Consider the following 57,358-nt stretch of genomic DNA (forward strand, 5'->3'; position numbering starts at 1 on the left):
CCTTCAGAAGATCGTTTTGCATGCTCATTTCTGCATACATTTTCTTCAAGCGGCGGTTTTGTTCTGCCAGGTCCTTCATCTCAGAAATCAGAGAGGCATCCATGCCGCCGTATTTTGCCCGCCATTTGTAAAAAGACGCACTGCTCATCCCNTGTTCACGGCAAAGCTCAGAAACCGGCGCACCACCTTCTGCCTGCTTTAAAATTGACATGATCTGGGCTTCGCTAAATCGTGAATTCTTCATCTAAAATCTCCTCAGGGATATTGCCGAGAAAATTCTACTTTTGAACACATCTATTGTTCGGGGGGATTACCCCAGGATCACTGGAAAGCCATGACTTTCCTCGCGGCTCTCAGACATGACGGCATTGAAGCCCTTTGTGTCTTTGATGGCTCGATTAACGCTGAATGTTTCACAGCACGGGTGAAGCAGATGCTCTGCCTTACTCTCAAGCTGGGGGACATCGTAACCTCGGTTCACATAAAAACACCGCTGTACGTACGTGATGCTATCAGAACCAGAGGGGTAGGGTTCCTGTTCCTCCCCCCTTACATCCCGGATCTCAACCCTATCGAACAGACATTCTCCACAATCAAATACTGCATGCGAATGGCACAAGCCAGATCTGTAAACGCTGAGCGCAAAGCTCTTGAGCAAATCACCAACACGATCGCTCCGTAGCAATGCTACAATTACTTCAGAAATGCAGGCTATGATTATTCTTAAAATGGATACGATCTAAGAGGAAAAGAAGACCCTACTTGCTGATACGCTTGCGAAGAGAGCGGGTAAGGCGTTCCAGAACAGATCGGTAATGCGCCTTTTTACGGAAATATTCCTGTTTATGCCGTTGTGTCATTAAGGTCGGCTGAATGTTGTTTTTCCAGCATACGTAAGGCAAACACAGCTGATCCCGTTTGCTGTAGGTAAGCAGTTCCTGCCACCACTGTTCATGGACATCCTGAACAGCAGGAAGGTTGTGGCGTCTGAGCAAGAAGTTATTCTCTATCAGTTGAGAAGGATCGGGTAATCCGCTTTCGGAATAGTGATTGCGCTGTTTTTGAAAAACATCAGGATCATCCATTTTTAAGATAGAGCACTCTGTAAATTCATCGTAGACATTTCCCCTGAAAGGATGATATGCCGCCCCGAAATCGGGCCAGGATAGCGCATCAAGCAGGCCATCGGGATTTGCAATCAGTCGGGCGTTACCATCTATATAAACGGAATATTCATAATCAGGGAGAAAACGATGGGGGAGAAGTTTCGGCATCCGAGAATATCTTGTGTTGTCCGTGCCAGGGTTGTCATAGATAATCTGCTTCCAGTTGGAGAGACCTGTTATGGATCGCCAGCTTTTTGATTTTCTATCCGTAAAGCAAACATAGTCCCACCCAGGGTAACGGGGTTGTTCCAGTATTTCATCATATCCTCCGACAATAGCTGTGTAGATTACTTTCTTGATTGCCAAAGGTGACCTCCAGGATGTGAACATAGAGAAGATGTAGTTGAATTAATGCCTTAGCCAGAGGGTACTGTTTAATCCGGTGCTGAACAAGTTGAGAATGTGCTTCGTGAATCAGGTGTTATAATTACAATAGGTCGTAAAATATGTGCGGTTTTGTAGGTGTCGCTTATCTTGGGGGTTGCGAAAATAGGGAGAATTTTGCCCGACGTCTGAAACGCAGTGCCGAAATGATCCGCCACAGAGGGCCCGATGATTCACAGGAGTGGGTTTGCGAGGAAGGGAGAGCCGGCTTTGGTTTCCGTCGCTTATCCATCCGTGATCTCTCAACAGCTGGCCGTCAACCAATGACATCACATTGTGGCCGCTATGTCATCGTCTTTAACGGTGAAATCTATAATCACGGCGAATTGCGGCGTGCGCTTGAGGGTGAAGGAACTATTGAATGGCGGGGACATTCGGACACAGAGACGCTGTTGATGGGCATATCGCTCTGGGGGTTGAAGCAGGTTCTTGGTCTTGTCGACGGAATGTTTGCTATTGCGCTTTGGGATAAAAAGCTCAAGAAAATGAGCCTGGTGCGAGACCGATTTGGTGAGAAGCCTCTATATTATGTTTATCAAAATCAAGTGCTGTCTTTTGCCTCAGAGATCAAAGCATTACCGGAACTCGGTGTTGCTCTGGGAGATATTGATCGCGAGGCGCTTATTTCCTATTTCAGGTTGCGGTATATTCCTGCCCCGAGATCAATCTACAGTAATACAAAGAAAGTTAGACCAGGGGAGATATTAGAGCTAGCTGGTGATCTGCGCTCAGATATTTACTGGGATGGGTTTTTACAGGCAAAAGAATCTCATGGGGCTGATTATAAAGGCAGTAAAAATGACGCCTTGGGTGAAATTGACCGGCTGCTTCATTCCCTTGTTGAGAAACGGCTGGCTTCAGACACACCGCTCGGAACATTTTTATCCGGAGGTATTGATTCGTCTTTGGTCACTGCCTTGGCACAGGCCCAAAAAAGTACTCCCATTGGTTCTTATACCATTCGCTTTGAAGATGAACGTTTTAACGAGGCGGATGAGGCCCAGGCGATTGCCAGGTATTTGGGGACGGACCACACAGAGATGACTGTCACCGAACGGGATGCTTTGAATCTGGTGGAGAAAGTACCCGAGGTTTATGACGAACCTTTTGCTGACCCGTCTCAATTGCCAACAATGCTTCTTTGCCAGTTAGCCAAGAAGCATGTGACAGTTGCCCTTTCCGGGGATGGCGGGGATGAGCTGTTTGCAGGATATTCCCGGTATCTTAGAATTATAAAAAATTTTCAGGGCAAAGAAAGTGGTGCTGGAAGCCAAGGTCTCTCTAAAGCTTTGGCTGATTTGCCTTGGGGAGGGCTGGATCGTGCTCTTGGAACGTTTCGCAAACGTCCGAGCAGATACGGAGCCAAAATCCGCAAGGGGCTTATGAAGCATTCTGTGGGGTCGCTTGGTGAAATTACACAGCACCACACAGGGTTTTGGCGTGATGCTATTCCAATACAAGGCATTACTCACGCGGAAAATTGGGATTTTAAAAGAGCGTGGCCGCTTGATCCTATGCAAATGTCCGAGCTCGGCGACCTTAAATCTCTTATGGTGTCTGACAGCTTGGTTTACTTGCCGGATGATTTGATGGTGAAGGTGGACCGAGCGAGTATGGCGGCTTCGTTAGAAGTGCGCACACCTTTTCTCAACCAGGATCTTGCCAGGCTCTGTTGGTCGCTTCCAGCCGAATGGCACGCCAATCCGCAAGAGGGGTTAAAGTGTTTGTTACGTGATGTTTTATACAAGTACGTGCCACGCCATCTGGTTGATCGCCCGAAGAAGGGGTTTGACGTACCTTTGCGCGACTGGCTGAGACGTGACCTCAAGAAGTGGGGGGGCGCTCTTGTGCATTCTCCCTCAAGTGAAATGGAGGCTCTGCTGGATATGAAGGTGATCCAGAGGGCGTGGCGTGAACATCAAAAAGGGGCGAACAGGGAAGGGGATCTTTGGCCCGCTTTGATGCTGTTGTCCTGGTCTTCACATCATTATTCGTAAAAAAATAGTGCGCCAGTGGGGTGTTTTTAAAGAAGATAAAAGGAATGTCAGGAATTATTTTCTGATCTGTTTTGGTTCGGAAAGCAGCTTTGTCAAAATCAGATGTGTTTTTTTGGCCAAGCTTTCCCATGAATACTGTTCTTCGGTTATCTGGCGACCATTATTTCCGTATTTTTCTCTTAATTTATCATCGCTATAGAGTTTATTGACGGCGGTACAAATGGATTGCGGAGACATATCGTTTAAAACGAGCCCGCATTCATGGTCGATAACAACGTCGGCCTGCTCGGGCATTTGTGTTGTGATAACTGGAACGCCGGCAGCCAGAGATTCAAATAATTTCAACGGGTATAAGCCGTATTGGCCTCTTCCTGATATATCCTGTGTCAGAACCAACGATAATTTTGAATTGGCAACAAAGTAAGGCATGTCCTGATAATTTAGGCGGCCTAAATAGTGGATATGAGCGTGATGCGAGGCCGCGGTTTCTACTTTGGTCCTCAAGGCGCCGTCGCCGGCCAGACGCAGATCAAGTTCTGCTGGCCAGCCTGGTGACGTGGCTGCATCAAGCAATTTATCCAGTCCTTGCCAGGGAGCGAAGGTGCCGTAAAAGGCAACATAGTCCTTAAGGGGAGATGCTCTGGTAGTATCTTTGCGGGGTGGAAGCTGTTTGATCGGCCTAAAAATAGAGGTGTTGGCACCATTTGTAACGACTTCAAACAGAGGCTTATTCCTGGACAGTCTCAACTTCTCTTCAGAGTATTTCCTCAGGCCTTCTGTCACAGAGATAACTACTGAGGCCATCTTTATCTGGCTCAGCATCAGTTTGTCGAAAAAGAATGCAAATTTCTTAACGGAAGGCCAGGCGATGTATAGATCGTCGAAGGGACCATTTACTTCCACAACAGTAGGTGTTTTTCTCAACTTTCCGATTAAGGAAACGACAAATCCTGCAAAGTGCATTCTGGTGTAATAGATGTCTGCTTTGGGTGCAGACAAGGTTCTGAACCATAACGTTGCAAATGCGAAAAGCCGGGAGGCTGCGCCGGGTAAGCTTGTGCGACTGTAAGTCGGTGCGATGAGGTTGATGTTCCAGCCTTGTGCCTTTAACCCTTCGATTATTTCAATCACATGCGTGTAGGAAGCATGCCCCTGTCGCAGCGGTTCAAAAGATACATAGGTGAGGGAACAGGAATTTTTGTTATTCATTAAAGTGAAGCCCGTTCATTTCAGCCCATTTGGCAAGATTAACCCAACGCCATATTGATCTGGGAAATTCTATATGTCCTTCTTCAAAAGATTGCCAACATTGTTTGACATCTTTCGTTTTGAAAAATGGAAGATCTTGAAAATAATCACTTTTTAGAGTCTGTCTTATCCAAGGAGTAATTTCACGAAACCAATCTGTTTCTGGGGTTTGGAAACCTATTTTATCTGTACGATCAAGTATTTCGTCTGGGACGAGAGAGCGCATTGCTGCACGAAATACGGCTTTATCTTGCCCATTCTTGTCAATGAGATATTCATCCGGCAAAGAAGATACAAAGTCGACAATTGTAGGCGTTACAAAGGGTACCCTACTTTCCAAAGAATGAGCCATACTGTTTCGATCTTCGTAACGGAGGAGGCCTGGCAGATTGAAATAGGAAAGATCTCCTTCTAATGCCTGGTGGAGGCTCTTTGCAGTGCCTGGTAGATCGGTGTATTCACCGATAACTCCGTTATCTTCGAACCATTTCCAGCTTATTGTTGAATTTATTCCAGTTTCGGCATAGATCCGGTGTATTTCTTTACTAATCACTGGTGGGCAAAGACGTGTAATAACACGAAATAAAAAATTTGAGAGGGATACCTTGCCCTGTTTAGAAAGTGAATGAGTTAAGTTAAGAGCTTTGACGATTTGGCCGGATTTAATTAGGCCCGCTACAGCTGCTGTATAATAGGATCTATAACCAGCAAGAATTTCATCAGCTCCTTGCCCACCTAGAATTACTTTTATCCCAGCGTTGTTCGCTTCCTCAAAAATCTTGTACTGTGCATAAATACTTGTACTACCAAATGGTTCATCTTGTGTGTGTAAAATTTTGTCTAAATCGGCGAGTAAGTTTTGCGGCTTTAATGTGATTTTGTGAGAGGTTGTTTTCGCACGTTGTATCATAATGTCAGCATAAGATTCTTCATCAAATGTCGTATTTTTCGTGCTGTAGGTAAACGTTTGTAAGTTCGCTTTACTTCCACCTATTATCCTCATAGCTGCAGTAATGGCACTTGAATCAACTCCGCCTGATAAAGCAGCTCCGTAAGGAACATCGCTACGCATATGAAGCTGTACACTTTCTAAGAACAACTTTCTCAAGTGTTGAGCGGCGTCCTGAAAAGAAATTTCTTTTGTTGTGAGTTTGGCTGTTTGCCTGTTGTAATATTTATAAATCTGAACGTTCTGAGGAGTATTTAGATTTATTTTTAAGTAATGTCCCGGATTGATGGATTTAATTGAAGCATAAAAGCTATCTTGATTATGATTTACCAAGCCAAGGGAGAGATAGTCTCTAACAGAAGAAAGGTTTGGTTTATTGCGAACACCTGGGAATTTTAATAATGATTTTATCTCTGATCCAAAAAAGAAATTGTTATTCGTTTGAGTATAGAAGAGTGGTTTAATTCCAAAAAAATCTCGTGCGAGTATGACTTCGTTACTTTCAGTGTCGAGAATCGCTACGGCAAACATACCTATAAAGCGTTCAAATGCATTACAATTCCATTGTATATAGCTTTTTAAGAGAACTTCTGTATCTGATTCTGTATGAAAAACATGCCCAAGTTTTTTGAGTTCTTCTCTTAGCTCAATATAATTATAAATTTCTCCGTTTTGGATCAGTAGATATCTGTTGTCTTGACTCTTGATCGGCTGGTCACCATTCGTGGAGGTATCAATAATAGCCAAACGCTTATGAATAAATGCTACATCAGGAGATTTTGTGGCGAAATCGGCAGAGGTATGATTGTTAATTTCTATTCCCTGCCCCTTAGCCCAGATACCAAAACCTGTAGCATCAGGGCCTCGATGCTGAATGCTTTTGGATGCATCGTTAAGAACTTTTACAGTATCCAGTTCTGCTGAAGATATCTTTATATAGCCTGCAATACCGCACATATTAACGTGTTCCTATATATTTGTTTTGCTGAATTGATTAATTTTTTGCGGTTAAATGTATATATAGTTTTTCTAGGTATTTGGCACAGTGGTGTGCATCATGGTTTTTAATTATGTAAGAAGCTAAGTTATTTGCGATTTTTCTTGCGTATTGAGGTGTTCCTTTTAAGAGTTCTAATGCTTGAGTTATTTCTACCGTGTTTCCAGGGGTGACTAATATACCGCGCTCGTCTTTTAACAAACCAGCCAAACCTCCAACATTGCCACCGATTACCGGAAGATTCACGGCCCCTGCTTCAACAGCAGCTTGTCCCAATCCTTCGTGGTAGGAAGGCAATAAAAAATAATCAGCAGCTTTTAGCCATACGGGGATGTTCAGGCGAGGAATAGCTCCGAGACAAACGTTTCTTGGATCTGATTGTAGATTACTTAGTTCTGGCCCATCTCCAATAAATATAGAGACCCGCTTATCCCATTTCAGAGACATTAATGATTGTTTTAAATCCAAAATTCCTTTTTCTTCAGTTAAATTTCCTACATAAATAGTTATATCGGCATCGAGAGATAAGCCTAATGAGTTTCTTGCTTCTTCTTTTGTTTTTTTTGTAAAAAATTTCGTCGTGTCTATTCCATTTGGGAGCACGTCGATATCTACACTAACTAATGATTTAGCTTCTTCTGCCAAGGCATGGCTAACGGCAAGTACTTTTGAAGCGCCAAGTACTGTCTTTTTAAATAATTTATATGCTCGTTTATTTCTATATGGATAAACAGTTACGTCATCTCCATGAAGCGTAAGTACATAAGGTATTCCCCTTTTTTTCTTGATCCATAAGGCAGTTGCTCCACTTGAATAAGCAAAATGAGCATGTATCAGGCTAGGAGATACTTTATTTATTATTTTTGATAAGCTGTAGTGTTGGAACAAATGCGCTAGGAAAAGATGATTTTCCTTTGGAGTGGTCAAATACCTGGGGCGATAAATTTCAGTATTTCCGTCTTTTTGATATTTTGGTATGGCACTTAAGTTTTTCCAATGTGTAGAGAATTTTTCTAAAGGGTAAGGTACCCATGGGATAGGATTTGCAATTGTTAATGAAGTGAATTCTTGCTTTAAAATTGATACTGTTTCACAATGAAAAGCTCCGGCGGAAGGAGCAACATCAGAAGGCCAACCCTGTGTTATCCAAAGAATATTCGGAACGGTATTTACTCTTTCCATGAGCCCTCGAACCCTTCCTGACGCTTTCTAAATACAGATAGCAAGCCTGAAAGCATCCCAAACAGATGATTTTTCCTTGGAGCGTCCATATGTCGGAGAAAACCCAAAAAGGCGATTAAAAAAAGGCCAAAAATTGCCCAAGCAATTGCTGGTTTTGAAAAGGTTGCCATTTTTCTTGTGAAATAGAGGCGGTTGAAAATTTGCTGCCGACCAAATACAAAACGTTTGCTATCAGGAATCTCGCTGGGGTAGTGCCAACATTTACTATCTGCTACAACATAAAGTCGATGTGATCTGGAAACGCGGTAGCTATAATCGAGATCTTCCAAATAACCGTGTCCTATATACCACTCATCATATTGTATTTTTTCAAATATCTCCCTTTTCCATAGAGTAGCACCGCCATAAAGCCATTGTGTTTCAATTGTTTGAGCAGGGTATGGAATCGATGTGGCGAAGCCAGAGGTTAGTACTTTTCCTGGGTCAGAGCCGTCGATGCCGAAAAAACTATACAATTTTTTTCTGACAGGTATCGGTTGATTGACCACCCCTAGAGATGCGCCACCAGTATCCTTAGACGTGGTCTGCCAGAAGGAGAGCATTCTTTCATTAGCATCTGGTGCTAACTCAATGTCATCATCCAGATAGCCAGCAATAGTAATATTTGGTTTGACCGCGGCCATTCCAGCATTACGCTGTTTGGATAATGAAGGAGGGAAACAGCGAACATATGTGATTGGGAGCTTAGGGTGCTTCTTGCAAAGGCCCTCTATTGAGGGTGATGATCCGTCACATATAACAATTTGCTCTGGCGGGACACTCTGTTTTTCAAAGCTATTGAGTAATACTTGTAGATCATCAGGACGGTCTTTTGTCGGAATGACGTAAGCGATTTTAAGAGAATTTTCAGCGCTACTCATTGAGGAAAAATGCCTTTTTGAGGAAGCTGATTGTTGACTAAACCCTCAATAGCCGCTCGTCCCATTGCTAAAATTGCCTCTGCAGCACTTCCTCCGATATGTGGGGTGCTAATGAAGTTATCTAATTGTATGAGGCCTTTATTTTCTGGCGGCTCAATAGCAAACACATCAAAAGCTGCTCCAGCGAGTTGCCCACAACGCAAAGCGTTTTCTAAAGCCACCTCATCAACTAATCCACCTCGTGCTGTATTAATAAGAATCGCATTTCTTTTCATCATAGCAAGACGTTCCTTAGAAATTATATTAGTTGTTGTATTATTCAGTGGAACGTGAAGGCTAATTATATCGGCCTGTAATAATATTTCATCTATATCAAGAGCATGAACATTATGTTTTTTGTAGAATTCTGAGTAATCTTTTATGTCGTAAGCAAGAATTTTACTACCCAAGGCTCTTAAAATCTTTATGAGATCTTTACCGATATGTCCGCATCCAATGATACCAATAGTTTTATTGCTTAATAATTGACCAGGAAGTACTTGCCATTTTCCATCACGAATTTGACGTGAACTTTGATCTATATTTCGGGTTAACGAAAGCATCATACAAAGAGCTAACTCAGAAACAGATCGTTTGTTAACTCCGCCAACCCATCCTAGGTGTATGTTGTGCTTCGTGAGAGCGTTTAAGTCGATTTTATCAAAACCGACACCGAACTTACTGATGGTTTTTAATCGCGGAAGTCGAGTAATGATTTTTTCAGTAACAGGTTCCAAGGCCACAATTGCACCATCCATACCTGAAAGAAATGAGATTAGATTCTCATCTTGTAAGCTTGTGCCCTCATCATTAAAAATCGCGTTGGGGTAGAGAGACAGAAGCTCCTTTCGTAAAATTGGATGGCGAGAAAAACTGCGTGAAGCAACTGCAATATTCCACGAGGCGTCGGCTTTGTATTTGGTCATTGTTATCTTATGTTAATCACATTAAAGTTGTAGTGTTTCTTATGCATTTCTCATTAAGTTTATAACTGATTATTAATATGACACAAGCGGACAACATAAAGCATAGTACCGAATTAAAGCTTGCTAAATTTCTTGCCGTTAAAGCAGGTGATGCTTTGCGAGAGCATGCTGGTGAGTGGGGGGGGGCTGTTGCTTTGCCCGAGAGGGACGTCAAGGTTAAGGGAGATACTGAGGCAGAAGAAATAATTATCTCCGGCTTGAAAGCGAGCTCTGAGTTTCCAATTTTTTCCGAAGAATCTGGCTGGGCGGTACCCAGTCATGATAAGCAAACACCCATCTGGATTGTTGACCCTCTTGACGGGACTTATAATTACTCTCGGGGGCTTCCTTCTTGCTGTACAAGTATCGCTCTTGTTCAGTATGGGGTTCCTCTACTTGGTGTCATTAATGATTTCAATCGAAATGAAGTTTTCTGGGGTGAAGTGAATTCTGGGGCTTGGTTAAATGGTACAAAAATTCAAGTCTCTATGACAACAGACCCAAGTGTAAGCGCGCTAATGACAGGGTTTCCTGTGAAACGTGATTTCTCTGTTGAGGCGTTGTCTCGTACAGCTATTGAAATGGGGCGTTGGAAGAAAGTCCGGATGATTGGTTCTGCAGCTCTGTCGCTGGCACAAGTCGCGTGTGGCCGAGCTGATGCTTATCATGAAGAGAATATTATGTTTTGGGATGTGGCTGCTGGCTTGGCTTTGGTCAGTGCTGCTGGAGGCTTAACAAAAATGGGATTAGCCTTAGCTGATGAACCTCGTACAGTATGGGCAATGAACAGTTCTCTCAAACTTTAACGGCTCTCATGAGATAACTTCCAACTATATGATCCAGAATCATGTGGAGGTCCTCAACAGGGCCGTACTCTCCTTTGGCTGTTTCAATAAGTATGGATAGATCTGATACTTTGCCACTTATACCACCGTCAAAGCCACATAGAGATACGGTCTTTGCACCAATTTTTTTTGAATATTCCAATGCTTTGACAATATTTGGGGAATTACCTGAAGCAGAAATGGTTATGACCAGATCTTTCGGGCGAAGAAGATTTTTCAACTGGAGGACAAAGAGGTTTTCATAGCCATCATCGTTAGCAATTGCAGTCATAACGGCATTGTTGTCTGTTAGACTCTGTACTCGAAATGGTTTGCCGGGGGCACGTGTTCCTAATCCAATATCATTTGCGAAGTGTGAAGCCGTTGCAGCGCTCCCCCCATTACCAATAAAAAAAATTGACTTGTCATCTTCTCGAGCCTCTAAAAGTAACTCTATGAACTGTTCTACCTTCTGGTAATCCAGTTTTTTGAGCAGTTCGCACAGATAAAGAGAATACTCACGGGCGTATTCCGAAGGAGAAGATATTTCTGTGAAAATTATGTCGAGTTTGTTCATAAATGAGCCATTTTCTGTAACTTAATCAATTGAAATACTATACTTGCTTTGCCATTCAGGATCAGCGCAATAGATGCGGTAAACTAACTCCATCGTTTTGAGGGCGTCAAGGCTTGTTCCTACGGATACAGGTTGGTCGTTCAATATGCTGTCAGCAAATTCTGCTATTTCACGTTCCCACGAGTTATCGTATATGTAGCTCGTGGTTGTTTCTCTTGGATTACCACCATTTTCTTCTTCGCGATAGGCAATAGTAAGTACTTCTTGTCCATAAGAGCGTGTGCTTGAAAGAATACCTGAAAGTGTTAAGGCTCCTTTTTCAAACATCATCTCTAGAGAAAATTTATGACGCCATTGTGTGGCGCTAGATTGGATAAAAGCAACAACTCCTTCATTGGTACGCATAAGAGCATAGGCGTTGTCTTCAACATCTTTATTCCAGAAGTCATTTGTGACGAAGCTTTTTATCTCCGTGAACTCTCCAGCATAACAGCGAATTAGGTCTAGCATATGTATTCCCTGATCCAGAAGGATGCCTCCGCCAGCTATTTCTCTTTGCGCGCGCCAATAAACTGGGTCGTTAGGATCTGTAATGCCTTTGATCTTTGGCGTGAGGACTGACTTTCCATAAATCCCGCGAATGTTTATGATTCTGCCAAGGGTTTTCTCTTTAACTATTTTAAGCGCATCCAGTACTGAATCGTGATATCTGTGGTTAAAGCCATATTTTAATTTTAAATTCGAGTAACATTTTTCAACTTCAATTACTCGGCGTATATCCTGAACATTGCGGCCAGGAGGCTTTTCGCAAAAAACGTGACAGTTCTTCTTCAATCCCATTATCGTGGCGTCGGCAGCGACATGATTCGGTAAACAAACAAAAAGAACATCAAGATCCTCTTGCTCAATCATTTGACGATAATCGCCGTAATAGCAGAGATTATTCCGCTTTTCTCTTACAAGGTTGTATGTTTGATCACTAACTGCAGTTACGCAAAAGAGCGGATGCATATCAATGAAGTTATGGCGCCGTTTGCCGACTAGCCCATGTCCTGCGATGCCAACTTTTAGTTTTTTTGTCATTTTGCCAACAGTTATTTGATATTCAGGTATCGGGAAGTAATATCATCTTTTTCTAAAAACACCTCTGCTCGCTTGCGATCGTTTTCTGTGTCGACACCAATAGTTTCTACTTCACTCTTGATGGAAAACAGTGGGATGCCATTTTCTATAAGTCGCAACATATCGATTGATTCTGCAATTTCGAGAGGTGTTTGTGGAATTCCGGCATATTTAGTTAAAAAGGATGAGGAGTAGGCGATAATTCCGGTTTGTTGATACATTTCAACCGTTGAGCTTCTCGAGCGACTAGGAATTGGACTCCGTGAGAGGAAAATTATCCGATTTTCCAAATCTGTAACGATCTTCACCACGTTAGGATCATCATGCTCTTTAATGTTATAGAGTCGACTAACCAGATTAATAGCGGGAGCCTTCGTCTTTTTGTAGAGACGAATCATATCATCTAAAAGTTCAGGATTGACCATAACTTCATCCCCTTGAACCATGAGAACGAGATCGTCTTCCTTGAGATTGAAGTTACCGTTCTCGATTGCTTCAGCTACACGATCAGTACAACGTTCATGCTTGTTTGAAGTCATTATGGCTGAGCCGCCGACATTAACGATACAGTCGTAAATTTCCTGGTCACAAGTTGCGACGATAACATGGTCAATTTCTTTGGCTAATTGACAGCGTTCCCATACATGTTGAATTAAAGGCATGCCTAAAAGATGTTTCATAGGCTTTCCAGGGAACCGGGAGGAGGCCATTCTGGCCGGTATAATACAAATTGACTGTGTCATGGATTAAGTGGCTCTGATTTAGTATTTGTTAGTGACGATTTTGAGGTCAGTTGTTACTTCTGAGAGTTTTTCGGCCAAAAAGATCATATCTGTGCCGTAAGCAATGAAGCGAAACCCCTGTTCAATGTTACTCGCAAGAGAAGCCCTGTCAGTGTGTACTACATGTATGCCACCAGCTTTATCAGATGTTTGGCAAAAGCGTTTCGCTTTGTTCAAGGATGCCGCAACTTCAGGAGCTGTGAAGTCGCCAGGCTTTCCAAACGAACCTGAGAGGTCGTAGGGTCCTATCATAAAAGCATCTACGCCGGGAACAGAAACAATTTCATCCAGTTGATCAACAGCATCTTTATGTTCAATCTGCACGATAACAACGATTTCAGGTGCTACATTTTCTTTATAATAATCAAAGGACGTGCCATAACCTTGAGCACGAAATAAACCGACCCCACGTTTACCAATTGGTGGATAATAGACGGAATCAACCACACGCTGTGCTTCTTCTCGAGAATTGACCTGCGGAACGATGATGCCTTTCGCACCACAATCCAGTGCGCGCTTGATCTGCAATGGATCATTTGAGCCGACCCTCACAAAAGCTGAGACACCTGCAAGATCGATCACTTGAATCATTTGCCCCATCGTTTCACTTGAGATTCCTGTGTGCTCCATATCGACCACAAGCCATTCAAATTGACCCAAACGCGCCATCATTTCTGTAATGTTAACGTTCGGTATACTCAACCAAGAGCCAATTGTACTTTCTTTGTTAGCCAATTTACGTTTGATTTGATGGGACATGAAAAGCCTTTAAGTTTACGCTTGGGGTATCCATAGGAATGCCGCTTCCTTAATGATATATCTGGATTAAGGAGCGGCATAAAGAGGTTATTGAGCAACAGGCTATGAGTAGAAGGCATGCAAGTAATCAAAGTCAAATCTTTGCAATCACTGGTTCATGACGTGGCCGAAATGTGTTCGGAGTATCTCAGATCTGTGATATCTGAACAGGGTAGAGCAGGCCTCTTCCTCTCTGGAGGAAGGACACCGAAAGATTACCTTCCTGGACTTTTCCAGCAGGAACTGCCTTGGGAAAGAGTTACCATTTCTCTGACTGATGAGCGCTGGGTTCCCGCAGGTCATCCTGATTCGAATGAGGGATTGGTAAGAAAAATTCTTGAAAAACACGATGAAGCCCAAAAGGCTACTTTTTTGGGTTTTTACGGGGAGGAAGAAACACCTTTCGAAAGCATTGATCGCCTGGAAGAAGTGCTAATTTCAGCGGAGTTCCCCTTTACAACCGCGCTACTGGGGATGGGAGAGGATGGTCATATTATGTCGCTCTTCCCCGATGGGCGCTGCAAGGAAGGAAAATACGGTTTGTGTGTCGCCACCGATAATAGTCCCAAGCATCCTCGAATGTCTCTGTCCTATGATGCGTTGGCAAGAATAAAGGCACCTATTTTGATTGTGATTGGTCAGGAAAAAAATGAACTTCTCGATAAGGTTATGGCAGATTTGGATAATTGTCACCACTATCCTGTTCAGCGTCTTCTTCAACACGAGAACCTAGCAGTTATTCAAATGGTTTAATTATACAGGAGGAGGGTGGGGCAGCCCCAGGAAGAAAACGTGAGATTGCATCCTCGGAAACAGGATGGAAATACTGCTGAATATAGTTTTGCGCTTTCTCACGCTCTCTAACGTAATGCTCATCGGACCACTTGTCGATTGTTGAAATGGCCCCGTTGAGTGGGCGGTTCGTCGATGCGAGGACTTTGAACGAGCTCATTTCAGACAGGGGGTCGTAGTCAAAAAGCCCTTCCTTTTTGAAGTGGAGCAATGGCAATCCATATAGTACTGCTTCCAATGCGACTGTTGTGCTCCAGTACAAAACAGCATCGCAGTCACGGAGGTCCTCCAGAACACTTTCTTGTTTACTGACCTGAATGTTGTTCGGCAGTGGTCCACGATATTCCAGGTGCGAAAGAAATTCTTGCAGAGGCAGGACTGGATGACAACGCACCAAAAACGTTATATCCGGAGCCTCAGGTGCCTCACGGAGGAGATAGGCGACCATGTCTGCAGCTTCGATCAACCCCTCGAGGGCAACGAGAATTCTTTGACAAGGAGAGCGTCGGGCATTTCTGGATTTGATGTTGAAGAGATACTCGTATCTCAAGGCGCAAGCGGGTTCCACGCGTCCAATATTGCCCTTGCCATAGCGGCGAAGGATTGATGCCGTTGCGGAGCCGGTTGTCAGTATTTTATCCGGAGCGGGACGAAAGGCTTGCTCTTCCCTGCTGGTGAACATTCCCAAAGCTGCAGGTGGCACAACGGAATGTTGATAACCCAAGATTGGAAAACCACTTTTCTGCCTCAGGCCCCTGATGAGCATAAGTTCCCAAGGATTGGCTTCGCAGGTGGTCACAAAGGCTTCGATATCGAAGTGCTGAGCTATTTGCCGCCCGTTTTCCTCCATCATCGACTGGGGAAGCTGTATTGTCCAGATCGCCTCTTCAAGTGCGGCCTGGGCTAAAGGAGCCCAGTTTATTCCTGTCAAATTCGCGGACGCGTCTGGCAGTTGCGTCTGATCCATTGATAAGAATTGGGGGGATCGAAGGGGTTTGAAAGCCGCATAAAAAACAATTCTGGCGAGCTCTACAAAAGGTGTGAGCACAGACAGGAAGACCTCGGATGGAATTAGTTTATGGCGCAATGAGGGAGGGATGTTTGCATAACACTCAAGCCTGTCAGAAAAGCCCTGTATGATCGTTACGACCTCTTTGCCGCGTTGTTCAAGATGCTGGGCAAGCGGACCGAAGAAGGGATCCCTATAGGTCTGATCATCCTTGAAAGCGGTTTGATAGGTGAAGCTTCTGATCAGGTAAACTGAAGAAAGAGAGCGACCAGGTCTGCCATATCTGCGCTTTGCTTTAAAAATCCACCGTGCCGAACGCAGGGCTTCTTTTGACAGCGTGGCTATTTGCCTAAGGCGCCTTGAGAACTTTTGCGATTTTTTGAAAGAAGCGCTGCAAACTGCGACACCTTCGGAGTGTGCCAATATTTGCGTTGCCTGGGCCAAAATGACAGGAGCGTTTTTTTCGAAGAGCAGCTCCAGCTGATTTTTCTTCGCAAAATACACGACAGCGTGAGCGACTATCCAGTTGTCTGCCTCTGTTATCGTTGCTGCATTCACACGGTTCCGAGATGCGACGTCTGTCGCCCACCACAGCGGATGGGTGCGATTAAGACTGCTTAGGGGGCCCATCATTGCGACATAGGCAGTGACTAGAGAGCTTTCTTGAGAAGTACCGGTTCCCGAAAGGCTGCTTGAAAAATCAAAAGGAGCAACTCGACTTGAGCCCCCAGCCCCCCGTAGTTTCAACCACCAGAGAGGAGTGTCATTCCATCCGTTGTTCGAGGCATGTAATTGCATCATCCCGCTCGCTGGTCGCGATTTGATCTCAGTTTTTCTCAAAGATACAGTTGTGTATTTGAGGAGCCTGCTGAAACTTTTCTTTCAGTGAAAAGCCTGCTTCAATCAAGATGTCAGTAATCGCCCGATTGTTGTGCTCTTCTGTCTCCACAAGAACGTGACGGAGCGATGGTTGTCGCAGAGTTTCCCGTGCGCCTTCGATGATTTCCAGCTCGGGCCCGTCAACATCAATTTTCAAGTGGGTGGGTGGAGCAAAAACTGCTGGGTGTTCTTGCAGAAGATAGTCCAATGGCATGACAACTGCTCCCTGAACGAGAGCTGGCTTTCTGTCCTGATTTTGAGCTTCGCCGTGCAAGGCCGAGCCTGGTGCCATATCTGACAGCGGGAAGTTGATAACACCAATTTGGTTGCTCAGCGCCATTGGGAAAGGGGAAATGAGATCCCCAAAATCATTGTCATCAATGTTTCGGCACAGGTTCCGGAAATTTGTCCCCGCTGGTTCGAAGCAATAGGCCCGGAAATCCTTACCACCAACCAGAGATGCATAGAGGCTGTAAAGGCCAACGTTTGCCCCAACATCGTAGAAAACACTCTGTCCAGTGATTGTCTCCTCAATCCAACGAAGTGTTTCAGGTTCTTTGGAGAAGAAGGTGTCTACTCGATAACATTCGATTTCAGAAGTGGTGCGCAGAGAAAAGGGACCATGAGCTGTTTCAACTTTGGCACGGCAATCTTCCGAAGCGACAATATGTGCCATGACACGGCGCAGGCGCTTGTTGCCACTTACTCCACAGTTTGTGATGCGTGAAAAAACACTGCCGAGTGCAGATTTGGTAAAAGCTGTCAGGTGCATGTAATCGAATCTCAATAGATTATGTGTGCCCGGCTACCCGGGGTCATTGCACTCGTTAGAGTATTGAATAAACGACCCGTTCGGATCAAGCTCTGTCTTTGTGAGGCAAGTTCCTTTAAGAGGGCAGAGAGATTAAATTGTGATTTGATCTTATTGGGCACAAGGTCATCCAGTGCTAATAATAGGTCATGTCGTTTGTAAAGAAATAGGATAAAGGCATAGGATTTCAGGGTATCCATAGCCAACAGATCGGCGTTGTACTGACAGACAATTTCTTCCGGATAACGTAAGAAAATTGCATCTCCGAATACACTTTCTCCCAAGCCATCATGTGCTGTGCGTTCCCAACGACAGATATTTGTAAAATCTATAAAGTGGAAGCCACTGTTTTCCAATGATTTTTTTACATCTCCAAACAGTGGTTGATTCTGGTAAATCGACTTGAATTCTATTTCCAGTTCAATGCCTAAAGCTGTTTTTAAAGATTCTTGTCCCCCTTTAATAGCTTCAAGTTCCGCCCCCTGTATGTCCAGCTTTAGAAAATCATAACTGTGAGGTGCTACAAAGACTTCGTCTAGAGTTGTTGTTTCAATTTCAACTTCATCAACAATCTCAAATCGCTTGGGATCAGGAAAGAGATCTAGGTACTGCTGTCTGGGTTTAAAGAGGCTTGTGCAGCCTGGTGATGATGTCAGAAACAAAGTTCTATTATCGTTACAACTCCATACACCTTTATCAACAGTTTTATGCCCAATGTTGATTAGGAAATCTCGGGATCTTTTATCAGGCTCGAAAAAGGTGACATCCAGATGCTGGTGGTAATCTGCCCAGCGCGGCTCTATACCGCCTCGGCCTCCAACGTCGCAGAGGCTGACTTTGGTTTCACCGAGGAATTGTTTGATGAATAACTGGTTACGAGACAGTTTTTTCTGTCTCATATAATCCAGACAATGGTGAATTAAGGATCTCAGGAATTTAGGCAAGGGGCTCTCCGGCTCTAACTGTGGGAATTTGCCTGATGTTATTTAGCTTCGAGCCAATAGCTTTCAGTGTCGGGCTCAAGTTTTCGATTCATGTAGTCAATGCCACAAACGCGGAGGCATATGCCAATCGGGCAGATGAAGAGCCAAAAAACTATGAAGCTGATAATTCTAAGAATTGTATTCATGTCTATTAGTCCAATTGAAACAGGTTTTGCCAATCTTGTTCTTCAACGTAGACGGGTTGTTCTTCTTTTTTCAGGAGATATGGGCCCAATACAAGAGCATCCATCTCAGTACGCATGAAACAACGATACGCATCTTCAGGACTTTCCACGATAGGTTCTCCACGGACATTGAAAGAGGTGTTGATTAGTACCGGGCAGCCTGTTTTCTCTTTGAATTCACTGATCAATGCATGAAGACCAGGATTACTTTCTTTGTGAACGGTTTGAAGTCGAGCGGAACTATCTACGTGCGTAACGGCCGGGATTTTTGACCGAACTTCATTTACCCTATTTAGATCGTATTCATCGCATGATGAATTTTGGAGAATACATTTATCTTTCTTTACATGGCCGACCATCAGCATGTAAGGGGAGGAAAAATCCTCTTTAGTATTGTGTTGGCCGTCTACGTCAAACCATTCGCGGACATCCTCAAAACGTACCATGGGTGCAAAGGGACGGAAGCTTTCACGATACTTGATCTTAAGGTTCATGACCGATTGCATCGTTTCTGAACGAGGATCTCCGAGAATTGATCTGGATCCCAGTGCGCGTGGTCCAAATTCCATCCGGCCATCAAAGCGCCCAATTACATTGCCTTCTGCTATTAGCGCCGCAATGGTACTACAGCGTTCTGTCTCGTCTTCAATGAAGACCGCTGGAAGTTCACGGCTTTCGAGAAAAGCTTTGATCTGGCCGGTATCATATTCAGGGCCCAAATATGAATTTGATTGACGATCAAGCTTAACAGTGCTTTGGCGAGGATTTCCTAGATGATTGTACCAAGTCCATAATGCTGCACCGAGAGCGCTGCCGGCATCTCCGGATGCTGGCTGAATCCATAGACGCTTGAAGGGACCTTCCCTATAGAGTCTTCCGTTTGCAACACAATTTAATGCAACGCCTCCCGAAAGGCAGAGGTTCTCTTCTCTTGTTTCTTTGTATATATGTGAACCAATCTGTAAAATGATCTCTTCAGTGACCTTTTGGATCGAGCTTGCAAGATCCATGTCAAGCTGGGTGATTTCACTTTCTGGGGGTCTTGGTGCACGATCGAAGAGCTTGTGAAACTTTTCTGTCGTCATTGTGAAATCAACACAGTAGTTGAAGTAGCTCATGTCCAGACGAAATGAACCGTCATTTTTGAGGTCGAGCAAATTGTCAAGAATTGTTTCTACATAGCGAGGCTTTCCATATGGAGCGAGGCCCATCAGCTTGTATTCACCTGAATTAACCTTGAAACCACAGTAATAGGTGAAGGCGGAATAAAGCAAGCCAAGGGAATGAGGGAAGCGAATTTCTTGCTGTATCTTCAGTTTGTTGCCTTTCGCAACACCGTAACTAAGCGTTGCCCATTCACCAACGCCGTCCATGGTCAAAAAAGCAGCTTTATCAAAAGGAGAGGGGTAAAAAGCTCCTGCAGCATGAGATTCGTGGTGCTTAGGTGAAATAATGGGGCCTTTAAAACCCAACTCTTTTCGAATCAGCTTGTTTAACCACAACTTCTCCCTGATCCAAAGGGGCATGGCGCGCGCGAAGGAACCGAGGCCAGCGGGAGCATGCATAAGGTATGTCTTGAGCAGGCGGTCCATTTTCAGGTTGGACTGCTCGTAGAAACTCACATAATCCAAGTCTTCACTGCTAATATTTGCCTCTTGTAGACAATATTTTATTGCATTTTGGGGAAAGGACGCATCGTGTTTCACACGGGTAAAGCGTTCTTCCTGCGCGGCGGCAACGATTGTTCCATCACGAACCAAGCAGGCTGCACTGTCATGGTAAAACGCAGAGATGCCTAATATTAACAATGGCTTGTTCCTAGTGATTGAGGGAGACGCTTCAGGAGTTCAGACAAGGAGGCATCATAGTCGGATAAAAGCTTGGTACAATCCTTATTTTGATCAAAGCCACTACAGTAATTCTCATGTACAGAAACTGTTTCTTCAAGAAAAGCTATCAATTGATCCAGTTCTGAGCGTAACTTTCTTCCGTGCTTTTGGTCCAGGTAAGCGGCTACAGCCAGTGCTTCTGCGCACTGTTCTAATAGGATGCGTTCATAGCGCATGGAAACTCGCGAATGAGAGCCAAAGCGGAGAGTTTCTCTAAAATACCAATAGATTGTGGAAATCAGTCGCTCATGGATAATGTTACCCTTAGACAGGTGAGTTGCTAACGTTGCGCGAACCTTTGTCAGAATATTTGAAATCCATCGCACTTCGGTCTCTTTGTCAAGGTCAGGTGGGGTATCAGAAATCCATTCCTGAGCCCTTTCCGGCAGAATGGATTTCATTTCTCCAGACAGTCTCAGGATCTTCTGCTCTGTATTGAAAAGAGGATAGAGTGCGGCGTTGCTTTCTATGGCCTTCAAGTATGGAGGCAGAAAGCGCGCAAAGATAAATTCAGGGAAGCGCCCGACATCGGTCGCGCGGAGAGGGCCCACATTTAGAATATCTAGATATTTGCTAAAGCAAGGGTGGCATAAGTGATAGTCGAGCGCCTCCAGAAACCTTTGGGGCATGTTCTGAAGTTGGTGTGCGGGAACGCCTTTTTCCAATTGTGAGACAAGACGTTTCTGTAGGTCTTCTATTTCTGATGGAGGCAAGTCTGTGTATGATTTGAAATAGCTGTGAAACTCTGCTTCATTGCCTTCTACATACTCTGGATTGAAGAGGTGATTTTCGATCTGTAGTATTTGATCCCCTTTTGTTAAAGGCGCAGGAAGTTTGTCGATGATTGCATCTGCAATTTTGTTTTGCGCATTCTGAAGTGGATGGCAATGGTCAATGAAATCAGTTGTTTCGACAAGCTCCCTCATATCGACCATCGTGGCGTTAGAATATCGCAATGAGAGTTTATCAATAGCGGATTTGTATGGGTTGCGCACGCGGTACATGGAAGTATCAGTTTCGAACGATTTGTCCAAGTATTCCCTATATGCTTTTGCGTCTTCTTGTTCCCGGCGGATTAACGCTAAGTTATAGAGAATTATTTCTTTACGCGCGTTTCGTTCCTTGAGGAGCAGTTCTAGCAAATATTCTGCTTCCTTGAATTCTCCTAATTTTGCTTTTGAGATTGCGTAGTTATGGACAACAAGTGTTTGAAATTCCAATGAACTTACGAGGGGGCCTGATTTTTCGAGGATATTCACGTATTGTTCTGCTGCTGCTGAGAAGTCTCCTTTTTCAAAAGCCTTCATTGCCTGTATGAAACGTTGATCTTCAATCATAAGCTTTTGTGATGCCGCATATTGCAGGTCAAGGTAGTGGTAAAAAATGAAGTTTCCTTTTCCAGCTCCTGCAGGGAAGAGGGTATTGGCTTCAGGTCGGATCAAGCAAACCGGTATAGAACGTTTAGCGCAGTGAGCGACTACTTTTGCAATGTTGCTCTCAAAGTCATGCGATGATACCGGTGCTTCGAGATCCTGATCGAATAATGGGTTCCAAGTGTAATAGAGGAGTCTGTTCTTTAAGCGTGCTTTAGGGTGTTCACCATCTGGTGATTTTACCAAGCGTTTTAGGCGATCCTTGACTACAGAAAACTCGCCCTTCCGCAATTCAGTGCCCATAGTATCGCAATTGCCAAGATAGATAATGACAGCCTGAATCGTTCCAAATTTCTTTTGGTTTCTGAAAAAAAATGCAGCAGCATCGGCAGATGTTATACCTGGAAGGGAGCAGTTAATCAGCTTGGTGTTTGCTGGCCAAATGGGGCGTTCAGCCAAGCGGAAGGGGTACATAATTTTTTCCATGCCAGTTGACATGCTGGCGGAATCACCGAGTATCACAATCGAATTTTTAAGCATCAGAACAATGGGTAAACATCATCACCAACAGTGCTGGTATCTGAGGTTTTTTCCCCCTTTAATTGACGGATCTCCTCTTTTTTAAGCAGAGGATAGAATATTAAACCGTAAAATAGGTATTTGGCTTTTTCTTGCCATGTCTTTTTTGAGCGGGCAAGTTTGAGAATCAGTACTTGGAGAGTTTCGTTCATATCCAACCCTTATCCTCCAAGGTTGCACTTACAACTTCACCAAAAATCCGATGGCCTTTAACGTTGATGTGACCGTCGTTAAAAATCACTGGGTCTTCTGCAGTATGTTCTGATAACATTGGAGCAGTCATATCCACCCAGGCCACGTTTAGTTTGTCTAGTGTTTGTATCAGACGTCTACGGGGTAGGTTGTAGTCGACGAGCAGGGAGGGAGGGCTATTGTAAAACTGCTGATGGATAACGCCTAATGAAAATAGCAGCTTAATGTTATTTTTACGACAATGGTCGCGAATGACTGCGATGACCTTTTCCGCAAGAGTATTGATGTAGTCGTAGTGGTTTCCTTTCCACTGAAAGAACACGGGATCGGTAAGCGGATCGTAATCTGATGCCAGCTCAATACCTGATCGGAATTCATTGAGCTCTTTCCTGTAGGCGTAATAACGGCCAATCAAATTCCGAACCGAAGTATATTTCGCGTAGTTCGGCACCTTTTGAAAACAAAGTTTCCCAGTTTTATCGAGGCTGAAAACTGGTTTGAGATATCCGTTTACATAGTTATTCAACAGTCTGACAATTGCCCATGGGTGTTGCTCAATAACAATTATTTTGGGGTTGTATTTTGCTGATTTTTGCATGAGGGCGACACATACTTGGTCAAGCCCGAGACTACAATGCCCCATGTTTACAATCTGTTCACCAGTGAGTTCTCTCAGAACGTCAGAATATCGTTCTGTCTGGTTGACACCTCCTCCCCATGAATGTGAGCCACCAATACAGACAATACTGTTTTTTGAATCTTTGGGAAGGTATGGAATGTCTCTGTTGCCATCTTCATTATGGACGACATCGTATACACCTGCTTCACCTTCTGAGGTCATCTCAATGGACTTAACACCCCAGAAGCCAACTTCTGCATTAAATTCGTAAGCACGCTTAGCGACCTGATTTTTTTTCTGCTTGTGGGCTTGAAGAAGTCTTGCGAGGAGGTTCATAGGTGTGGCGATCCGTGTGGGAAAATATTAAAGTGCATTTTCAAGGCTAAGGGAGATTCTCAAGCCAATCTACAAGCTCATTGATGGTGGAAACAAGTGGAACTTCTCTTGTTGCGGCGCAATCTTTGGCGAGCTTATTGACTGGGTCGAAGAAAATGGATGGCTTCTCAAGTGCTTTTGCAATGTGAGCCGTGCTTGTAAAGGGAATAGAGATGACCGCGGTCGCTTTCTCTATGAGGCGTTCAGCAGAAATTTTTGGATCAACTTCTATAATGTTTTCTGAGCTTGTGAGTGCGTTGATCGTTTTTACGTAATCTTTGTCCGCTATTCGTCCCACATTTCTTTTCCTTTTTATCACCATTGTCAAATTTTTTTGAGCAAGAGCTTCTTTGACGCTCAGTAAAAAAGAACAGATAGTTTCGGAAGAGTAATAGTCGGCATAGATTCCACGCGCAGCTAGTGATACAGGACGCTGCGCTGTCACATCAAAAACTGCAACGTACCTTTTAGGAAGTTCGGGCAAAAGGGTTTGGGTGTCGCCTATGGGGATTGGTCCTTCGACACTAAAATCTCCGGCGTGAACCATGTGCTGAGAGAAATATTCGGCCTGAGCTTCGGTCCAGACAGCATTTTCTGGCCAGTTGATAATAGGAAGGATGGGAAGGGGGGGGCGGCGTTCACCATTTTGAAAGCAAAAGGGTAGGGTGTTGCAGGAGTAATATGCAATCTGAACACGTGCTCCTTGCCGTTCGGCAAGATAAGTCCACAATGGCCTGAGATCCCAATTTCCGAAATGGAAAAGATAGCTTGAAGCCATTTGTCCAGGTGCAAGTCGTGCAAAGTGATTGAGGGTGATGGCGTCTGCAAGGATGAGAGGAGTCCACCAGTGGCCGCAAATCCACTGGGCGAAGGACAGTACGCACAATCCAATGGAGGAAAGCACAAAGTGGATTTTACCAAGTTTACTTTGGATGACTGGGTGAACCTGTTCAACGATTTTTACAGTTTCGGTCGACTGATGTGCATTAATTAGTGAAGGACATTCGGCCCAAATCTCTTTGATCCCTTTGGGGATAATGGTGCTGTTCTTGTACCAAGTTAGAAGTGTACGAGAATGTTGGAAGTCTGTCTTATTCTGGGTGATGGCACTGCTGGGGCAGTCACAGATGACTGCATAAGGAGGCGAAGTGCCAACGTTTGGGGGTGTTTTCAGTTCCCGAATGGAAAGACTGGCAACTCGCCGAATTCCTCTTGAGTATGCTTGCCATTGTAGCCAGAGGAATGCTAGGCGAGACCGAAAGGATGGTACAGGATAGCCTTGGCTTCTAAGTATTTTTCTCCAGAGGTGGGGAACGGGGATTGCTGTTGGTATCGCGTATTGCGAAGTCATCTGAAAGAACAGAAGAGTTGTCTGTTTTTGCAAGGCGTATCTTGTTAAATACTGGCGAAGGAAGATATCCAGATTCGGGCGTAAAGTCTTAGGGATAAGACCCCATCCAGTTGAGTCAGGAAGGTTCAATTCTTTACCAAGCAGTCTGTACAAATGCTCAGATACTTCGTGGTACTTGGCCTGTGCTTTTGGGTTGCTATTTAAGCCTATATATGTCCGGTAGAGTAAGAGAACTTTGCATGTGTAGAAACGGAATACAATCCTGTTTTGAAGTTTTTTGAGACGTTTCATATTTGATTGCTTTGGTTCGGCTTAGCTGATCAATTTCATGTGCTGAAAAAGAGCCTCTGCTATTCTCCAGTCGTCTTCTGTATCAATATCTACAGATCTATGTTTGGGTAAGATATGGCCTACAAAATTGTGATAAGTACCTGGGCCTGTGCAATCCAAGATCTGCTGTGTCGGGAAGATTACGTAGTTCCCTGTGTGATAGTAGTGTTCTTCTATATCTTGAGACCTAATACCCATTTTGTTGTTTTTCACTGGTGAGAGGCTGTGATCTTTATTCTGAGAAAATGCCCATTCAATTGGAGCGGGGAAAGGGGTAACGGAAAGAACCGCTTTTAGTCCTCTGTGGGACGAGAATATATCAGCGGCCTCTTGCAGATCTTTCGGGAGTACTAAAGGGGAGCAGGCCATTAGTAGGCAAACAGCATCAAACTCTTTGCCACATTTCTTGTGTTGATATATTGCTTCCTGTAGGACAGGTATCAATGGGGAATGGTCATCTGACCAATCTGATGAACGTTCAAATTCAGGGGGGAAACCTGCTGCCGATACAATTTCCCGAACTTCTGCGTCATCTGTTGCGACATGAATCGTGTCAAAAATCTCTGTTTTTTTAGCGCAATCCAGGATATGCATAATCATCGGTTTTCCGCAAAAGTCCTTGATGTTTTTCCGGTGAATTCGCTTGGATCCTCCTCGTGCTGGCACGATAGCCAATATTTTCATCATGGGTTCTCTTTTTATCGGGAAGTTGGCGGGATAAGGGCTTGGAGCGTCAAGCCTAGGTCTTATAGGTCAACCTACACTGATATAATTTTCTTAAGGGATTCAATAACGTGTCTGACTTCCTGATCTTGTAGATCTTGGAAAATTGGGATTGAGAGACAACTTTGGTAATAGGATTCTGTCACAGGGAAATCTAGCACGGAAAATGGAGACAGCTCTTTGTAATAAGGCTGTCGGTAAATCGGAATATAGTGAATTTGTGTACCAATTTTGAACTGGTACAGTTTTTTCACAATCTCAAGTCGTGTTAAGCCAATTTTCTCGAGCGCAATATTTACCGTATAGAGATGGTGTCCCGAGCGCCTGCGAAAGGCCTCAGAAGTTTGGTTGGCCTTTATGAAGGGAAGAGCGGAAAAAGCTTCGTCGTATTGCCGAGCAATGTTTTTTCGTGTTTCTATGAAACGATCGAGCTTTGCTAGTTGACTGAGGCCCAGTGCAGCTTGAATGTCTGTCAAGCGGTAGTTGAAGCCGAGGTGCTGTTGTTCGTAATACCACGGCAGGCGATCATCACCTTCAAATGCTTCGTCTGGATCGAGATATTGAGGATCTCGCTCAATGCCATGTGTTCGGAAGAGGCGCAATTTGTGGGCGAGATCATCGTCGTTGGTTGTGACGACTCCTCCTTCACCTGTGGTGATGGGTTTCACGGGATGAAAGGAGAAGACACACATGTCAGAGTACTTTCCACACCCGACGGGGGAGCCGCACTCATATCGAGCGCCTAATGCATGAGAGGCATCTTCAATAACTATTCTGTCGCCAGAGATTTTCCTGATCTTCTGCATATCTGCAGGCAAACCTGCGAAATGAACCGGCATGACCACAGAAATTTCAGGATCATCCTCCAAAGAAAGCTGGAGTTCCTTAAAAGAGATATTGAGGGTTTCTGCGTCAATATCGACCAGCTTAACCGCAGCGCCGCAATAGCGCATAGCATTTGCCGAGGCGACAAAGGTAAGAGGAGATGTAATTCCCTTTTTTCCTGGCTCCAAGCCCGCAGCGATGCAGGCAATATGCAGTCCGGCGGTCGCGCTGGACACCGCAATTGCGTGTTTTGCACCCACATAGTCGGAGATGGCTCGTTCGAAGCGTTCTACCGTCGGACCTTGTGTGATCAAATCACCTTTTAAAACTGATACTACAGCTTGGATATCGTCATCTTCGACCAAGTGACGTCCATAGTTGAGAGGCCTGGAGACTGTCAATCTATTACCGCTTTAAGTTGTTCTGCACTGTACCACTCACCATTGTTGTCGCTTGAATAGGCGAAATCCTCAGCGACAGGGACGCCGAGTTCGTTCTCGTATTTGTTAGCAACTTGATCAACCCAATTGTGGTGAGCGGGTTGGATGACATAAAAGTCTTTATATTCGCGTGTGTTTCGTGCTTCGTCGCTTGGAATCATAATTTCGTGGAGCTTTTCGCCGGGGCGAATTCCGATGATTTCCTGTTCGCACTCTGGTGCAACTGCCGATGCCAGATCTGTAATTTTCATGGACGGTATTTTGGGAATAAAGACCTCGCCCCCCCTCATGAGATCCACGCATTTTTCAACAAAGGCAGCACCTTCGGCTAGCGTTAACCAGAAACGTGTCATGCGAGGATCAGTGATTGGTAGCTTACCAGTCGAACGGCGCTCTTTGAAGAAGGGAATCACGCTTCCACGCGAGCCAACAACATTCCCATAGCGAACAACAGAGAAAATCGGTCCGCCAATCGGTGAAAGGTTATTGCCGGCAACAAAGAGCTTGTCAGAGCAGAGCTTTGTGGCCCCATAGAGGTTCATTGGATTCACGGCTTTATCGGTAGAAAGGGCAATAACACGCTTCACACCAGTATCAATGGCGGCATTGATGATGTTTTCGGCTCCGATTACGTTGGTCTTAATACACTCAATCGGGTTATATTCTGCCGCAGGGACTTGCTTCAGCGCTGCTGCGTGGATCACAATATCGATGCCATTGAGAGCGCGCCTCAAGCGATCTTCGTCGCGTACGTCACCAATGAAGTATCGTAAGTTTGGATGGCTAATTTTCTCAGCCATCTCATATTGTTTCAGTTCATCTCTGGAGAATACAACGATACGCTTTGGTGAATAATTTTTAATAAGCTTATGGATAAACGCTGTCCCAAAGGAACCAGTACCTCCAGTTATAAGAATGGAACTATTATTTAAAATATGAGTTTGTCCTGTACTCATTGTACTTGATCCTTATCTAATTTTTCTATGCAATTTTTGAGAAAATACAAATTTCTATTTCATAGCAGTGTTTTTAAGCTTATACTCAGAGACGGCATCTCTCTTCCCAGAAAACGACTAACCTTCTTTGAACTTAACGACATGTCCCTTGGGCGAGGCGCGACTAAACCTGCGTCCTTGGTCAATGCCGCATGTAACCGAGTTTTGTCAATCTCTAGCAAATCCGCTAACCGACTAGCAAACTCATATTTTGATACACGGTCTGATCCGACAACGTTATAGACTCCCTTTGCCTCTCTCTCAATCAAATCCGTAATGGCTTGGCAAAGATGATCTGTGGAGATTGGAGTGAAAAAGGAATCAACGAACCCATTAAGGGGTTCTCCACTCGTCAAACAGTTGATCATCCAATCTGAGAATGAGGGCCGCCAGGGAAGGCCGGGGCCAAAGAAGTTGGTACGGATGATCAGGCTTTCAGGATTAAAAGAGAGGCTCTGCTGCTCACCTTCCCATTTTGTGCGTGCGTAGGCGTTTAATGGTGTCGGAGGAGTGCCTTCTTTTATAAAAGGCCTTGTCCCGTCCCAAAGATGGTCTGTTGAAATATATACGAATTTGGCATTTTTTTGGCGTGCTTCACGCGCCAGAGCCCCAGATACCTCTGCATGGAGCTTGCGTGCATATGGCTCGTTGTTTTCGCAAAAATCAACGTTAGTCAGCCCTGCACCATGCAAAATGACATCAAATCTCTCTCTAGATAGATAGGTGGAAAGAGCTGCAGGTTGCAGAAGATCCAGTTGAACTGATACAGAATTCGTTTCAACTGGTGTGTGTGTGTTGATAATGCCAACAGTGTTGGCGCCTTGCTTATTTAAATGCTTAACAAGGTGGTGCCCAAGAAGGCCACTTGCCCCGGTTACCAGCCATCGAGACGGTCGGTGGGAGAACTTTGTCATCGTTTTCTCCTGAAGCAACGCTCAAGATCTCTCGTAAATAAAATGCTAATATTTATAACGAAGACTAATTTTATCAATTGAATAGCCATTATTTTTGAACATAGGTGCTTTAGTTTTTTCTCTGAACTTGTGGACAATATAATGACTTGCAACTATTATTTTACTACCTTTTTTCTCTATTAGGATGAGCTGGGATGACCAGTATTGTAGCCAATGAGAAGGCTCTGCATAATTGGGGAGTAGTAGATTGCTACATGAATTTTCTCATTGGCGAAAGAAAAGGAACGCTTTCTCCTGGGAGTTCAGAAACAAAGCGGATGTTAAATGAGGAGTCCAGCTCTCATGATTTTTCCACTATCTGTTCCCTCATTCATTAAAAGATCCAAAGCGGAGAGATGGCTTTCGAAGGCTCCATAGAGTTGGTGATATATTGGATGCTGGTATTGGAAATAGCTATAGGGTACTAAGGCCTCTTCGAAATATGAAGACTGCTCAAGGTAGTCTTTTGAACCCGGTGCTGATAGATAGTGATCAGCTCCAACTTCTATAGAAATCTGTGCAAGCAGTTCTGCTTTCTTTCCTTTGGCATTTAATTGGCTCGCGCAAACAATTTCAGTCCGAATATCCAAGAGTGACATTATCTTATGGATGATGGCGATATTGAGCTTGCAGAGAGATTGATAATCTGCAGTCAGAATTTCTTCTATCTTCGGAAATATCTCATTGAAGGCTCGTGCTTTCTTATAATTATGTTGGAGGCTTTTTAAAAAGGTATGGGAAAAATTACCATACTCGTTGAGCTGGACCTCATTGATGAGTTGATTATAGAGACCTTTTGTCTTCGTGGGGACAGATACAAGCTGAATACCATTTGCGGATTTGAGTTTATTTCGATTTTGCCATGAGCGCTTATCGTATTGGACATTGTCAAGAAAGACAAAGCAATCAACCGCTTCAATCATTGCAAAGTACCCAACCCATGGCAAAAAGGTTGGCTGCATTATAGCAACTTGTTTCATTGTTTATACTTTATAAAATATTGGATCAGGCTTCTATTGCGACACAAATTCCTTCATAACCGTAATTATTTCCATTGTAAAACATGACCTTTCCTTGAGAACTCTTTAATACGATCATGTATTCCATCATATGGCTATCATGACCTATACCCGAAGAACCGATAGCACATATTGCATCGTTGCGCGTCCAGTTAATTCCATCTTGAGAAGTCGCGTGCCCTGGTTGATATGCTTTCCCCTTGTGAGAAAACCACATTTCCCATTCTTTACCGTTGTGAAAGACGTATGGGCGTGCGAGCGAGGTTTCATTTTGATTTTTAAAGTTAACTGCCACCTTACCTTCGCGATGCCAATTAAGCCCATCATCTGATGTTGCAATTTGGATGTTGTATCGGGGCAGGTCAGGGGTTATCCACTCGACGCCACCAACATAATACATAAGCCAGCCATTTTCCGATTTGATTACCCAAGGGGCAGTGTTTATCAAAGGATTCACTCTACTGCGTCCAATTATTGGTGCCTCTGACCAGCGCTCGAACGTTTTGCCATTGTCAGAGCTAATCGCAACTCCACCAAAGAGATCCATTCGAGTGGTTCCCCCTGGTTTAAATCCTATGTAGTATAGTAGTTTTTCTGTGCCGTTGCTTGTGACGCAAGATGGCAATACACCGTTATCATCGAAGCAGCCTAATCGGCCGGGCTTGAGAATGGGGTCAGAGGAGTATTCAAGAATTATACTTGGTGCAGTAATATCAATGATAACGTAGCCTATATGTGATTGGTTTTGTTGATTTCGGCTACCAAAGTAAATTTTATAGACATCTCCAGTTAAGTTTTCTGGAGTTGGAAGCATCGCATGAGACTGTGCCCACCACATTTTTTTGTTTGGTGTAATGAGAAGGCCGAGTTTTTCCCAAGCCATTGTCGTTTCCTTGATAGATTATTTAACGATAGACGTAGCAAGTTGTTTCGTAGAGCCCGTAGTCATTGCGGATAATAAAGTTGCGAGAGATTGTATTCTCGACGATTTTTGCTATGTCATCTAGCTTCGGGTGGAAAAGTCCTTCACCTTCCCAATCTACATAATTTGACATAACATTGAAGGCGAGGCCAAGGCGTATTTTTCTTGAAAGTCTTTGAAGAACTTGTTCAAGATAGAGGCACATCTGGTTATAGCCTAGATCATTACTACGAGTAAAAACACCGTTTATGATGATGTAGTCAAACTCGGGTAAGACGTTTTCATCTTCTAGTATGTCGATGCAATAAAATTCAGTATTGGGATAAAGCTCTCTGCATTTTTCTATATAAGCAGGGGAGAGATCAAGCCCGCAGTATCTAATGTGCATGGCGTTATTTTGCTGAAGATAGGCTTTGAATGCTCCGAGGCCACAGCCAAAATCGAGCAAAGAAACTTCATCTTCCTGATGGGCTGGGATCAAATCAGCCATAACTTTGTAACGCTTTTCGGCGGCTTCCTTGGATCCCCAATTGACAGCTGCATGGCCGGTTCCATGTTGCTTCAGGCAATTTTCGTAAAAGGAGACAATCTCTAGGTACTGTTTCTCACGAGTCACTGTTTGATCCCGAAATAAGAGCGCTTTATTGTGCGAGAGAGGCGATGATCTGGCCCATGGATACTAGCGCTTTCCTGAACGGCGACGCTGCCCTCGATCATGTTTTTCGTTACATTTGCTCCCATGGAGATGACGCAGTCATCACCCACTTTCGTAAAGTCTTTCAGAGTTGCGTTTACGCCGATGAAGCAGCGTTTCCCAATTTCACAATGCCCTGATATCACGACGTGGGACGCAATATAACTGTGATCAAGAATTTGAGTTCCGTGCCCGATATGGTTTCCCGACCAGATCATGACATTGTCGCCAATCTTAACTTGTGGCTGGATTGTCTGATTCTCGAGTATGAAGCAGTTCTCCCCAACCTGAAGGTCATCCCAAAAAACGGATTTTGTACAAATGTAGGATGCGAGCTTGTAGCCTGCCTCCTTGAGCTGTTGGAATTTTTCCTGCCGCCTTTGATTGAGCAGGGTATAGGAGACTGCGACATGGGCATCAAATTCCGCTGGAGGATATTCCCGAATAAGTTGTGAAAAGGTAATGACTGGCAAGCCTTCAAGGCTACCTGATGATTTTTGGTCATCGTCCACACAGAAGGCGATTACTTCTCTTACCCCATCCTGAGTGAAGTAAAATCGTGCTAGTGTTGCAAATTCACCCGCCCCGAATATGACCAGTTTTTTTTGATTTCTAGACATTCTTATTCCTTATTACCCCATTGGGTATCCTCAAGAAATACTGGTGCGTTTTGAGGAATGTCTCTTGTAGCCACTCGACCGGTCAGAGAACCAAGGTGTTTCGCGCAAGCGCCTTTAGGGCCCCGGATTGAGCGTATATTTTGATAAGAGAGAATTTCGCCCTTAGCAATGTTTCTTGTCGTGTAGATCACCCGATTGAAGCGTGGGTTACTTTTTTCTGCCTGAGTCTGCCCGTAGGTACTGGTGCCCATTATTTTGTGAGCAAGGTTGCAACGTTGTACCAGCTCCGAAAATTCGCTTACTGTAAGAGAGAATGCCGCGTCAACGCTTGTGGTGTCGTCCTCTGCTTTTACATGTTTTTCAATGACCGTAGCGCCTGCGGCAATTGCGAGTTCTGCTACGTGATGCTTTTCGCTGTGATCTGACAGACCGATTGGGCAATCGAGACGTTCTTCGAGGACTTTTATGCGGGAGAGATTAGAATCTTCAGTCGGAGCAGGGTAGGCGCTGATACAGTGCAGAAAGCAGTAATTGGTTGCACCGAGTGATTTTATGAAGGCCTGTGTTTCCAAAATATCAGTAAGAGAAGCTGCTCCGGTGGAAACGATAAATGGTTTTCCAGTTTGGACAACATATTCGATTAGGGACCAATCGAGAAGCTCTGGTGAAGCAATCTTGTAAGCTGGAGCATCAAACCTTTCCAACAAATCCACCGCCGCGTGGTCAAACGGAGAAGAGAAAACAGTGATGCCCAATTTCTTCCCGTGTTCAAAGATTGGGCCGAACCAATCCCAAGGAGTGTGAGCCTTTTCATAGAGATCATAGAGATACTGGCCGTCCCACAAACCGCCTTCAATAAAAAAGTCCGGCGAGCGAACATTGAGAGTCAAGCTGTCGGCAGTGTATGTCTGAAACTTGATAGCATTTGCACCGGTTTTAGAGACCTCAGTCATAAGCTTTAGAACGTGATCTAAGTTATCAGCGTGATTCCCTGAGACTTCTGCGATGATGTAAGGAGCACTTCCATCGCCGATCGTATAGCCGTCAATTTTACATGTGTTTAGGGATGTCTCAGTCATTGGAGCTGTCCAAAGAGTAAAGAGAGTTAAGATCGTTCTTTTTTATCAATGAAGTAAAGTCCTTCGCCGACATTGCGCATAATGAGCGGTAGAAATGAGTTCCATCGCCGATCCTGATGCATCTTGTTCACATTAATAACGTTCCAAATTCTTCTTAAAAGCTCTGAAAGGCCCAGAAGAAGCGTATTGGTGTAAGGTAGTTCAAGTTTGTCGCACACTGCGAAGATTTGTTGCTGGACAGTCGAGAAACCAACGCCATTGGCCACGCTTTGGCGTCCCATTTTTATCAGTGAAAAGCCGATGAAGGCTTCGGCATTACATTGCCTGAATGATTCCCAATCCACAATTGCCGCAATGGAATTTTTGTGACATAGCACGTTGTGTGGGTGCAAGTCGATGTGAAAGGGGCTCAAAGTGGGGGGCCGACCGATGTCAGCTTGGAGTACACGATCGCAGGCTTGAATGACAATCTCATTCCAGTTTTGCGAAAGGATCTCTGGACCAAGAGGGCCTGTAATTGCGAAAAGCGCTTCGGTTGTAGAAAAGTCCTCCAGTAAAGTCTGTGCAATATCCTTTCCGTTAAGTGATTGCTCGGAAAGATCTTCAGCCTTCATCGTTGCAAGTGTGGAGCGGAGCGTTATCAGTGTTTTACAGTATGAAATCAGTTCGCCGAGCGAGCCTTGGAACTGCTTCCCTTCGGCAAAGTTCTGCAGGATCCAAACATCATTCCCGTCTACAGTGAGGAACTCTTTGCGTGAGTTTCTCAAAAGAGAAGGGAAGAGTGTGTCGTTAATCTTCGCAATTTCATTGGTAAAGACTGCTTGCCTCTCAAGAGGCTTAATGTCTGGTGCTGTCTTTTTTTTAGCAACAACAATACTGTTCTCGGTTTCTATTCTTAAATTGGCAGAATTTATCCCGCCGCCATCACAGGGCGTAATATTTTGGACGGCGCCAAGGTGAGGATAAAAATTACTGACGAGCTCAGCGATATGATCCCCGGAAATAGGAGCGCTCTGGCCTGAATTTTGAGGAGCCGAGAAAAAATCTGAGGTAAAGAGCTTCATGTCGCCGTTTCATTCACTATTGAGTTACAGCCCTTTGGACAAACAGCCATCGATTTTGTGGGTTAGGCCGCTGATATAGGCAGCTTGTTCGGAGCATAGATATGTGACTAGGCTCCCAATTTCCTCTCCGGATGAGAACCGCTTCATGGGCAGATTGCTTTGCGCTCTTTCCAGCGCGGCTTCGAACGTGATGTCGTCACTCTCGGCTTGTAGGCCTATCAGGTAATTGGCTCTGTCCGTCAGAACTGCGCTTGGTAGCACGGTGTTGATTGTGATGCCCTCAGCAGCGACTTGTCCTGCAACAGCCTTGTTGAAAGCTGCGACACCGGCCCGGTAAGTTGCTGAAATCACCATGCCTGCAGAGGGTTCTTCTGATAGTATGGAGGTGATGGAAATGATGCGTCCCCACTGATTGCGCTGCATAATTGGCAGCACTGCCTTCGTCGCTTCAACGACTGACATTAAAGTCAAAGACCAACCTGCTTGCCAATCGTGAGATGTAGTTGCCTCCAAGGTGCCTGGTGCAGGGCCACTGGCGTTATTGATCAAGATGTCAATACGCCCAAACAATTCCAAAGCTTCCTGGATCAAAGAGGGGATCTTTGAGTGTTCAGAAATATCAAACGTAATATGTCTGATTTCTTGGTTTGTATTCTCTCGAATTTTTTGTGCAGCATTTTCCAGTTTTGCCTCATTCCTAGATACTAGAATGACGTTGGCGCCTTCTTCTGCAAGAGATTTTGCAATGGAATATCCGATCCCGGCACTGGAGCCAATTACGAGCGCGACCTTATTGCCTAGTAGCAGATTCATGGTTGATATCCTGTAATTTTAGCATTATGGATCAGTGCACTTAGATAGTCCACGGCCTGTGGAAGCTTATTGTGCGCCATGGGGACAATATACTCTTCGATTTCTTGAAGGTAGTTATCTCTAATTTCGCTAACCTGATTTAGGCACAAGATATGTATATTGTCCATTTTGTCTACAATTTTGACTTGGGCGACTTTATCCGGTTCTGTCAAAATATTCTGGTAGTAGCTGGCTAGGTAGTGAGGATTTCTTTGGAGGGCGCGATCCACATTTAAGGCGTTAACTGCATTAGAGGTCGACGGATAGGCTGTGTCAATTTCTGCTAAGATTGAGCTGGCTTCTTTGGATCCAACTTCAATCAAGTTGTGGCAGAGTGCTAGGACAATACTCTCCGCTGTGGTGTTGTCACTAAAGCGTATCAAAAGTGAGGCTGTCCTAATAGGATGTAGTAGATAGGCAGCCTTGGTTAATCCTGGATGATTGTAATCTAGAGAGCAGATGAGTTCCCACGTTTTTGAAATTTCGGTTTTATCTACATTTGGTAATTGATGAATAAGCTGTTTGAAGCGGGTTTGCACGCCTTCTGAAGTCCCGCTTCTCATGTCTAGAATACGGGCTTGCCGAGCTGTCCTGATTTCTACATCGTATCTGGATGGCATAGGTAGATACCTTTTATGCGATTAAGGTGTTTCCCATTGACGAAGAGTTTAGTCAGGCAAACTTTTCAAGGTGGAGAATAATCCTGTTTGCGCCTTTACCATCAATGGTTTGTTGGGGTTGGAGAGGGTGCAGCGAGGACAATTGCATTTTTACGATTTCTGACAGGCAGGTTTTCCAGCCGTTTTTGCTGGTGTTGACAAGCGGCATGATTCCTTCGTCTTCGAATGGTTTCGTGTTCTCTGCAATTTCGTCCTTTATAAGGGCAATCGTTGGTACGCCGATCGCTGCTGTCTCATAACGTGTGAGGCCGTATCCGCAGAGAACCAAGCGGCTGTACGCCAATACTTCGAGGAAGTTGGGAGGATTAACCAAAACAGTTGTCTCGAGCGAAATTTGAGATGCCACATTTTTGATAGGATTTATTCGGTCTTTAGAGAACAGGCGTGTTACGATGATTTCAATTTTTTCTATGAAAGAGAAGTCCTGTGCGTTTGTTACGAGAAGGTATTCAAGTAGGGCTTCTGTAAAGTAGTCTGGGTCACTTCCGCCCATTGTGATTAGGAGCTTGCCTGATTTTTCCCCTTTGTATTTGTGTAATAGGACTTCTGGCGGCAATACGGCATATTGTCCGCCATTCAACCAGTGCTCGCAATTTCTGGCAGTTTTTGATCCCTCACTCATTACATAGGGAGATATTAAGATTTCGGGCATTTCTTCTGGTGGGCGGTGGTAGATCTCCTGCCCTAAGCCATCGATGAGTATTGTTTTAATATTATTCTTGTTCAGAGTCTTGACCAGGCTATGCAGTGGTGCTGGGTTTTGCATGGTGATATGGTCGCAAAGATCTAGAACAAGGAAATGATGGGGGTGGCAATAAGTGCTGAGCGCTGAAAATGAGAACTGTTCGCCTGAAACAAAGTGGTAGTTGAGTTTGTTTTCAATCAAGGCCTTGGTCGCTATTTCCTGACTAATTAGCAGAAGAAAATTCACGTGGTGACCTCGTTCCTGAGCCAGTCTGGCTAGTACAAGAGAGCGCTGAAAATGTCCCATGCCAATGGCAGTGGAAAGACTACAGCAGAAGTGTATCACGAGATTTGTCATTGAAGTACGCCGTTAAGGTCACCTGGAGAGAGAAGTCACGCCCCCATCACTAGCCAATCGTTGGAACTCCGAGTTCCTGTTTATCAATTCTGAAAAGCTGCCAATATCAAGAATTTTCCCATCGCCCATAAAGACAATCTTGTCGAAGTTCCGAACGGCACCCAACCTGTGAGTTACAAAAATCAATGTTCTTGCCTGATTATGCGCGAGCAATTCATTTATGATAAATTTTTCGGTGTTAGCGTCTAGTGCAGAGGTCGCTTCGTCAAAAATCAAGAGCTTTGGTTGTGCATAAAGTGCCCGTGCAACGCCGATGCGCTGTGCTTGCCCTCCTGAAAGTCGAGCTCCTTCTTCTCCAACAATGGTGTTAAGGCCTTCAGGTAGTGATGCTAAGAAATCTTCGAGACCAGCTTGATAGATCACTTTGTGAACAGCGGCTTCGTTAATTTCAGATTCTGGTAGCCCTAATGCTATATTCTGCCGAATTGAGCTGTCTATAAGATAGATTTTTTGAGGTACATATCCGACAATCTTGCGCCATTCAGAGAGGTTGGTAAAAATATTACTTTGGTCGCAGAGGATTTCCCCGGTTTGTGGCTGGTGGAAGCCTAAGAGCAGGTCAATTAATGTTGATTTTCCTGCCCCAGAAGCGCCAACAATCGCGACACTCTCTCCTTTGGTAATGGAAAAGTTAATGTCTCTGAGTTGCCCTTTTGCTTGGTCGGGGTGGCTGTAGCACACAGAATTTAGGTTCAATTTTTCGTCATAGCTGTATTTTTCCGCAGTCGCGGGTGACCGCGACGAAGGTATGGCTTCTTTTAATGCGACTTCCTCGGATAGGCAGTCAATTGCAGCGGATCCAATTCGCAATTGTTGCGCTGATACCAATATGCGATTGGTTGATGAGGCAATACGCAGGCTTGCTGCTCCCAAAAGTGCAAGTGTTGCGATTACTTCTCCAGAAGAACGGTGGGAAGAGAGCGTCAGGACTATTGAGCCTAGCGTCACTGCAATCAGAATTTCTAGAATATATCGTGGAAAAGCTTGATAAAGCCTTTGCTCTGCATAAAGCTTTGATAGCTTTCTTGTGTGTTGATCTACAACGTTAATTACGTAGTCTTGTCTATCAAAGATATGCAGCTCTTTGATCGCACCGTAGCCTTGTCTGATCCATGTAAGTTGGTTAACGTTTTCATCCTGTACAATTTTGCCTAATAGTCCGACTCTCTTGTGCAAAAGCAGGTATAAGCATAAACCTCCACCACCAAGAATGGAAAATGCAATTCCGGATGATAATGGGTCTGTTACAATAAGGATACAGAGTGCAAGAACAAGTGTAACGAATTCAACTATAAACGCAGTTGCTGGAAGAAGGATGAGGGCTACAATTTGTTTACTCAAAGAATAGACATTTCTGATCAGTTCAGACGAGTTCCGGTTTCTGATATATGAGTAAGGGGCATGAAGATGTGCAGAAAAGAGTGAGGAGGCTAAAGAGGTTTCGAAGCGTGCTAGTGTCTTGTTCTGCCAGTGAAAAACGAAGATAGATCCTAAATTTTTTAGAATAATCAGTGCGAAAATAATAATGGCGAGAATCACAGCTATTTCTTCACTACTCTTAAGGGGAAAAATTCGGAAGATATTTTGGAGTAGTGGGTTCGCAGGTTCATTTGCATCTTCTAGAAGAAGAAGAACCAAAGGGAAAATTAATCCCAATCCCATAATTTCCAGAAAAGATAAGATGACTCCTGATAATATCATTAAAGGTGTCAAGCGTCTGGTTCTATGGTCGAGGAGGTAGAGAAGGTTTATAATTTTGTCTTTCATTAAGAATGACATGCTTTCTCAAGAAGTTGGCAGATTAGGCCCTGATTTTTTTGGGTCAGGTATGGACACATAGGAAGGCTGAATACGAGGTGCGAAAGCTTTTGAGATATGTAGAGTCCTAAAGGATCTATGGGATAGTCCCTGTATGCTTGAAGTTTATTTAGTGGTGTCGGATAATAAACAGCTGTGGGGACGCCTTTTCTTAATAATCGATCTCTAATTCTGTCGCGGTTTGTGCTGCATATAGTGTACTGTGCCCATGCAGATTTGATTGTGATTGGGATGTCTTGCTTTTTTATGGGTTTAGGGAGTCTTTCAGAGTAATAATCTGAAATTTTTTGGCGGGCTTCGATCTCTTCTGGAAGGATTTTAAGCTTTTCTATTAGAATGGCTGCCTGTAGCGTATCTAGGCGGCTGTTCATGCCAATCCGTATATTATCGTACTTATTTTTTCCTTTGCCATGAATACGTAAAGATTTGATACTTTCGGCAATTTCAGCATTATCGGTCAGGACTGCACCACCGTCACCATATGCGCCCAACGGTTTACTGGGGAAGAAGCTCGTTGTTGTTATGTCTGCCATCGTGCCGACTTGTTTGCTGCCGCGAGCACCACCAATACTTTGAGCTGCATCAGCTATTACAAAAAGATTGTTTTCTTTTGCGATAATTTGAATTGTTTCGTAATCAGGAACGGAGCCGAAGAGGTCTACAGCTATTATACCGCGTGGCCGAAGGCCTCGGGTTTGGGCGTCGAGAATTGAACGTTTTAAGCTCGTCTGGTCCAATAAAAATGATTTTTCATCGACGTCAACGAAGTATGGTACAGCTCCTAAAAGAGCTACCGCTTCTGCGGTGGCCGCAAAAGTAAAGGCTGGTACGAAAATAACATCATTCGGCCGAATATCCATAGCCATCAGTGCGAGAGAAAGTGCATCGGTTCCATTTGCACAGCTTATGGCGTAGTGTGCGCCTGTGTATTTTTCTAACGCGATCTCGAATTCACGGACTTCGGGGCCCATAATAAATTGGCCGTGATGTATTACTTTCTGAATTGCAGCTTCTATTGCGCCATTTAATTTCAAACGTTGCGCATCTAGGTTGATAAAGGAGATGTTTTTCATATTGACACTTCTGTAGAAACTTCTTTGACCACAAGATTGCCGTCAAGGGTCTCCTCATATTCTGTTCTGTCAATTGGACATACGAGATCATCGTGGAGCTTTGATCCAGCTTTACTCATCCAACCGATCCGCTTTGCTGGGACGCCGGCCATCAAGGCAAATGGTTTGACGTTCTTTGTCACAACCGCACCAGCGGCAATAAAACTGTATTCCCCAAGTTCATGGCCACATACAATCGTCGCATTTGCTCCTATTGTAACGCCTCTGCGAACAGTAGTATCCAAGAACTCGTCCTTGCGTTCTACTTCCGCCCTCGGATTATTGACGTTAGTAAAAACACAAGACGGTCCACAAAACACACCGTCTTCGATTGTAATTCCTTTGTAGATACTTACATTATTTTGAATTTTACAATTATCTCCAATTTTTACAGACGGTCCAATCATAACATTCTGTCCAAAAGTACAATTTTTCCCGATCGTTACATCGCCAAGAATGTGGCTGAAATGCCATATTCTTGTACCTTCGCCAATGTTAACATTGGCATCAATGTATGAACTTTCGTGAATATAGATTGATGATGGGGCTGGCATGTTTTGGGGTCTTTTAGATATGTGAGTATGTGAGAGGATGGAGTTCACCAAGATGGGGGGTGATTGGCAGTGATCGGATTGTTGATACAAGCTCAATGGATGTTTGAGCTTCTTCCAAACCAAAGCCACCACCTTCAAGGATGTGTGTGTAGCTATCCGTGTGAAGATTAGTAAAGCCCCCCGAAAACTCTATTTCCTCACCATTAATGGTAATTGACCTAAAGGTGGGCTGCTGCCCCCTAACTTGGTGGGGTAAATCTGCTTGGTCTACTGACAAGAACCATCGGACCCGTGCTTGTTTGAACTCAAGGTGCCCAGCAGCACGCTCTCCTGTTCGAATATGAACATGATTTTGTTGTAGCGGGCCAAATATGAAGCCAAGCATATCGTAAAAATGTACACCTATATTTGTTGCAATTCCACCAGATTTCTCGTCAGCGCCTTTCCAAGAAACATGATACCACTTTCCTCTAGATGTAATATAGCTGAGGTCAACATCATAGATCTCGTTTGGGTTGGCAGCGACTTTTTCTTTTAAGGCAATAATGGCAGGGTGGAGACGCAACTGTAAGATGGAATAAATCTTGCGGTCTGTTTGTTTCTCGATCTCTCGTAAGCCGTCTATATTCCATGGGTTTAATACTAAGGGCTTCTCGCATATAGCGTGAGCACCAGATCTCAGCGCAAAACGACAATGGGCATCATGCAAGTAATTGGGTGAACAAATGCTCACATAATCAACACAATCCCCACGTCTTCTTAACTTGTCTATATGTCGATCAAATCTCTCAAATTCTGTAAAAAAACGAGCTTGTGGAAAGTAGCTATCAATAATGCCTACGCTATCGCTGGGATCCAGTGCGGCGATCAAGTTATTTTCTGTTTCTTTGATGGCTTTCATGTGGCGCGGAGCGATATATCCAGCTGCACCAATCAGGGCAAATGTTTGTGTCATTTAAAAGGATGCTTCATAGAAGTTATATTTCGTGTTGTTCATGCTCGATATCTTCATGCTACCGCACTTCGGGTGAATTACTATTCTGCCCGGTTATCTTTGCTGCCAACATTTGCTGCCTAGGTAGCAGGTGTTACATTGAGGCGTGAGGTCGTTGCAGTAACTTCTCTACCAAGTAAATCCAATAAGATGCTAATTCGTTCTTTGTCAATCATTTGTGATAGGGTCCCGATTACATTTGCAAATGGGCCGGTTAGAAATTTCACTTTGGTGCCTATTCGCAAATCTGGGTCTGCATGCTCTGGGTTGTTACTTGTATCTTTTAAGTAGGAAACAAATTGATCGGGTAGACTCGGCAGATGGTTGCCATTCGCAACAAGGCGGCGAACGCCAAAAGTGTTGTTTATAGGACTCCAACTGTCAATTGTCACATCTAGTGCTACAAATATATATCCAGGGAATAGGGGCTTTTTGACGATGTCAATTTTCCTGGCATGTTTGCGGGACTTCATGAAGTAAGGCAAAAACACCTGATATCCTTGCCGGGCAAGGTTTATTTCAGCTCTGATTTCTTGATTAGCTTGAGTGTTGACCACGTACCACTTTTTCATGAGTTTTCCTTGCCCAAGATATCAGGAGAATGGACGCGGAGAAAATCCGGAACAATTAATTGAGCGTTGACCTTAAGTCGGCGGGCTTTCTCGAAAGTTGCCTGAGGTTCATCTGAATCTGTGAGAACAAGAGCATCGTATGCGGTGGCTTCATCCAGTGTTTTTAGTACAACTAAGTTTCCAATAGCCTCGCGCCGAGATTTTGCATCAATGATGGCAATTAGTTCAACTTTTGAATCCCAAGCCGCCATAATGGCTATTTCTGCCAACTCTCCTGCGCCAAGCAATATGATTCTATTTTGGCCGCGAATATGAGCTTGTTCGAATATTTCAACATATTGTCTACGGGCATTTTTGAAAAACCCGAGTGAGCTGTCCAGATATTCCACAACGAGTCGACTTTTTTCACTAAAACCTCTCGGTGTCAGGTAGTAAGCAAATCTTTTGTAAGGGGCCGATTTTGCTTTGACATAACCCTTGTTGATGGCTCGTTTTAAAAGGGCGTTTGTAAAGCCGATCGAAACCCCGATACGTTTTGACAAGGTCATCTGTGACATAACTTCGCCTTCCTCAAGAGAGTGAAGAAATTCGATGTCTGTTTTGATGTCCGACTTAGGTGGCATACGGGTACTTCCTAGTAGAATATAGATTCAATCTATCGACATTTTTTGAACGGGTCAACTTTCGTTCATGCTGTGAACGTCACAATTTGAACGAAAGTTGCCTTTTTAGTGGAAAACAGCTACTTATAAAGTATTCTTAGAATGGCTCGATAGCTATAATGTGTTTGGCCTAGTGATCTGAATTTATGGGTAAGTTACCTCTATAAAAGTGAGGTGATAGGCTATCAGGAGTATACCCCATGTGTGGCATTGCCGGGTTTCTAGAAAACGCCGCGGATCGTAGTGACGAAGGCCTGTCCCGACTGGCAATGGCGATGGCAAATGCAATGTTGCACCGGGGGCCGGATAGTGGTGATTCCTGGGCGGAAGCATCAACCGGTATCGCCTTGTCGCATCGGCGGCTGGCTATCGTTGATCTAACTTCGGCTGGGGCGCAGCCGATGGTTTCTGCCTGTGGTCGGTATGTACTTACCTATAATGGTGAAATTTATAATCATGCCGATATTCGTCCCGAATTGGAAGAGAGCGGTATAAAATTCCGCGGACACTCTGATACAGAGGTTATTCTTGAAGGTTGTGTCCGTTGGGGAGTGAAGGCCACAACCCAGAAACTGATTGGTATGTTTGCCTTTGCTTTGTGGGATCGCCAGGAAAGGCGGTTGACGGTTGTTCGTGATCGCTTGGGGATCAAGCCCCTCTATTGGGCCCAGACTTCAAAAAACTTTCTGTTTGGATCTGAGTTGAAAGCTTTGCGGGTGCATCCTGACTGTCCCGGTGAAATCAACCGTGATGCGGTTGCTGGATATCTTCGACACAATTATATCGGTGGAGTTACGAGCATCTATCAAGGGATCAATAAGCTTGAACCCGGGTGGATGTTAAGTGTAAGCGCAGGTAAAGAGCCTGTACTGGAACGTTATTGGTGGCTGGATGATGTTGTCTCAGAAGCCCAAGCCGCTCCCTTCACAGGGAGTGATGGAGAAGCGGTTGAGGCGCTTCATGACCTTTTGCTGGATGCCACAGGGCGGAGAATGATGGCCGATGTACCGTTGGGTGCATTTCTTTCTGGCGGAATAGATTCATCTACAGTTGTTGCTTTGATGCAGGCCCAGAACGATCGCCCAGTTCGGACCTTTTCGATTGGCTTTAATGAAGAAGGTTATAATGAGGCCAAGCATGCCGCTGAAGTGGCCCGCCATTTGAAAACTGATCATACAGAGCTTCTTGTTTTGCCTTCGGAAGCACGGGATGTCATCCCGCAACTTCCATTCTATTTTGATGAACCTTTTTCTGATTCCTCACAGATACCTACGTATCTTGTTTCTAAAATGACCCGAGAGCACGTTACCGTTGCCTTGTCAGGGGATGGGGGCGATGAATTGTTTGGTGGTTATACTCGGTATTTCACAGCGGAAAAATACGGGAGGACCTTATTTGGGCAACCCCGGGCTGTTAGGAATATCGAAGCTGGAATCATTCGGAGCTTGTCGCCAACGGCATGGGATCAATTAAGCAAGGTTTTGCCGGAAAATCACCGCCCAACTCTTTTTGGCGACAAGCTTTACAAACTGGCAAATGTGTTGACTGGAGAGAAAGATGATTTTTACCGCAGCTTGATCAGTCATTGGCATGAGCCGGATGAGCTGGTGATCGGCGGGAAAGAACCAAAAGGTCTTGTCTGGGATATTGCAGTCCAGACAAAAATTCCCAACTTCATTGACCGGATGCAGTATCTCGACACCATGACCTATCTGCCTGATGATATTTTGACCAAGGTGGATCGTGCTTCTATGGCTGTCTCTCTCGAGGCCCGGGTTCCTCTGCTGGATCACAGGGTTGTAGATTTTGCCTGGAGGCTTCCCCGCCACATGAAGATCCGAAACGGACAGGGGAAATGGTTGTTGCGACAGGTTCTTTACAAGTATGTCCCAAAAGAAATGGTCGAACGCCCCAAAATGGGCTTTGGCGTGCCGATCGATGCCTGGTTACGTGGGCCGCTCCGCGAATGGGCCGAAGAGTTATTGTCTCCTGCGGCTCTACAAAATACGGGACTGCTGGAGTCAGCTCCGATCCAACAAAAATGGCACGAGCATCTTTCTGGACGTAGGAACTGGCAGTACCTTTTGTGGGATGTTTTGATGCTTCAGGCCTGGTATCAGGCAAACGCCAAACCTGTTGCGCTACAACAATACGCGTAGAGACCTATTGGTTTACTTTAGGAGGGCTGAAGAGTTTGGAGCCAGTAAAGTTCCTATAATTTCTCCCAAACGCCCTCCATCGCGCTGGCCCAGGCTTTGATACCATTATCTTTGCGGAGCTGTTCGAGGCCGTCGAGGGTGAAGGTGCCGGGGGTGGCTATGCCCTGGGTGATACTTTGCAGTTTCTCGTCTTTTTTGAACAGGGCATAGGCGGTAGCTCCGCGGATGTTGTGTAGGATCATCTCGCGGGCTTTATCCTTGGGGAGGCCCTTGGCTGTCATCCAGTCCGTCATTTCGCCAAAGAACTCGTAGAGCCAGCCGTTCATGCAGGAGGCGGCTAGAGCGAGATCGAACTGTTTCTCATTTTCGAGGGAGACAGGCGTGCCGGTGAAGCGGGCCAGGGCCTCAACAAGAGGATGCGGCGGGAAAACCGGGGTGACTCCTTCACCTGCTTCAATTGAGCAGACCGGGATCATGCGAACGAGCTGATCAGGCAAAGCCCCTGCGTCGCGGTGCTGTTCCAGTGAGATGCCCGCAATTGCCGAGATTATAATCTGATCTGGCCGGAAGGTGAGGGCCTCCAGGAGATCTGCCAGATGCTGGGGGCGAACCGAAAGCAGCAGCATGCCAGAGCGGTCAACCACTTCCTGATTGGTTTTGGCAATAAGGCAGTCATGCTTTTTGGCCAGAGCGCGCGCGATTTCTGCATTGCGGGGTGACAGGATGATCTGACCTGTAAAACCACCACGACGCAGCCCTGCTATTGTATAAGAAGCAAAATGCCCAACGCCCAATACGCCCAATACTGGTAGGGCAAGGCTCTGTTCCTGGCTGCTTTCTGGAGTTGGCGGTTGTATGTTTGATGAGGTCGAGTTTGTCATGGCCGGCCTTAAAGACGTCAGGGGGAACATTGGGCGAGTGGAGCTGCAGTCTATAGTTCTTTTGTCTTCGGGCACCAGTCTTGATTTGGGCAGATAAAAAACACACCACGATCCAGATGACAGGCAGAATAGTAAACACATGTTGCCTATCCGAGTTAGGTTCTGCTAGCGTGTATCCTCAATTCCCGATCTGCAGATTTGTCCCCTTTTCAGGATAGCTTTCGCGCTTGAACTGAGCAGTTCTGCTTCGGCGGGAGGCAAATAAAAATAACCAAAAAAACGTAAGGAGCTCAGTATGAGTGCTCTGGAGCAGGTGCTCTCTCATGTCGACAATCACTTGGAAGAGAGTATCAAGAGACTTTTTGATCTTGTCCGGATCGAGAGTATTTCTACGGACCCGGCCTACAAAGCGGAATGTCTCAGGGCAGCCCAGTGGCTGGAGCGGGAACTGAAAAGCCTGCAATTTGATGCGTCGGTTCGCCCAACACCAGGGCACCCGATGGTGGTGGCGCATACGCCAGACCAGACCGAGGGGCCACATGTTCTGTTTTATGGTCACTATGATGTGCAACCCGTCGATCCGCTCGACCTGTGGGATGAACCCCCGTTCGAGCCCTATATTTCCGAACAACCTGATGGCTCGAAACAGCTCAAGGGACGGGGTACTTCAGATGACAAGGGCCAGCTGCTGACATTCGTCGAGGCCTGTCGTGCTTGGCGGGCAGTGACGGGCAAGCTGCCGTTGAATGCTTCTATCCTGTTTGAGGGAGAAGAGGAAACCGGAAGTCCGAGCCTGGATGCTTTTCTGGCGGGAAACAAGGATGAGCTGCGCGCGGATCTGGCGCTGGTTTGTGATACGACCATGTGGGATCGTGATACACCGGCGATTACGGTTCAGCTTCGTGGAATGATGAAAGAGAACCTGGTGATCAAGGCTGCAAGCCGGGATCTGCATTCCGGTGCTTATGGTTCTTCGGCGCGCAATCCTATCCATGTTTTGTCCAAAATCCTGGCTGATCTCCGTGACGATAAGGGACGGGTGCAGATTCCCGGATTTTACGACGGAGTGGAAGAGCTCTCGCCGGAGATGAAAAAACAGTGGGACAGTCTTGGTTTTGACGGAGCAGCTTATCTGAAGGAAATTGGTCTATCCATACCAGCCGGGGAAGAAGGCTATACTGTTCTTGAGCAATTGACCGCGCGGCCAACCTGTGAAGTCAACGGTATCTGGGGTGGTTATAATGGGCAGGGCTCAAAGACGGTAATTCCTGCTGAAGCCAATGCGAAATTAACATTCCGTCTTGTTGGCAAGCAGGAACCTGCAAAAATCCGTGCGGCCTTCCGGGCCTTTGTCGAGGCACGCCTGCCTGCTGACTGCAGTGTCGTGTATGAATCTGTTGGCGGCGAGTTCGGCCCCTTGAGCGTGGATACCGATATGCCCTTTATGCAGAAGGTCAAGCAGGCACTGTCTGATGAATGGCAGAAAGAGGCCGCCTTGATCGGATCTGGCGGCTCCATCCCCATTACCACGGAATTCCGCCGGGTCCTGGATATGGAAACACTGCTGGTTGGTTTTGCCTTGGACGATGACCGGATCCACAGCCCGAATGAAAAATATGATCTGAAATCCTTTCACAAGGGCATTCGCTCCTGGGTACGGATTATCGAGGCATTGTCACGTTAAGACTTATGCCTCAGTGAGTTTTGTTGAGTTTTACAATACAAAGGAGCGGACGTTTATCCCGCTCCTTTGTTGTTTCTGCTGGCGGTCTATTCAATTGTTAGCGGAGAAAAAAGACGCTGGCGATAATCAATCCGGCGATAATGAAGGTTTCGATAACGACCAGGAACAGAGCCTGATGGCCAATTTTCAGAACATCACGCAGAGATGTCTTGAGGCCAACTGCGGCTATGGCGGTGACAAGACACCAGCGGGAAAGTTCTGAGAGACCGCTGATAATCAGATCCGGCAGCAGGCCCGTAGAGCGCAGTCCGGTAAAAAAGACAAAACCAATCAGGAAGAGTGGCGGAAGATAGGTGGAAGCTTTGGCCGGGCCGGCCTGTCTGAAGATGGCGGTGACGAGCAGGGCAATAGGTATGAGCAGGGCTACACGGAATAGTTTGGCAACGGTGGCGGCATCTCCGGCTTCTGGTGAGATGGAATAACCTGCTCCAACAACCTGGGCGACATCATGGATGGTGCCTCCCAGGAAAAATCCGGCTTCTGTGTCGGACATGCCCAGCCAGAGAGCAACAGGGGGATAGAGGACCATGGCGATGGTGCTGAGTGTGGTTACTGCGACCACAGCAAAAAGCGTGGTCCGTTCAGAGTCTTCAGAACTGGGCATTGCAGCAGAGATGGCCAGGGCAGCGGAAGCACCACAAATCGCCGTTGCTCCCCCGGTTAACAGGCCGAAGCGTTTGTTGAAACCAAAAAAACCGGCAAGGAGAACGCCCGCAATAATTGTAACCACCACAGCCAGAACCAAAATCAGGGCTGGGTTTAGTCCCAGCTGGACGATCTGCTCGAAGCCAATCCTGATCCCGAGAAGAGCAACTCCGATACGTAAAATCGATCGGCTGGTGTAATCAATTCCTGCTTTTGCCGATGAACCTTCAATCAGAGAGTTCAGGCTCATGCCCAGAAGCAGCGCGTAGAGCAAGGTTGGCCCACCGTGATGATCGGAGATAAAGGTGGCGGCAAAAGCGAGCACCAGAGCCAGTATTATTCCGGGAATTCTGCCTGTGATCAGGGGGAAACGGGCGGCGCCGGAGGCAAGAAAGGGCATGGCTTACTCTGATGACAAGGTGGGTTGAATAGAAATCCGGAATTGGCGCGAGTATAGTCGCCTAGGGTGGAAAAGATCTATTCAATAGTGAGAGGAATGCTTCATTCAGAAGTGTTCTGAATGCCAAGAGACGAAAATTTTTTGCTTTCGGCCTCTTTCGGCTGGTGCCGCTGACGATTTTTTACCATCCGGTCATGAAGCTTCTCGACCAGGCGGCTTCCGGTCTTTTCAAAAGCTCCGGGAATGAGAGCGTGGCAGAGACAAACTAAACAGCCAAGCCCGAGGTGAAAGGAAAAATAAAGCGCCTGCCCCATGTGTTCCAGATAGCTTTCATGGACGGAGAGAGGGTGATTGATGAATAGTCTGTTCCACAAGCTGATCATTACAAGGTCCCTGTTTTCTTTTGTTGTTGTCTCCTGATTTTATAACTTGATGGCAAAGAAGTGTTTTCTCATTGTATTATAATAATAACCTATAATTTGGGATAATTTCACAATAAATGAGGATTGTATGAAGCTTGATGCCACGGATCGCCGTATCCTGAAAGAGTTGCAACGAGACGCCGGGCGACCTGCATCAGAGATTGCTGAGATCGTTAATCTGTCGACCAATGCCTGTTGGCGCCGGATCAAGATCCTGCAGGAAGAGGGCATTATCCGAAAACAGGTGGCGCTGGTGGATGCCGAGAAGGTTGATATGGGTTTGACCGTTTTTGTTGAGATCCGGACAGCTCAACATGATGAGGCCTGGCTGGAACGCTTTTCGAAAGGGGTCAGCCAGATTGATGAAGTGGTTGAATTTCACCGCCTCAACGGCAATGTTGATTATCTGCTGAAAATTATTGTCTCAAGCATTGCCGATTACGACCGGGTCTATAAAAAAATTATCCGTACAGTACCGCTCCACGATGTGACGTCCTATTTTTCCATGGAACGGATCAAGGAAACGACAGAAATTCCGCTGGACAAAAGATAGTCGTTTCCAGGACCAGATTTCCCTTCCTCTCCCCCTTGGCCCGTGGCAGCATGCGACCACTTCGTCCCGCATAGTGCCTTCCCTGATGAGAGTAGAGAAATGACTGGATCAAAGTCTTTTACACATCGTCCTTACTGGTGGGCCGACCCCCGCTTTGAGCCAGACCGTTTTTCTGAAAAAGGAACACCGCCTGCCCAGACCGATGTAGTTGTTGTCGGGGCCGGGTACACAGGCTTATCCGCAGCTTTAACGCTGGCACGGGCAGGGCGCTCTGTGGTGGTTCTGGATGCGGAGCGACCGGGATGGGGGTGTTCGGCACGCAATGGCGGCCTGTTGGGGCCGAGCTTTCACAAACTTGGTCTAGAGGGCCTGTCCCAGGCCTACGGGACCGAGAAAGCCCGGGCTATTATGCTGGAAAGCATGGAGAGCATGCATTCGCTGGTTTCCTTTATCCGGGATGAGAAAATTGATTGTGAACTGAATATGGCAGGCCGTTTTCGCGGTGTTGCCCATCCAGGACATTATGATTCCCTGGCCCGTCAGGTTGAAGGCCTGCAGAAAGATCTGGGGCTAAATGCATACATGGTTTCGAAGGCAGACCAGCATCAGGAAATCGGCTCTGACCTCTATCATGGAGGGGCTGTGTACGAGGATGACGGGACTCTGCAGCCGGGACTTCTGGTTCAGGGGTTACTTGAGCGGGCTGTCGCGGCAGGTGCAAAAGTGTACGGAAAACAGGCGGTGTTGGATATCAGCGGTCAGGCTGGTGCGCTGGAAGTCCGTACTGCCAGCCAGGTGGTTAAAGCCAGAAATGTGGTTGTGGCGACTAACGGGTATACCTCCAAAAGTTTGACATGGTTTCGGCGCCGCTTGATTCCGATCCGTTCGGCCATCATTGCAACCGAGGCTTTGGGGGAGGAAAAAATTCGCGCACTATCTCCTAAGTTAAGGGGCCATGGAGATACGCATCGGCTGGTGTTCTATTACCGTCCCTCGGCCGACGGTCGACGGATGATTTTTGGTGGGCGGGCGCAATCCCTTAAAGAAAACCCAGCTGAATACGTTAACTACCTGCGTAAATCCATGCGGCGGGTTTTCCCCCAGCTTGGAGAGGCATCTGTTGAATATGGCTGGTCGGGTGTTGTGGCTTATACCTTTGATCACGCGCCCCATGTCGGTGAGGTGGAGGGAGTTCACTACGCGATTGGATACTGTGGTTCAGGAGTCGGGCGCGCAGTGTATTTTGGACGGAAAGTGGCACTTAAAATTCTTGGCGATGACGAGGGACGAACGGCACTGGACGATCTCGCGTTCAATAGCCGCCCGCTCTATACTGGTAATCCCTGGTTTATGCCTTTTATGATTCGCTGGCATGATTTTGCAGACCGGATGGGGTGGTAGCTTGCCTCTTTTTAGGAGACTGTATCTAGAGTTCTTTCTGATGAAGGAAATGTAGAAATGAAATTTTTGATCAAGACTTTTTAATAAAAACATTACTAAATTACGGTAGTGTCGCTTCTGTTATTTGCGCGTTTTGCGCGACGTACGGGATGCTTCCTTTGAATTTGTGCTATAAGTTGTATTCATAGCCTTCTTTTGTGTAAGAGAATTTGGGCTTGTTGAGGCAACAGAGCGCTGGGGGATAAATGCGGCAGTTAGTAGTTATCGAGCGACGCGTGGCTCTAGCGCTAGTTGTTTCGTTACTTCTTGCCGTCCTGGCAGGAGGACTTTTGGTGAGTTCGGTTCTGTCGTTGCGTCAATTGGAAGAATCGGGTTATCAGAATACAGGATGGGATATCTATTCGGTCCAGTCGGAGTATTATCGACTGCTTGATACCTTGCATGAGGCAGAGCATCGGCGAGATGGTGCCCGGGAGACGATCAAAACTCGGTTTGATGTCTTCTATAGCCGGGTTGATGATATAAAGCGGGGCATGGTTTCCCGCAGCCTGAAAGACGAAGTCTTTTACAAGGATGCGATAAGTCGATTTGATGAGTTGATCGAGAGCCTTGATCCTGTATCAAATGATGAGACTATCCCTATAGAGCAGTATGTCGGGATCATGCTTCGCGAACTGAGCGCCTATGATGGCGTTGTGCGGGGCTTTGTTTCTGACAGCCGTCGTATTCTCAATCAGAACAATTACAAAGGGCGGGCCAAGGTTGCTCAGCTATATGGCTGGGTTCTTGTTTCTTTTGTTTTATTGTTCGGGGTTCTCGCCTTCATGTTTTTCCTCATGATCCGGCAGATGCAAACGATCCAGCGATCAAAAGAAGAGGCTGATCGTGCCAATCTGGCTATGGGAGAGTTTCTGGCAACGATGAGCCATGAAATCCGAACCCCGATGAACGGTATCCTGGGGATGACACACGTTCTTTTAGCTGATGAACCACCGTCCAAATTAAAAGATCAGCTTGAGATTATCCGGGAATCAGGTTCGATCCTGATGGGATTACTGAACGATATACTTGATATCTCCAAGATCGAGGCGAAACTTTTACGGGTGGAAGAGCACGATTTTGATTTTCTGGATCTGGTCAAGGCTGCTTACAACCTCTGGAAGCCGAGGGCAGCAAGTAAATCACTTGAACTCGATCTTGTTATTGTCCCGGATATGCCCCGGGTACTCAGGGCCGATCCCGTACGCATAAGACAGATTCTTTATAACCTGATCAGTAATGCAATTAATTACACCGATCACGGGGGCGTAAAAATATCCATCGCCTTTCAAAACCGGATTGATGGCCGGATTGATCTTGTCCTTTCGGTTCAAGATACAGGCCCCGGCATTGCCAAAGATGAGCTGACGCGCCTGTTTGACAAATTCACTCAAGGGAGTGCGCAGCGGGCACAGCATGCCCGGCGTTTTGGGGGGACCGGGCTAGGGCTTGCGATCTGCAAAGAGCTTTCAAGGTTAATGGGGGGGGATATTCTGGTTGAAAGTCAGGAAGGTAAAGGGAGCACCTTTTCGCTGCTCCTGCCCTGCACCCTTGGCAACCCTGCCGAAATCGATGATTCGCTTGATGGTAATGTCAGCCATCTACTGCAGCCGCAGGAACAGATTTCCTCACTCCGAGTGCTGGTTGTCGAAGATAACGAGATTAACCGCTTTGTCCTGAGCGCCATGCTTAAAAAAGCCGGGCACGATGTTGATCTGGTAACCAACGGTCTGGAAGCCGTGAATGCAGTGAGACACCGAAGTTACGATCTGGTCTTTATGGATATCCAGATGCCAGAAATGGACGGTGTTGAGGCGACGAAAAAAATACGCAGCAGCGAGCTGGATTCCTCTGGCATGTTTATCGTTGCCCTGACGGCCAACGCCATGGCCGGGGACAAGGAGAAGTATCTGGCTGCAGGGATGGATGATTATCTCTCAAAGCCGATTTCGCCAGCTGATCTGCGACGTATCCTTCTTGCTGCGTCTGGCAAGAACAGGGCTTATTATACGGGTGATGATGCCAGCACGGGGTGATGTCTGGATTTTGCGTGCTGTCATGGGGGGCACGGTCTGGTCCTTCAAAGGTGGGCTCCGGTTTTGCCCAGATTTTTAGTATTTATTCTTTTTTGGAATAAATCTTGATAATTATTCCGTATTTTTATGATTTATTGGCTCGGATAAGCTCGTTTCAGTTTATTTACTGGAAACTTTTGTCGGGATTTTAGCCATGGCTGGTCGTAATTCACTTTTTATTCCTGGGCCTACCAACATGCCAGAGCGGGTTCGCCTGGCAATGGATATCTATACGGAAGATCACAGGGCTGGTTCGGCACCCGAATTCATGATGCCGTTGTTTGAGGATCTGAAAAAGGTTTTCCGGACCAAATCCGGCGAAATTATTGTGTTTCCTTCTTCTGGCACCGGCGGATGGGAAGCGGCCATTACCAACACACTGTCTCCTGGCGACAAGGTCCTGACTGCCAGGATCGGTCAGTTCTCCAGTCTCTGGGTTGATTCCTGTCGTGCGTTGGGGATCGTCGTTGAGGATATTGATGTTGAATGGGGCGAAGGTGTCCCGGTTGATCTGATCGCCGAACGTCTGGCAGCAGACAAGCAGCATGAAATCAAGGGTGTGATTGTTTGCCATAATGAAACAGCAACGGGCGTTACCTCGGATATCAAAGGGGTACGGCAGGCTATGGATGCCTGTAACCACCCGGCCCTTTTGTATGTAGACGGGATCAGTTCCATCGGGGCGATTGAATTTGAAATGGATGCCTGGGGTGTTGATCTGGCTGTTGCAGGATCACAGAAGGGATTTATGCTGCCCGCCGGGCTTGGTCTGGTCGGGGTGAGTCAAAAAGCGCTCGAGGCGGGGAAAACGGCGACTTGTCCGCGGTTCTATTTTGATTTTCGGATGATGATTAACCAGAACCGGACCGGTTACGGACCTTATACTCCGGCAATGGGGCTGTTGCGTGGATTACGTGCCTCGACCGATATGCTGTTGGAAGAAGGCATGGAGAATGTCTGGAACCGGCACCATCACCTGGCAGAGGGAGTTCGTCGGGCCGTGCGCGCCTGGGGCCTCAAAACCTGTGCCCAGAAAGCTCAATGGCAATCGGATACTGTAACAGCGATTATGGTGCCGGAGCAGATCAATGGTCAGGAACTGATCAAACGGGCTTACAATGATTTTAATCTATCGCTTGGTGCAGGTCTGGCGCGGATGGCAGGAAAGCTTTTCCGGATTGGGCATCTGGGGGATTTGAACGAATGTATGCTGTTCAGTGCTCTTGGCGGTGCTGAAATGGTCATGCGTGATATGGGGATGGCCATCGAGCCGGGTAAAGGGGTTGGCGCGGCGGTTGAGTACTGGCGGAAGAACAGCTGAGTACTTCAAATAGGGGCCTCTTTAACAACGCTTGAGTCTTTCCCTGACTGGGCTTAGAACAGGAAGATGTCGTTTTGGAGGCAAAGCGACATCTTCATGATCGAGTCGGGGAGGAGCAAGCGGTGTTTCCAGAGCCAAAAGAAGGGACGACCCGACAGGTAGGGTTTGTTCTCCTGCCCGGGTTCTCAATGAACTCCTTTACCTTTGCCATGGAACCGCTCCGGGTTGCCAACAAGGTCGCCCGCAAGGCGCTTTATTCCTGCCCGGTTTTTTCGATTAACGGAGAGACGGTGGAGGCCTCAAACGGGCTTCGTCTTGAAGTCCTCGGGGATTTGAAAGCGGCAGCTCTGCCAGAAAATATCATCCTTTGTGGCGGTCATGACATCAAGGCTTTTCCCTCGGGAGAGTTGCTCGCCTGGCTCCGCATGCTCGGGCGGCAAAACAAGGTGATCGGTGCTCTCTATACGGCGTCCCACTATCTTGCTGAAGCCCGCCTGATTGATGATTGCAAGTGCGCCGTTCATTGGGAGTATCTTTCGGCTTTCAATGAAAATTTTCCGGATCTTGAAACGTCGAATGAGCTTTTCGAGGTCGGCAACAAGCGTTTCACCTGTGTCGGTGGTACGGCTGGTCTGGATATGATGCTCAATTTCATTGCCGACCTGCATGGATTTGAGCTGGCCCGGATGGTGGCTGATCAGTTCGTACATGAACGGATCCGGGATCGTCGCGAGTTTCAGTACTTCGGGCTTTCCGCGCGGTATTCGATCCAGGATCAACGGTTGCTCCGGGTCATCAAGATCATGGAAGAGCATCTGGAAGAACCGCTTGAGCTTGAGCAGCTGGCTAAAGTTGCGGGCGCTTCCCGCCGCCAGCTTGAGCGAATGTTTAGCAAACAGTTCAACAAATCTCCGGCGCGCTATTACAGCGAACTCAGGCTTTATCGCAGTCGTCAGCTGATCATGCAGACAAAGATGCGGATTATTGAAATTGCCCTGGCCTGCGGGTTTAATTCTTCGGCACATTTTTCAAGATGTTACCGCAATTTCTTTGGCTGTACTCCCTTGTCAGAGCGCAAACTTCCAGGCGGGGAGGGACCGCCTTCCCATCCCGATGAGCCGGGTTAACTGCGAAAGTCCCGGGGAGCCTGACAGGTCAGGGATATTACCAATCTCATCTTTGCCTTATTTGTTCTATAGTTCTGGCAGTAGATATATTCCATCGAGAAAGAAGCCAGATGATGATCAGAAAATCAGTAGTTTGGGTCGTGGCGCTCTTTATTGCAGGGGCGGGGTGTCTTGTCTTGCCATCAGGCGAAAGCGGGGTGGCGCAGGCATCACAAAGCCAGAGTGATATCCTGGAGGATGTGGTGCAGGAAGTCGAAAAAGCGATTATCAATCGCTATTTCGGTAAAGAGGACACAACCTATAGCAAATCCAAAAAGCAAAAGGGGAAGCAGAAGGGCCTGCCACCGGGTCTGGCGAAGAAGGGGAGTCTGCCCCCCGGTTTGCAAAAACATCTCGATGAAAATGGCAGCTTGCCTCGAGGGCTGGCCAAGCGCGATCTGCCGGATGATTTGCTCAGTCGTTTGCCAAAACGGAAGAATACAAAATTTATCAGGGTCGATGATGATGTGGTGCTGATCGACATTCTGACAAACAAAGCACTTGATGTGATTGAAGGTGTTCTGAAATAGGCGCGCGTCTTTGGGGCTTTCAGGGCAGGGGCTATTCCATTTTCAGGGCCTGTCGCTGTTTAAGGACCCGGCCCAGTTTGCCGTGGTCCGGTGCGAAGATCATGGAAACGCACTGAAAGACACTGGCAACCACAGCGATCATTCCTGCGGCGTTGAGGGCAAAGTCCGCGCCAAGCAGAAGGGGGGCAAAAGCAGCTGCAAGGTATCCTGTGATCCCGGAGAGCGTGGCAAAGACAGCTGAGAGCCAGAGTTGCCTGCTCAGGTTGTCTGTCCACATACGGGCCGTTGCAGCCGGGCAGATAAACATGGCGATGACAAGAATAGACCCCACTGCATCAAAGGCCGCTACAGCTGAAAGCGCGGTCATGACAACCAGGCCAATGCTGATCAGGCGGGCAGAGAAGCCGAGGGAGCTTGCCATTTCAGGGTCAAAGGTCGAGATTTTCAATTCCTTGAAGAAGGCAACTGTCAGCAGGATAACCAGTAGGCTGACCCCGAGAAGTCGCTGCAAGCTGTTGGGCATCTGTTCCAGACCTGTCGGTGAAAGCAGATCCTTCCAGTCATTCAAACCAAGCCAGAGTGTGGATTCCAGATTGCCATAGAGGGCGTGTTCCACATCCAGGTGCACGCCGGATGCACCGGTTTGCTCAAGAATAAGGACGCCAAGAGCGAACATGGATGTGAAGACCACGCCCATTGCGGCCCCGGCTTCTATTTTGCCAAGACGTTTGATCCCCTCAATCAGCAGCGCAGAGATCAATGCTGCGGAGAGAGCGCCCAGTAACATGGGGAGCGTATCAAGCGTTCCCGAGAGCAGGTAGCCAACCACAATGCCGGGCAAGACGACGTGGCTCATGGCGTCGCCGATCAGGCTTTGTCGGCGCAGGACCAGAAAGTTGCCGGGCAGGCCACAGCAAAGGCCTGCGAGAACAGCAACCAACAGGGCGGGAAGATCAATTTGCAGGAAATCAGCCAGAGGTAGATCCATTAACCGGCTACCTTCTGTTGCAGTCGAAGATTTTCTT

Annotated in this window: 55 protein-coding genes (1 of these 55 cut by a window edge); 12 read left to right on the forward strand and 43 right to left on the reverse strand. The window is 46.0% G+C overall.

Annotated elements, in window-relative coordinates; all coding sequences use genetic code 11:
• A partial coding sequence (locus B152_RS0113085; RefSeq protein WP_020592876.1) for a transposase occupies positions 1 to 244 on the reverse strand: 244 nt, incomplete at its 3' end.
• Positions 245 to 292: 48 nt separating this feature from the next.
• On the opposite strand from B152_RS0113085, the gene B152_RS24785 reads away from it, so the two are divergent.
• Positions 293 to 682 carry a transposase gene (locus B152_RS24785; protein ID WP_281168725.1) on the forward strand — a complete coding sequence of 130 codons (390 nt, stop codon included), beginning with the start codon at positions 293 to 295 and terminating at the stop codon, positions 680 to 682.
• Between the two features lie 76 nt (positions 683 to 758).
• Here B152_RS24785 and B152_RS0113095 read toward each other — a convergent pair whose 3' ends face one another.
• The gene (locus tag B152_RS0113095) at positions 759 to 1,496 is read right to left on the reverse strand and encodes a glycosyltransferase domain-containing protein (RefSeq protein ID WP_083921892.1); all 738 of its coding nucleotides are present in this window, start codon (positions 1,494 to 1,496) and stop codon (positions 759 to 761) included.
• Positions 1,497 to 1,612: 116 nt separating this feature from the next.
• Between B152_RS0113095 and asnB (B152_RS0113100) the strand changes: the two genes are divergently transcribed.
• Complete coding sequence (gene asnB, locus B152_RS0113100; protein WP_020592879.1) at positions 1,613 to 3,547, forward strand: asparagine synthase (glutamine-hydrolyzing); 1,935 nt, start codon at positions 1,613 to 1,615, stop codon at positions 3,545 to 3,547.
• A 54-nt stretch (positions 3,548 to 3,601) separates the two neighbouring features.
• Here asnB (B152_RS0113100) and B152_RS0113105 read toward each other — a convergent pair whose 3' ends face one another.
• The 5 genes from B152_RS0113105 to B152_RS0113125 are packed head-to-tail and all read right to left on the reverse strand — an operon-like array spanning position 3,602 to position 9,808.
• Entirely contained in the window at positions 3,602 to 4,756 is a 1,155-nt protein-coding gene (locus B152_RS0113105) for a glycosyltransferase family 4 protein (RefSeq protein ID WP_020592880.1), read from the reverse strand.
• Positions 4,749 to 6,701, reverse strand: coding sequence for an asparagine synthase (glutamine-hydrolyzing) (gene asnB / locus B152_RS0113110; protein WP_020592881.1), 1,953 nt, complete (start codon positions 6,699 to 6,701; stop codon positions 4,749 to 4,751). The genes B152_RS0113105 and asnB (B152_RS0113110) overlap by 8 nt, the downstream gene beginning before the upstream one ends.
• Before the next feature lie 37 nt (positions 6,702 to 6,738).
• Positions 6,739 to 7,923 carry a glycosyltransferase gene (locus B152_RS23680; protein WP_020592882.1) on the reverse strand — a complete coding sequence of 395 codons (1,185 nt, stop codon included), beginning with the start codon at positions 7,921 to 7,923 and terminating at the stop codon, positions 6,739 to 6,741.
• Positions 7,911 to 8,843, reverse strand: coding sequence for a glycosyltransferase family 2 protein (locus tag B152_RS0113120; protein ID WP_020592883.1), 933 nt, complete (start codon positions 8,841 to 8,843; stop codon positions 7,911 to 7,913). Before B152_RS0113120 ends, B152_RS23680 begins: the two co-directional genes overlap by 13 nt.
• A complete protein-coding gene (locus tag B152_RS0113125) occupies positions 8,840 to 9,808 on the reverse strand; it encodes a phosphoglycerate dehydrogenase (RefSeq protein WP_020592884.1) in 969 nt (322 codons plus the stop codon). Before B152_RS0113125 ends, B152_RS0113120 begins: the two co-directional genes overlap by 4 nt.
• 77 nt (positions 9,809 to 9,885) lie before the next feature.
• On the opposite strand from B152_RS0113125, the gene B152_RS23685 reads away from it, so the two are divergent.
• On the forward strand, positions 9,886 to 10,653 hold the full coding sequence (locus tag B152_RS23685; protein ID WP_020592885.1) for an inositol monophosphatase family protein: 768 nt from the start codon (positions 9,886 to 9,888) through the stop codon (positions 10,651 to 10,653).
• Here the strand turns inward: B152_RS23685 and B152_RS0113135 are convergent.
• The 4 genes from B152_RS0113135 to B152_RS23690 are packed head-to-tail and all read right to left on the reverse strand — an operon-like array spanning position 10,643 to position 13,911.
• The gene (locus tag B152_RS0113135) at positions 10,643 to 11,248 is read right to left on the reverse strand and encodes an SIS domain-containing protein (RefSeq protein WP_020592886.1); all 606 of its coding nucleotides are present in this window, start codon (positions 11,246 to 11,248) and stop codon (positions 10,643 to 10,645) included. The genes B152_RS23685 and B152_RS0113135 overlap by 11 nt on opposite strands.
• A 21-nt stretch (positions 11,249 to 11,269) precedes the next feature.
• Positions 11,270 to 12,331, reverse strand: a complete 1,062-nt coding sequence (locus B152_RS0113140) for a Gfo/Idh/MocA family protein (protein WP_020592887.1) — start codon at positions 12,329 to 12,331, stop codon at positions 11,270 to 11,272.
• An 11-nt stretch (positions 12,332 to 12,342) separates the two neighbouring features.
• On the reverse strand, positions 12,343 to 13,113 hold the full coding sequence (locus B152_RS0113145) for a 3-deoxy-manno-octulosonate cytidylyltransferase (RefSeq protein ID WP_026261543.1): 771 nt from the start codon (positions 13,111 to 13,113) through the stop codon (positions 12,343 to 12,345).
• An 18-nt stretch (positions 13,114 to 13,131) separates the two neighbouring features.
• Positions 13,132 to 13,911, reverse strand: a complete 780-nt coding sequence (locus B152_RS23690; RefSeq protein ID WP_083921893.1) for an HpcH/HpaI aldolase family protein — start codon at positions 13,909 to 13,911, stop codon at positions 13,132 to 13,134.
• A gap of 117 nt (positions 13,912 to 14,028) precedes the next feature.
• On the opposite strand from B152_RS23690, the gene pgl reads away from it, so the two are divergent.
• A complete protein-coding gene (pgl, locus tag B152_RS25415) occupies positions 14,029 to 14,703 on the forward strand; it encodes a 6-phosphogluconolactonase (RefSeq protein WP_020592890.1) in 675 nt (224 codons plus the stop codon).
• On the opposite strand, the gene B152_RS0113160 is transcribed toward pgl, so the two are convergent.
• The 27 genes from B152_RS0113160 to B152_RS0113295 form a co-directional block, all read right to left on the reverse strand.
• On the reverse strand, positions 14,687 to 16,552 hold the full coding sequence (locus B152_RS0113160; protein WP_169337425.1) for a hypothetical protein: 1,866 nt from the start codon (positions 16,550 to 16,552) through the stop codon (positions 14,687 to 14,689). The genes pgl and B152_RS0113160 overlap by 17 nt on opposite strands.
• A 25-nt stretch (positions 16,553 to 16,577) precedes the next feature.
• Positions 16,578 to 17,402: an FkbM family methyltransferase gene (locus B152_RS0113165; protein ID WP_020592892.1), complete on the reverse strand. Its 825-nt coding sequence runs from the start codon at positions 17,400 to 17,402 to the stop codon at positions 16,578 to 16,580.
• Between the two features lie 11 nt (positions 17,403 to 17,413).
• Entirely contained in the window at positions 17,414 to 18,340 is a 927-nt protein-coding gene (locus B152_RS25420; RefSeq protein WP_020592893.1) for an FkbM family methyltransferase, read from the reverse strand.
• Between the two features lie 235 nt (positions 18,341 to 18,575).
• Entirely contained in the window at positions 18,576 to 20,417 is a 1,842-nt protein-coding gene (locus B152_RS0113180; protein WP_020592895.1) for a carbamoyltransferase family protein, read from the reverse strand.
• Positions 20,411 to 22,357 (reverse strand): hypothetical protein, encoded by a 1,947-nt coding sequence (locus B152_RS0113185; RefSeq protein WP_157231084.1) that lies wholly within the window; start codon positions 22,355 to 22,357, stop codon positions 20,411 to 20,413. The genes B152_RS0113180 and B152_RS0113185 overlap by 7 nt, the downstream gene beginning before the upstream one ends.
• 53 nt (positions 22,358 to 22,410) lie before the next feature.
• On the reverse strand, positions 22,411 to 22,602 hold the full coding sequence (locus B152_RS0113190) for a hypothetical protein (protein ID WP_020592897.1): 192 nt from the start codon (positions 22,600 to 22,602) through the stop codon (positions 22,411 to 22,413).
• Positions 22,599 to 23,597 carry an SGNH/GDSL hydrolase family protein gene (locus B152_RS0113195; protein ID WP_020592898.1) on the reverse strand — a complete coding sequence of 333 codons (999 nt, stop codon included), beginning with the start codon at positions 23,595 to 23,597 and terminating at the stop codon, positions 22,599 to 22,601. The genes B152_RS0113190 and B152_RS0113195 overlap by 4 nt, the downstream gene beginning before the upstream one ends.
• Before the next feature lie 46 nt (positions 23,598 to 23,643).
• Positions 23,644 to 25,278, reverse strand: a complete 1,635-nt coding sequence (locus tag B152_RS0113200; RefSeq protein ID WP_020592899.1) for a polysaccharide biosynthesis PFTS motif protein — start codon at positions 25,276 to 25,278, stop codon at positions 23,644 to 23,646.
• 21 nt (positions 25,279 to 25,299) lie between these two features.
• Complete coding sequence (locus B152_RS0113205) at positions 25,300 to 26,004, reverse strand: acylneuraminate cytidylyltransferase family protein (RefSeq protein WP_083921894.1); 705 nt, start codon at positions 26,002 to 26,004, stop codon at positions 25,300 to 25,302.
• A 71-nt stretch (positions 26,005 to 26,075) separates the two neighbouring features.
• The gene (gene pseC, locus B152_RS0113210) at positions 26,076 to 27,266 is read right to left on the reverse strand and encodes a UDP-4-amino-4,6-dideoxy-N-acetyl-beta-L-altrosamine transaminase (protein WP_020592901.1); all 1,191 of its coding nucleotides are present in this window, start codon (positions 27,264 to 27,266) and stop codon (positions 26,076 to 26,078) included.
• A complete protein-coding gene (gene pseB / locus B152_RS0113215) occupies positions 27,263 to 28,261 on the reverse strand; it encodes a UDP-N-acetylglucosamine 4,6-dehydratase (inverting) (protein WP_020592902.1) in 999 nt (332 codons plus the stop codon). Before pseB ends, pseC begins: the two co-directional genes overlap by 4 nt.
• Positions 28,262 to 28,320: 59 nt before the next feature.
• Entirely contained in the window at positions 28,321 to 29,214 is an 894-nt protein-coding gene (locus tag B152_RS0113220; protein WP_020592903.1) for an SDR family oxidoreductase, read from the reverse strand.
• A 320-nt stretch (positions 29,215 to 29,534) separates the two neighbouring features.
• Positions 29,535 to 30,233 carry a WbqC family protein gene (locus B152_RS0113225; protein WP_020592904.1) on the reverse strand — a complete coding sequence of 233 codons (699 nt, stop codon included), beginning with the start codon at positions 30,231 to 30,233 and terminating at the stop codon, positions 29,535 to 29,537.
• Positions 30,234 to 30,258: 25 nt separating this feature from the next.
• A complete protein-coding gene (locus B152_RS0113230) occupies positions 30,259 to 31,155 on the reverse strand; it encodes a glycoside hydrolase family protein (protein ID WP_020592905.1) in 897 nt (298 codons plus the stop codon).
• Between the two features lie 22 nt (positions 31,156 to 31,177).
• Complete coding sequence (locus B152_RS0113235) at positions 31,178 to 31,810, reverse strand: class I SAM-dependent methyltransferase (RefSeq protein WP_020592906.1); 633 nt, start codon at positions 31,808 to 31,810, stop codon at positions 31,178 to 31,180.
• Positions 31,807 to 32,508, reverse strand: coding sequence for an acetyltransferase (locus B152_RS23705; RefSeq protein ID WP_020592907.1), 702 nt, complete (start codon positions 32,506 to 32,508; stop codon positions 31,807 to 31,809). The genes B152_RS0113235 and B152_RS23705 overlap by 4 nt, the downstream gene beginning before the upstream one ends.
• 2 nt (positions 32,509 to 32,510) lie before the next feature.
• Positions 32,511 to 33,587: a pseudaminic acid synthase gene (pseI, locus tag B152_RS0113245; RefSeq protein WP_020592908.1), complete on the reverse strand. Its 1,077-nt coding sequence runs from the start codon at positions 33,585 to 33,587 to the stop codon at positions 32,511 to 32,513.
• 26 nt (positions 33,588 to 33,613) lie between these two features.
• Positions 33,614 to 34,651, reverse strand: a complete 1,038-nt coding sequence (locus B152_RS0113250) for an aminoglycoside phosphotransferase/kinase family protein (RefSeq protein WP_020592909.1) — start codon at positions 34,649 to 34,651, stop codon at positions 33,614 to 33,616.
• A gap of 24 nt (positions 34,652 to 34,675) precedes the next feature.
• Complete coding sequence (locus tag B152_RS0113255; RefSeq protein WP_020592910.1) at positions 34,676 to 35,464, reverse strand: SDR family NAD(P)-dependent oxidoreductase; 789 nt, start codon at positions 35,462 to 35,464, stop codon at positions 34,676 to 34,678.
• A complete protein-coding gene (locus tag B152_RS0113260) occupies positions 35,461 to 36,123 on the reverse strand; it encodes a hypothetical protein (protein WP_020592911.1) in 663 nt (220 codons plus the stop codon). Before B152_RS0113260 ends, B152_RS0113255 begins: the two co-directional genes overlap by 4 nt.
• A 52-nt stretch (positions 36,124 to 36,175) precedes the next feature.
• Positions 36,176 to 37,114 (reverse strand): hypothetical protein, encoded by a 939-nt coding sequence (locus B152_RS0113265; RefSeq protein WP_020592912.1) that lies wholly within the window; start codon positions 37,112 to 37,114, stop codon positions 36,176 to 36,178.
• A 129-nt stretch (positions 37,115 to 37,243) separates the two neighbouring features.
• Positions 37,244 to 39,052: an ABC transporter ATP-binding protein gene (locus B152_RS0113270; RefSeq protein ID WP_020592913.1), complete on the reverse strand. Its 1,809-nt coding sequence runs from the start codon at positions 39,050 to 39,052 to the stop codon at positions 37,244 to 37,246.
• Entirely contained in the window at positions 39,052 to 40,176 is a 1,125-nt protein-coding gene (locus tag B152_RS0113275) for a DegT/DnrJ/EryC1/StrS family aminotransferase (RefSeq protein ID WP_020592914.1), read from the reverse strand. Before B152_RS0113275 ends, B152_RS0113270 begins: the two co-directional genes overlap by 1 nt.
• Positions 40,173 to 40,769: an acyltransferase gene (locus B152_RS23710; protein WP_033406395.1), complete on the reverse strand. Its 597-nt coding sequence runs from the start codon at positions 40,767 to 40,769 to the stop codon at positions 40,173 to 40,175. Before B152_RS23710 ends, B152_RS0113275 begins: the two co-directional genes overlap by 4 nt.
• Positions 40,770 to 40,782: 13 nt before the next feature.
• Positions 40,783 to 41,724 (reverse strand): Gfo/Idh/MocA family oxidoreductase, encoded by a 942-nt coding sequence (locus B152_RS0113285; protein WP_020592916.1) that lies wholly within the window; start codon positions 41,722 to 41,724, stop codon positions 40,783 to 40,785.
• 119 nt (positions 41,725 to 41,843) lie between these two features.
• Positions 41,844 to 42,335: a transcription termination/antitermination protein NusG gene (gene nusG, locus B152_RS0113290; RefSeq protein WP_020592917.1), complete on the reverse strand. Its 492-nt coding sequence runs from the start codon at positions 42,333 to 42,335 to the stop codon at positions 41,844 to 41,846.
• The gene (locus B152_RS0113295; protein WP_020592918.1) at positions 42,332 to 42,958 is read right to left on the reverse strand and encodes a helix-turn-helix domain-containing protein; all 627 of its coding nucleotides are present in this window, start codon (positions 42,956 to 42,958) and stop codon (positions 42,332 to 42,334) included. The genes nusG and B152_RS0113295 overlap by 4 nt, the downstream gene beginning before the upstream one ends.
• Positions 42,959 to 43,197: 239 nt before the next feature.
• Between B152_RS0113295 and asnB (B152_RS0113300) the strand changes: the two genes are divergently transcribed.
• A complete protein-coding gene (gene asnB, locus B152_RS0113300; RefSeq protein ID WP_020592919.1) occupies positions 43,198 to 45,156 on the forward strand; it encodes an asparagine synthase (glutamine-hydrolyzing) in 1,959 nt (652 codons plus the stop codon).
• A 53-nt stretch (positions 45,157 to 45,209) separates the two neighbouring features.
• Here the strand turns inward: asnB (B152_RS0113300) and B152_RS0113305 are convergent, their stop codons facing one another.
• Entirely contained in the window at positions 45,210 to 46,037 is an 828-nt protein-coding gene (locus B152_RS0113305) for a pyrroline-5-carboxylate reductase dimerization domain-containing protein (RefSeq protein WP_169337426.1), read from the reverse strand.
• Positions 46,038 to 46,332: 295 nt separating this feature from the next.
• Here B152_RS0113305 and B152_RS0113315 point away from each other — a divergent pair, with 295 nt between their 5' ends.
• Positions 46,333 to 47,721: a dipeptidase gene (locus tag B152_RS0113315; RefSeq protein WP_020592922.1), complete on the forward strand. Its 1,389-nt coding sequence runs from the start codon at positions 46,333 to 46,335 to the stop codon at positions 47,719 to 47,721.
• Between the two features lie 97 nt (positions 47,722 to 47,818).
• On the opposite strand, the gene B152_RS0113320 is transcribed toward B152_RS0113315, so the two are convergent.
• Complete coding sequence (locus B152_RS0113320) at positions 47,819 to 48,826, reverse strand: YeiH family protein (protein ID WP_020592923.1); 1,008 nt, start codon at positions 48,824 to 48,826, stop codon at positions 47,819 to 47,821.
• A gap of 101 nt (positions 48,827 to 48,927) precedes the next feature.
• The gene (locus tag B152_RS0113325; RefSeq protein ID WP_020592924.1) at positions 48,928 to 49,209 is read right to left on the reverse strand and encodes a DUF6356 family protein; all 282 of its coding nucleotides are present in this window, start codon (positions 49,207 to 49,209) and stop codon (positions 48,928 to 48,930) included.
• 127 nt (positions 49,210 to 49,336) lie between these two features.
• On the opposite strand from B152_RS0113325, the gene B152_RS0113330 reads away from it, so the two are divergent.
• From B152_RS0113330 to B152_RS25425, 6 genes are all read left to right on the forward strand, one after another.
• Positions 49,337 to 49,801, forward strand: a complete 465-nt coding sequence (locus B152_RS0113330) for an Lrp/AsnC family transcriptional regulator (RefSeq protein WP_020592925.1) — start codon at positions 49,337 to 49,339, stop codon at positions 49,799 to 49,801.
• Between the two features lie 99 nt (positions 49,802 to 49,900).
• On the forward strand, positions 49,901 to 51,202 hold the full coding sequence (locus tag B152_RS0113335) for an NAD(P)/FAD-dependent oxidoreductase (protein ID WP_020592926.1): 1,302 nt from the start codon (positions 49,901 to 49,903) through the stop codon (positions 51,200 to 51,202).
• Positions 51,203 to 51,447: 245 nt separating this feature from the next.
• Positions 51,448 to 53,277 carry an ATP-binding protein gene (locus B152_RS23715; protein ID WP_083921897.1) on the forward strand — a complete coding sequence of 610 codons (1,830 nt, stop codon included), beginning with the start codon at positions 51,448 to 51,450 and terminating at the stop codon, positions 53,275 to 53,277.
• A gap of 193 nt (positions 53,278 to 53,470) precedes the next feature.
• Positions 53,471 to 54,637 (forward strand): aminotransferase class V-fold PLP-dependent enzyme, encoded by a 1,167-nt coding sequence (locus B152_RS0113345; protein ID WP_020592928.1) that lies wholly within the window; start codon positions 53,471 to 53,473, stop codon positions 54,635 to 54,637.
• 122 nt (positions 54,638 to 54,759) lie between these two features.
• Positions 54,760 to 55,764, forward strand: a complete 1,005-nt coding sequence (locus B152_RS23720) for a GlxA family transcriptional regulator (RefSeq protein WP_033406436.1) — start codon at positions 54,760 to 54,762, stop codon at positions 55,762 to 55,764.
• 110 nt (positions 55,765 to 55,874) lie between these two features.
• Positions 55,875 to 56,333 carry a hypothetical protein gene (locus B152_RS25425; protein WP_020592930.1) on the forward strand — a complete coding sequence of 153 codons (459 nt, stop codon included), beginning with the start codon at positions 55,875 to 55,877 and terminating at the stop codon, positions 56,331 to 56,333.
• Positions 56,334 to 56,364: 31 nt separating this feature from the next.
• On the opposite strand, the gene B152_RS0113360 is transcribed toward B152_RS25425, so the two are convergent.
• Together B152_RS0113360 and B152_RS0113365 are read right to left on the reverse strand one after the other, a co-directional pair.
• On the reverse strand, positions 56,365 to 57,321 hold the full coding sequence (locus tag B152_RS0113360) for a metal ABC transporter permease (protein ID WP_020592931.1): 957 nt from the start codon (positions 57,319 to 57,321) through the stop codon (positions 56,365 to 56,367).
• On the reverse strand, positions 57,321 to 57,358 hold the end of the coding sequence (locus B152_RS0113365; RefSeq protein WP_020592932.1) for a metal ABC transporter permease. 1,177 nt of this gene lie beyond the right edge of the window; 38 of the gene's 1,215 nt are visible here — the last part of the coding sequence; its start codon lies off the right edge, out of view; it ends in the stop codon at positions 57,321 to 57,323. The genes B152_RS0113360 and B152_RS0113365 overlap by 1 nt, the downstream gene beginning before the upstream one ends.

Source organism: Kiloniella laminariae DSM 19542, assembly GCF_000374005.1.
GTDB lineage: Bacteria > Pseudomonadota > Alphaproteobacteria > Kiloniellales > Kiloniellaceae > Kiloniella > Kiloniella laminariae.

What these genes read in the sequence shown, in the direction of transcription:
- B152_RS0113095 (WP_083921892.1), bottom strand. Translation starts at nt 1,496, where the DNA reads ATGTTCACATCCTGGAGGTCACCTTTGGCAATCAAGAAAGTAATCTAC.
- asnB (WP_020592879.1), top strand. Translation starts at nt 1,613, where the DNA reads ATGTGCGGTTTTGTAGGTGTCGCTTATCTTGGGGGTTGCGAAAATAGG.
- B152_RS0113105 (WP_020592880.1), bottom strand. Translation starts at nt 4,756, where the DNA reads ATGAATAACAAAAATTCCTGTTCCCTCACCTATGTATCTTTTGAACCG.
- asnB (WP_020592881.1), bottom strand. Translation starts at nt 6,701, where the DNA reads ATGTGCGGTATTGCAGGCTATATAAAGATATCTTCAGCAGAACTGGAT.
- B152_RS23680 (WP_020592882.1), bottom strand. Translation starts at nt 7,923, where the DNA reads ATGGAAAGAGTAAATACCGTTCCGAATATTCTTTGGATAACACAGGGT.
- B152_RS0113120 (WP_020592883.1), bottom strand. Translation starts at nt 8,843, where the DNA reads ATGAGTAGCGCTGAAAATTCTCTTAAAATCGCTTACGTCATTCCGACA.
- B152_RS0113125 (WP_020592884.1), bottom strand. Translation starts at nt 9,808, where the DNA reads ATGACCAAATACAAAGCCGACGCCTCGTGGAATATTGCAGTTGCTTCA.
- B152_RS23685 (WP_020592885.1), top strand. Translation starts at nt 9,886, where the DNA reads ATGACACAAGCGGACAACATAAAGCATAGTACCGAATTAAAGCTTGCT.
- B152_RS0113135 (WP_020592886.1), bottom strand. Translation starts at nt 11,248, where the DNA reads ATGAACAAACTCGACATAATTTTCACAGAAATATCTTCTCCTTCGGAA.
- B152_RS0113140 (WP_020592887.1), bottom strand. Translation starts at nt 12,331, where the DNA reads ATGACAAAAAAACTAAAAGTTGGCATCGCAGGACATGGGCTAGTCGGC.
- B152_RS0113145 (WP_026261543.1), bottom strand. Translation starts at nt 13,113, where the DNA reads ATGACACAGTCAATTTGTATTATACCGGCCAGAATGGCCTCCTCCCGG.
- B152_RS23690 (WP_083921893.1), bottom strand. Translation starts at nt 13,911, where the DNA reads ATGTCCCATCAAATCAAACGTAAATTGGCTAACAAAGAAAGTACAATT.
- pgl (WP_020592890.1), top strand. Translation starts at nt 14,029, where the DNA reads ATGCAAGTAATCAAAGTCAAATCTTTGCAATCACTGGTTCATGACGTG.
- B152_RS0113160 (WP_169337425.1), bottom strand. Translation starts at nt 16,552, where the DNA reads ATGATGCAATTACATGCCTCGAACAACGGATGGAATGACACTCCTCTC.
- B152_RS0113165 (WP_020592892.1), bottom strand. Translation starts at nt 17,402, where the DNA reads ATGCACCTGACAGCTTTTACCAAATCTGCACTCGGCAGTGTTTTTTCA.
- B152_RS25420 (WP_020592893.1), bottom strand. Translation starts at nt 18,340, where the DNA reads ATGAGACAGAAAAAACTGTCTCGTAACCAGTTATTCATCAAACAATTC.
- B152_RS0113185 (WP_157231084.1), bottom strand. Translation starts at nt 22,357, where the DNA reads ATGGAAAAAATTATGTACCCCTTCCGCTTGGCTGAACGCCCCATTTGG.
- B152_RS0113190 (WP_020592897.1), bottom strand. Translation starts at nt 22,602, where the DNA reads ATGAACGAAACTCTCCAAGTACTGATTCTCAAACTTGCCCGCTCAAAA.
- B152_RS0113195 (WP_020592898.1), bottom strand. Translation starts at nt 23,597, where the DNA reads ATGAACCTCCTCGCAAGACTTCTTCAAGCCCACAAGCAGAAAAAAAAT.
- B152_RS0113200 (WP_020592899.1), bottom strand. Translation starts at nt 25,278, where the DNA reads ATGAAACGTCTCAAAAAACTTCAAAACAGGATTGTATTCCGTTTCTAC.
- B152_RS0113205 (WP_083921894.1), bottom strand. Translation starts at nt 26,004, where the DNA reads ATGATGAAAATATTGGCTATCGTGCCAGCACGAGGAGGATCCAAGCGA.
- pseB (WP_020592902.1), bottom strand. Translation starts at nt 28,261, where the DNA reads ATGAGTACAGGACAAACTCATATTTTAAATAATAGTTCCATTCTTATA.
- B152_RS0113220 (WP_020592903.1), bottom strand. Translation starts at nt 29,214, where the DNA reads ATGACAAAGTTCTCCCACCGACCGTCTCGATGGCTGGTAACCGGGGCA.
- B152_RS0113225 (WP_020592904.1), bottom strand. Translation starts at nt 30,233, where the DNA reads ATGAAACAAGTTGCTATAATGCAGCCAACCTTTTTGCCATGGGTTGGG.
- B152_RS0113230 (WP_020592905.1), bottom strand. Translation starts at nt 31,155, where the DNA reads ATGGCTTGGGAAAAACTCGGCCTTCTCATTACACCAAACAAAAAAATG.
- B152_RS23705 (WP_020592907.1), bottom strand. Translation starts at nt 32,508, where the DNA reads ATGTCTAGAAATCAAAAAAAACTGGTCATATTCGGGGCGGGTGAATTT.
- pseI (WP_020592908.1), bottom strand. Translation starts at nt 33,587, where the DNA reads ATGACTGAGACATCCCTAAACACATGTAAAATTGACGGCTATACGATC.
- B152_RS0113250 (WP_020592909.1), bottom strand. Translation starts at nt 34,651, where the DNA reads ATGAAGCTCTTTACCTCAGATTTTTTCTCGGCTCCTCAAAATTCAGGC.
- B152_RS0113255 (WP_020592910.1), bottom strand. Translation starts at nt 35,464, where the DNA reads ATGAATCTGCTACTAGGCAATAAGGTCGCGCTCGTAATTGGCTCCAGT.
- B152_RS0113260 (WP_020592911.1), bottom strand. Translation starts at nt 36,123, where the DNA reads ATGCCATCCAGATACGATGTAGAAATCAGGACAGCTCGGCAAGCCCGT.
- B152_RS0113270 (WP_020592913.1), bottom strand. Translation starts at nt 39,052, where the DNA reads ATGAAAGACAAAATTATAAACCTTCTCTACCTCCTCGACCATAGAACC.
- B152_RS0113275 (WP_020592914.1), bottom strand. Translation starts at nt 40,176, where the DNA reads ATGAAAAACATCTCCTTTATCAACCTAGATGCGCAACGTTTGAAATTA.
- B152_RS23710 (WP_033406395.1), bottom strand. Translation starts at nt 40,769, where the DNA reads ATGCCAGCCCCATCATCAATCTATATTCACGAAAGTTCATACATTGAT.
- B152_RS0113285 (WP_020592916.1), bottom strand. Translation starts at nt 41,724, where the DNA reads ATGACACAAACATTTGCCCTGATTGGTGCAGCTGGATATATCGCTCCG.
- nusG (WP_020592917.1), bottom strand. Translation starts at nt 42,335, where the DNA reads ATGAAAAAGTGGTACGTGGTCAACACTCAAGCTAATCAAGAAATCAGA.
- B152_RS0113295 (WP_020592918.1), bottom strand. Translation starts at nt 42,958, where the DNA reads ATGCCACCTAAGTCGGACATCAAAACAGACATCGAATTTCTTCACTCT.
- asnB (WP_020592919.1), top strand. Translation starts at nt 43,198, where the DNA reads ATGTGTGGCATTGCCGGGTTTCTAGAAAACGCCGCGGATCGTAGTGAC.
- B152_RS0113305 (WP_169337426.1), bottom strand. Translation starts at nt 46,037, where the DNA reads ATGACAAACTCGACCTCATCAAACATACAACCGCCAACTCCAGAAAGC.
- B152_RS0113315 (WP_020592922.1), top strand. Translation starts at nt 46,333, where the DNA reads ATGAGTGCTCTGGAGCAGGTGCTCTCTCATGTCGACAATCACTTGGAA.
- B152_RS0113320 (WP_020592923.1), bottom strand. Translation starts at nt 48,826, where the DNA reads ATGCCCTTTCTTGCCTCCGGCGCCGCCCGTTTCCCCCTGATCACAGGC.
- B152_RS0113325 (WP_020592924.1), bottom strand. Translation starts at nt 49,209, where the DNA reads ATGATCAGCTTGTGGAACAGACTATTCATCAATCACCCTCTCTCCGTC.
- B152_RS0113330 (WP_020592925.1), top strand. Translation starts at nt 49,337, where the DNA reads ATGAAGCTTGATGCCACGGATCGCCGTATCCTGAAAGAGTTGCAACGA.
- B152_RS0113335 (WP_020592926.1), top strand. Translation starts at nt 49,901, where the DNA reads ATGACTGGATCAAAGTCTTTTACACATCGTCCTTACTGGTGGGCCGAC.
- B152_RS23715 (WP_083921897.1), top strand. Translation starts at nt 51,448, where the DNA reads ATGCGGCAGTTAGTAGTTATCGAGCGACGCGTGGCTCTAGCGCTAGTT.
- B152_RS0113345 (WP_020592928.1), top strand. Translation starts at nt 53,471, where the DNA reads ATGGCTGGTCGTAATTCACTTTTTATTCCTGGGCCTACCAACATGCCA.
- B152_RS25425 (WP_020592930.1), top strand. Translation starts at nt 55,875, where the DNA reads ATGATGATCAGAAAATCAGTAGTTTGGGTCGTGGCGCTCTTTATTGCA.
- B152_RS0113360 (WP_020592931.1), bottom strand. Translation starts at nt 57,321, where the DNA reads ATGGATCTACCTCTGGCTGATTTCCTGCAAATTGATCTTCCCGCCCTG.